Source organism: Paraburkholderia sp. RCC_158, from assembly GCF_041355255.1.
Classification (GTDB): domain Bacteria; phylum Pseudomonadota; class Gammaproteobacteria; order Burkholderiales; family Burkholderiaceae; genus Paraburkholderia; species Paraburkholderia graminis.
The window spans coordinates 1-57143 of record NZ_JBFUPM010000018.1 but is presented as its reverse complement, the minus strand read 5'-3'; the positions used below and the strand labels follow the sequence as shown (position 1 = coordinate 57143).

The following is a 57143-nucleotide window of genomic DNA, read 5'->3' as shown; positions in this document are numbered from 1 at the left end:
TTCGACGAGCGCCGCGCGCCGGTCGATCAGACTTTGCGCGAGCGCCTTCGTGTCGGCATCGAGCAACTGGTCGATGCGCGGCGCGAGCAGATCGAGCGCGCTTGCGAGCATCGACTGCGTGCCGTCGACCCACGCCTTGACCTGCTCGGCGCTCGTCGGTTCGGGGGCGAACGCGGGGTCGTCGGTCGGCGAAGCGAGCGCGACGTGCAACTCGCCAAGCCGTCTGCCGATGATGCCGGCCAACGCCGCGTAGCCTTCGAGCAGAATCGCCTCGTTGCCGCGATCGGGCGCCGACGAGGCTTCCGTATCGATCGTGATCGCGAGTTCGTCGACGGAGCGGCGCAGATAATCGAGCGACCAGTTCCACGCATCGCCCTGGTTGTCGACGAAGCCTTGCACGATCGCGAGCGTATGCGGCACGCCCTCGGGGTCGACGCGCACGACTTCGCCAAAGAGCGGCGCCGTGTTCGCGTAGCCGAGCTGCGTCAGATAGCGGCTGATTTCCGCTTCCGGATGAATGCCGCTCACGAGACGCCGCACGAGCTTGAGCACCGCGGCATCGGCAATGATCAGCGAGCTGTTGCTTTGCTCGGCCGCAAGCCAGCGGATTTCGGGGCGTTCGCCGAGATTGTCGAGTTCCGCGAAACGGTCGGTTGGAATGAACCTGATCTCGCTCTTTTGCACGGTCGGCACGACCGCGCGTTCGCGCAATTTGCGCAGCACGCCGTGCGCGAAGATCGGCAGCGCGAACGCGTCGGTGAGATGCCCGACGTTGCGGCCGCGCCGTACGCGCGCCAACGCAAGCTGCAGAAAGAGCGGCGTCGTCGTCTCGCCGCCCCACGTGATCGCGATCGGCACCACGTAGCGTTCCGTGTGCTTGCCGACGTCCGCTTCGATTTCGGTGAACGCGAAGCCGCCGTTCGGGATCGTGGTCAACGCGGCGAGCCGCACCGCATGCATCTTTTGATCCTTCGATGCAAACCAGCGGCGCCGGCTCAACCACGAAGGCAGCACTTCCGATTCGAGCAGCCGCACGTTTTCAGGCGTCGGGCCGGCCTGGCCTTCGCGGATCACGATGGTCACGAATTCCGGCAACGGCTCGGGATGCGCCTGCGCCCACGTCGGACGCTGACCGCCTTCACACAGCAGGAACCACAGGAAGCCATACGGCGGGAAGGTCAGCAGATAAGTCAATTGGCCGATCGCGGGGAACACGGAATCGGCGGTCATTTCAATCGGCACCGCGCCGTTGAATTCCGACAGATCGAGTTCCACCGCTTGCGGCGCACGCGACAGATTCGCGACGCAAAGAATCGGCGGCTCGCCGGGCAATTCGCGCAGATACGCGAGAATCTTGCGGTTCTCCGGCTTCAGGAAACGGATCGTGCCGCGCCCGAACGTCTGTTTCGCGCGACGCGTGGCGAGCATGCGCCGCGTCCAGTTGAGCAGCGAATGCGGATCGCGGCTTTGCGCTTCGACGTTCACCGCGTCAAAGCCGTAGAGCGAGCCCATCACCGGCGGCAGCACGAGTTGCTCGGGATCGGCGCGCGAGAAACCGCCGTTGCGATCCGACGACCATTGCATCGGCGTGCGCACGCCGTCGCGATCGCCGAGGTGAATGTTGTCGCCCATGCCGAGCTCGTCGCCGTAATAGATCACGGGCGTGCCGGGCATCGACAGCAGCAGCGAATTGATCAGCTCGATGCGGCGGCGGTCGCGCTCCATCAGCGGCGCGAGACGGCGGCGAATGCCGAGATTCAGGCGCGCGCGGCGATCGCTTGCGTAGGTGTTCCACAAGTAGTCGCGCTCGGAATCCGTGACCATTTCGAGCGTGAGCTCGTCGTGATTGCGCAGGAAAATCGCCCATTGATTCGACGGCGCGAGGTCCGGCGTTTGCCGCATGATGTCGGTGATCGGAAAGCGGTCCTCGCTCGCAATCGACATGTAGATGCGCGGCATCAGCGGGAAGTGGAAGGCCATGTGGCATTCGTCTTCGTCGCCGAAATATTCCTTCACGTCTTCCGGCCACTGGTTGGCTTCGGCAAGCAGCATGCGGTTCGGATACTCGGCGTCGATGGTCGCGCGAATCTTCTTCAGCACTTCGTGCGTTTCGGGCAGGTTCTCGTTGTTCGTGCCTTCGCGTTCGACGAGATACGGCACCGCGTCCAGACGCAGCCCGTCGATGCCCATATCGAGCCAGAAGCGCATGATCTGCAACACCTCGCGCAGCACCGCGGGATTGTCGAAGTTCAGATCGGGCTGATGCGAGTAAAAGCGATGCCAGTAGTACGCGCCCGCGACCGGATCGTGTGTCCAGTTCGAAGGCTCGGAGTCGATAAAGATAATGCGCGTTTCCTGATACTTCTGATCGGTATCGGACCACACATAGAAGTTGCGATGATTCGAGCCTGGCTTCGCGCGGCGCGCGCGCTGAAACCACGGGTGCTGGTCCGACGTGTGGTTAATTACCAGTTCGGTAATCACGCGGATGCCGCGCGCGTGCGCTTCCTGAATGAAGCGCTTGACGTCGGAGAGCTGGCCGTAATCCGGATGCACGTTGCGGTAATCGGCGATGTCGTAGCCGTCGTCGCGGCGCGGCGACGGATAGAACGGCAGCAGCCAGATCGCATTCACACCGAGTTCGGCGATGTAGTCGAGCTTCGCGATCAGGCCGGGAAAATCGCCGACGCCGTCGTTATTCGCATCGAAGAACGACTTGATGTGCACCTGATAAATGATCGCGTCCTTGTACCAGAGCGGATCGTCGCTGAGCGCTGCCGGCTTGCCGCGGCGACGCGTGCGCGCGTTGGTTGCGCTGGCGGTCGCCGTGCTCGCATGGGCTTGCGACGCGGCCTGAGAGGGATCGTCACGCTTCATATCGCACCTTCCGTCGGGGTAGGGTTGCCGGCGTCTGCGTGAAAGGCGCCAGGCGGGGCACTGCTCGAATCGCTGTCGGCTTCATCGGGACGTTCGGCGGGCAGGCCGCCGAGCGGCGCGATGCGCCAGATCGAAAAAGGCTGACCCGTGCCGAGCCGCACATGCTGCCAGCGGCCATGCCATTCGAAACGGGCACCCGTCATCTGGTCGGTCACTTCGAGCGGGCCGTGGTCATGCAGATTCCATTTCTGGAAGGTGTCCCACGACAGCTCGATGTCCGCGCCCTGTTCGTTGAACGGGTCGAGATTGATCGCGACCAGGATCACGTTATCGCGCGCTTCGGTCGCCTTTTCGAAGACCAGAATGTTGTCGTTGTGCGCGGGCAGGAACGTGAGACCGAGATGCGTTTGCAGCGCGGGATTCGCGCGGCGAATGCGGTTCAGCGTGGTGATCTCGGCCATGATGTTGCCGGGCCGGTTCCAGTCCCACGCGCGCAACTGGTACTTCTCGGAGTCGAGGTATTCCTCGCTGTTCGGCAACGCCGCCGCCTCGCACAGTTCGAAGCCGCTATACACGCCCCACAATCCGGCAAGTGTCGACGCGAGCGCCGCGCGAATCAGAAAGCCGGTGCGTCCCTGCGATTGCAGATGACGCGGGTTGATGTCCGGCGTATTCACAAAGAAGTTCGGCCGATAGAAATCGCGCGCGCCGGTTTGCGTGAGCTCCGTCAGGTACTCGATGAAATCGCGCTTCGACTCGCGCCACGTGAAGTACGTGTACGACTGCGAGAAGCCGATCTTGCCGAGCCGGTTCATCATGCGCGGCCGCGTGAATGCTTCGGCGAGGAAGATCGTGTCGGGATAGCGCGAACGCACGTCGTTGATCATCCACTCCCAGAACGGCAACGGCTTCGTGTGCGGATTGTCCACGCGGAAAATATGCACGCCCGCTTCGATCCAGAACAGGATCACGTCGCGCAGCGCGAGCCACAAGTCGGGCTTAGCGTCGTGTGCATAGAAGTCAGGATTGACGATGTCCTGATACTTCTTCGGCGGATTTTCCGCGTAACGCAGCGTGCCGTCGGGACGCCACGCGAACCATGTCGGATGCTCCTTCAGCCACGGATGATCCGGCGAGCACTGAATCGCGAAGTCGAGTGCGATTTCGAGGCCGTGCGCGTGCGCGGCCGCGAGCATCGTCTTGAAGTCGTCGAGCGTGCCGAGCTGCGGATGCACGGCGGTATGGCCGCCTTCCGCGGCGCCGATTGCATACGGACTGCCCACGTCGCCCGGCTGCGCGTTCAGCGTGTTGTTGCGGCCCTTGCGATTGGTCACGCCGATTGGATGAATCGGCGGAAAGTACAAAACGTCAAAGCCCATGTCGCGAATGCGCGGCAGCTTCCTCGTGACATCGGCGAAGGTGCCGTGGCGCGCTTCGTCGTCGCTCATCGAACGAGGGAAGATCTCGTACCAGCTTGCAAAGCGCGCGGCCGTGCGTTCGGCGTCGATCTTGTAGGTCACCGGATCGCGGCTCAGGAACGGGCGATGCCGCGCGGCGGTCATCGCCTTCGCGGTGGCCGGAGCGAGCAGCAGCTTGAGCTTCGTCTCGTCGTCGGCCTTCGTGAAGTCCTTGACGATGTGTTCGAGCGGTTGCCTGTCCGCGCCTTCGGCCGTTTCCACTTCGGCGAGCACGAGCGCGAACAGATGCGCGGCTTCGTCGAGTTCGGTTTCGACCGTTTGCCCCGCCTTCAATTTCTTCTCGACATGTTCGACGAGCGAAGCGAAGTCGTCGCGCCACGCAATCACCGTGAATTCATGACGGCCCATGCGTTCGAGTGGAATGCGCGCCTTCCAGATGTCGAGGCCCGCGGGTTGCGCGGGAGTCATCAGCACTTCGTGCCATGTGTTTTCGTCGGCGGCGCGCCACAGCACCGCGGCGGCAATCTTGTCGTGGCCTTCGGCGAAAATCGCGGCGCTGATCTCGGCCCGCTCGCCGACGCTGCGCTTCGCGGGGAAGCGGCCGTTGTCGACGGAAGGCATCACGCTTTCGATTGCCACGCGCGGCGCGTTGAGTGCTTCGAGCACGGTCTTGCGGCCGCTGCGCTTGCTGTTCGCCTTGTCGATGGGCGGCGCGAGGCAGATCGGTTTTTCCGTCACGGCCTGAAAGAGCCGCACGGCGCCGGGCGCGAGCGTGAACGGCGTCAATGTCGTGGGCGACGGGTGGCCCGGTGCATCGAGCGGAATGAAGCGCGTGAAATTGCCGGGCACGCCGGCGAGAAAGCGCGCCGGGTCCACGCGAACCGGCGCACCGAGTTCGGGATTGATCGCGATCAGGACCGCTTCCCCGGCATCGCGCACGTCGGGTCGATCCGCGCGCAGCAGCACGGCGGCGGGCGCGCCCGGTCCGCTCAACGGACGCAATTCGCCGGTCGCGTGCAGCGCGCCGGCAGTGCGTGCGAGTTCGTTCGCGCGCGAGATCTGTTGCGAGAGGTCGAATCGTTTCGACTGGCAAGCGAGCGCGAATTGCGACGCGTCGCCGCGCGTTTGCGACATCGGTTCGCTTACGCCGTATTCGAAGCCCATCGGCATCATCCAGCCAGCGCCAATTGACGCGGACGTGAAGAGCGCGCGCCGATAAGCCCGTTCGACGATGCCCGAATCGTGCGGATCGCTCAGTTCGGCGGCGAGCCGCGTACCGTAAGGCGCTTCCGGAAAAGCAATGGGTCCGCCGATGCGCGCGAGCGCCGCGTACTCGTCGGCCATCCAGCTCTCGCGATAGTCCCACCAGCGCAGCGACGAGAACACACTGTCGAAGCCGGCGCCTTCGAGCGCCGGAAGATCGCTGCGCGCGAGGCCGGGCGTCCCGGCGAGAAAGCGCACGTCCGGATGCGCGGCGCGCACCGCATCGCGCAACTGCCGCCACACGTCGGCGGGCACGCGATGCGGCGAGTCGAAGCGAAAGCCGCCGATACCCGCATCGGCGAGCGCGAGCAACTGCTGCGTCCACCATGAGACGAGCGCGGCGCGCGTGCCGGCATCGCTGAAGTTGGCGTACGCGACGTTGTCCTCGCGATGCACGTGGCGCGGATCGAGGCGCGCCTCTTCGGTCTCGAGTGGATGGAACCAGTCGTGATGCTCGGCGTAAAGCGCGCCGTCGGCGGCCACGCGGTCGATCACGAGATCCACCAGCAATGTCAGGCCATGCTGGTGCGCGGCGTCCGCGAGCGTGCGGATAGCGTCCGTGGCGGACTGCCCGGCTTCGAACACCGGATGCAGGCGCGCATGATTGCCGACCACCTGGCCATGACTCGCCCGGCCCGGCTCGAACAGACTGCCGATCAGCGCATGATCGAAGCCGAGCGCGGCCGCGTGGGCGAACTGCGCCGGCCACGCGTCAAGCGGCCCAACAAGAAGTGAATGAAAAAAATAGATCCGCGGCGCGTACCCTTTTGGAGGTTCCATCGGTCGTTTCCAGATTTGTCCTGCTGCGGTGTGGATGCAGTTGGCATGCGATCACAGCGCTCATTGGGCTTCCAGAGCCGGCGGCCGCGCGATTCGTGAACTGTCGGCGCGTACTTGGTCAATGTAGTGCAAAGATCGTCACGCCGCTGGCCAGTTACGGGTGCCTCGCCGCCAGGCGTCGCGACGCGAGCCGGCCAGAACGTCTGCGGAAGTCAGCAAGGCCTGTGCCAGTGAATCCAGCCGGCGCGCTATGAAGGGGTGCGGGTGCCCTTATGGGGAGGCTTGCTCCGGGGCTTGCGGCCCGACGCTGCCGCAGAGGGCGGGCGCGTGTAAAAGGCGCTGCAATCGTCCGCGTTTTACACGGGACTCGTCTGCGCGGAATTCAGCGGAGCGGAAAAGGAGAGGTTGCCGGGCGGCGATGCGCGCGCCCAGCGGAGCAGGTCACGAGCCGAGCAAGCCCGCTGCGATGTTCACGCACAAGCCGAGCACGGCAACGTTGAAATAGAACGACAGGATGGATTGCGCGAGCGCCGCGCGGCGAATGGTGCGTGAGCGCAGCACCACGTCCGACGTCTGCGAAGCGACCGCGATCGTGAACGAGAAGTACAGGAAGTCCCAATAGTCGGGCGTGAGCGAGCGGTCGGGAAACAGGAGCGGCGTCTCGGGCACGTCGGTGTCGTAATAGAGCCGCGCATAGTGCAGCGTGAAGATGGTGGGAATCATGAACCACGCGCCGATCATCGTGAGTCCGGTCAGCGTGTAGTGCCATACCGTCGACGCGCCCGCCGTGCCTTTCGCCGACGCAAGCTCGAGCACGATCGCGGCAATGCTGGCGACGGTGGCGGCGCAGATCACGAACAGCACGACGCCTGCGTTCTCATCGTCGCGGCGCGCGGAATCGCGCACGTTGCCTTCGTCGGCGCGGACCATGTGCGCCCAGATCAGCACGAGGTAACTCCACACGGTAATGTCCCAGCCGACGAGTACGCGCGCCATCGGGCGTATGTGCGCGGGGATCAGCACGGCAGCCGCGACGCCGAACGCGAGGGCGATCAGCATGCGTGGGCGGTTGCGAAGCGTTTGCGGATAATATTTTGTGAACATGGAATGGCGAGCGAGGCGCTGAAGTGGCGCTGAAGTGGCGCGGAGTCTGTTGATGCGCCCGTAGTGTTCCGTAACGGCCTTGCGGGCCGCTTTCAATCGAAAGCGCATTGCAGGCCGAGCCCTACGCGTGGCGCTTCCCGCAACTTTAGCCGCGCATGGGCGTCGAATCGGCGTTTATCGGCCAATGCGCATAGCCAGTTGGCAGTTTGCGAAGCCAGCAAGGACGCGCCTTCAAGTCGGCCATTTTCCGGCAAAATCTGCCCGGAACCTGTCGTTTTCGCGTGATTTTGTGTCAACTTTGCGCTTTCGATTGCCGCGCTACGAGAGGCAGCGCGCATACGCGTCGGACATTGCGCATTATCATGGGCTTATGGCTTCCGTACTCGACATCTCTGTTCAGCACCACCCGGCCAACCGGAGCGGCCGCGACTTCGTCGTCGGCGACTTGCACGGTTGTGTCGATGCATTGCGCTATCTGCTGCGCCTGGTTTCGTTCGACCCGGCGTGCGACCGGCTCTTTTCAGTCGGCGATCTCGTGGATCGCGGCGAGCATTCGGAGCAGGCGCTCGCGCTGCTCGACAAGCCGTGGTTCTTCGCCGTGCTCGGCAATCACGAAGACGCGCTGTGCGCCGTCGCCGATGGCCGCTTGCGGCGTCAGTGGTGGTACGGCATAGGCGGCGCGTGGGCCGCCAACCTGCCCGACGAAAGTTTGCGCCGCTATGCGGAGCGGCTGCGCACACTGCCGCTCGCGCGCGTGGTGGGCAGCGGGCCGGAGCGCTTCAATGTTCTGCACGCCGAATTTTTCGGCACCGACGCCGAACTCGACGCCGGCAATTTCTCCTCCGACACGCGCCAGCAAATGCTGTGGGGACGCGAACTCGCGATGGGCAACGGCGATCCGCAACGGCAACGCGGTTTGTCGCTCACTTACTGCGGCCATACGCCGATGCGCGACATCAAGCAGATCGGCTCGCAGGTGTTCGTCGATACCGGCGCGTTTGGGCCTGGCGGCAGGCTGACTTTGGTCGAGCCGAGGGCGCTGCGGCGCTGGTCCATTTCCGTCGAAGAAGCGCGCGCGGAAGGCGCGGCGGCGTTGGCGCTGCCCTGATCGCGCGTTGCTCGACGCGTGTCAGCCGACCTGGCTGAGTTCGAACACCATATCCACGCTGCTGCCGTTCCAGTTGTATTCCAGGTACGCCGCGTGATGGCAATCGCGCAGCAGCGTCGTTCTGAACGCGGCGAGGCATTCGCCTTCGGGGTCGCGCACCGACGGATACGCGATGCCCGGCGCTCCCGCTTCGCGCACTGCACGTCCGAGCGACTGGCCGGCGAGATAGTCGTCCGGCGACAGCACCGCGAGGTCCAGCTTCGGATCGCCGCGCAGATCGACCACTTCGCCTTGCGCCGCCACCGTGTAGAGACGCATCTGCTGACGCATGGGCGGCTCGGCGGTGGCTTCCAGGAATTTTCCCGTGTGATAACGCGTTTCGGCGATGGCGGTCGCGCGCGAGCGGGCGCAATAGAACACGCCGTACGTGCCGTCGGAAAAACGGCTGCCGAGCGGATTGAGATGCGTGAGCGCGGCCATGATCGGTCCATAACCCGGCCCGAAGCGGCGTTCTTCGCGCGGCACTAGATCGAGTTCGCCGATTTCGGTGCGCAGGCGGTCGTTGGTCATGGCTTCGAGCGCGTAGAGCGCGTCGAAATCTTCCGCCGATGCAACCCGGTCGAACAGATTGACGGCCGGAAAGCGCGTGGGAATCACGCGATACGCGGGCGACCAATCCAGTGGCGCGCTGCGCCAGCGGTCCTGCCAATGCGGTTCTGTCACGCCCAGCCGCCTCGCATTGCGTCGAGATACTGGCGCACGGCGACGAGGTCGCTAATGTTGCCGGCCAGCATGCGATCCAGCGCGCGGCGGCCGCCGAACGGCGGCGCGCTGTTGGGACGCTTGACCCAGTTGTCCGCGGCGCTGGGTTGCGGCAAGAGAATTTGCAGCGCCTTGTAGATGCCTAGCAGCAGCGACAGACGTTCCAGCGTGTCGCGGCCTAGCCGCGCCGTTTCCGGCGCCTGCTTCCATTTGAAGAAAGTCGAGCGGCCTGGCGAGCCGAGCAGCACGATCTGTTCGTCCGCGCTCAAGTCCCAGTCTCGTGCGATGTTGAAGAACGCGCGCAATCCCGCTGCGGACATTTCTGCAAACGAGGGTTCCGAAAGCGGCGGACGAATCGGCGCTTCAGCTTGGGCGGCGCGGGCGGCATGTGCCATGAGCGGGTAAGTCCTTATATGTACTTATTTCCTATGCTAGTCCATTTCGGGATTTTTGCAAGGGAATATAATCCCGGCTCGTCGTAAAGCAAAGAATTCAGGAGTTCAGGAGATGAGGTTTCGTGCAGTAGCAACGGCGGTTGCGGTGTGGTGCGCGTCCGGCGCGGCAATGGCGAGCGGTTATAGCGAAGTGTGGAATCCGCCTGAGGCCGCGGCGCACGGGAAGCATGGGGCGGCGAAGGGGCGGGCGAAGAGTGCTGCGAAGCATGTGGCGTCTGCGGGGGCCGCTAAGTCGAAGACAGACGTAAAGCATGTGGCAAGCGCGGGCGCTAATAAGGCTTCGGGCCTCGCGAGCGGCAAGGCAAAGCCGAAGAGCGCGGGCGTCGCGGATGCCGCCAAACGCCCGGCGCAAGTCGTTCAGACGAAGTCCGATCACGCGAAGGCCATTCACGCAAACATCGCGCAAGGTCAGAGCGCGCATGGCGGTGTAGTGAAGGTTGCCGGCACAGCGAAAGGCGCGGCTGCCCGCCCGGCGCCAGCGGACCACAAGACGCCGGCGCTCGCCGCTAACACTTCCGCGGATCAGCTAGACGCAGTCGCCAATCCTGCGACAGCCCGCAGCGGCTCCCTTCCGCCGATCTTGCACTGAACGCCCGAGCCGGCGCGCGCTCAACCGCCCGCCAGCCCGCTCGTCACCAGCCGCAGCGTTTCCCTCAAACGCGCGTCCTTCACGCGCGAGTGCAGCGTCACGCGCGATTCCGGCAACGACGGCAAGCCGAGCCGCGCGCCGACATCGACTAAACCGCGCGGCGCAACTCTTCTCGCCAGCGGCGACACCGCGAGCCCTGCTGCAACGGCCGCGCCGACAGCCGCGACGCCACCGCCGACAAACACCTCCTGCCATGCCACCGACGCCTCCGTCAGCGTCCGCAGCGCCACGTCGCGCACATTGCACGGCGCGCTCAACAGCGCCAGCGGCAACGGCTCGCCGACGCGCGGCAGCCACGCCGGCGTCGCGAGCCAGCAGACCGGTTCGCTGAACAGCACCTGTGCGTCGTCACGTGGCGGCTCGTCAGCGCCATAACGGACGATGACCGCGTCCAGCCGGCGCTCGTCGAACTGGGCCAGCAGCGCGGCGGACGTGCCGAGGTGCAGTTCGACCACCAGCGCCGGATCGTGCGCATTCAGCCGCGCGAGCAATTGCGGCAGATCGGGCCCCGCGACGTGTTCGCTCAACCCGAGCGCCAGCCGCCGACGCTCCACCGACAGCGACCCCAGCGCCCGCTCATGCGCGCCCAGCAGTTCGCGCGCGGCGCCGAGAAACGCCTTGCCGTCGACGGAAAGCCGTACGACGCGCGGCGTGCGCTCCAGCAACTGCTTGCCCAGATGCGCTTCCAGCCGCTTCAGCTTGAGGCTGACGGCGGATTGCGTGGTGCCGAGCGCGTCGGCGGCGCGCGTGAAGCTGCACAGGTCGGCGACGAGCACGAACGCGCGAACGGCGTCCAGATCGAGGACTTTCATTTCAATCCAACATAGATGAAATAGCTGAAGATGTCTGTTTATTATGGCTGAGCGCGCCTACGCTGTGTGCATGTATTCACCACCTCGAAGGAGAACGTCATGCCTTTCACCCGCATCGCTTTGCGCGCCGGCAAGCCCGTCGAATACCGGAAGGCGCTCACGGACAGCATCCAGCGCGCGCTCGTCGCCACGTTCAACGTGCCGAAAGACGACATCTTCATGCTCATTAGCGAGCACGACGCCGCGAACTTTGTCTATGACAATCAGTATCTGAACGTCCAGCGAACGGACGATCTCGTGATGATTCAGCTCACCGTGAGCAACACCCGCACGCTCGAGCAGAAGAAGGCGCTCTATCAACGCCTGGTCGACGAACTGCACGAGTCGCCGGGACTGCGGCGCGAAGACGTGCTGATCAGTCTCGTGGAAGTGCTCAAGGAGAACTGGTCGTTCGGCAACGGGATTGCGCACTACGCGCTGTGAGCGGTGCCAGGAAGGCCGGTCGCTATAATGATCCGCTGCCCTTCCTCAATTCCGACCCGCTCATTCCCGACCGCCCGCGCCATGGCATCCGACCGCAACGATTCGTCCCACGAGCCGCTGGAACTCGGCGGCTCCGTCTGGTTCCAGGCGGGCGCGAACACGCTCGGCGGCGCGTCGCGAATCGCGCTGCTCGCGGCGATCGGCGAAACGGGCTCCATCACCAGCGCCGCGAAAGCCGTTGGCATGAGCTACAAGGGCGCGTGGGACGCCGTCGACGCCATGAACAACCTCGCTGGCGAGCCGCTCGTCATGCGGCTCACCGGCGGCAAGGGCGGCGGCGGCACGACGCTGACGCCGCGCGCGGTCAAGCTCATCGAGACGTTTCGCGCAGTGGAGCGCGAGCATCGGCGCTTTCTGGAGCGCGCGGGCGCGGCCATCGAAGGCTTTGCGACGGACTGGGATCTGATCGGCCGCATCGGCGTCAAGACGAGCGCGCGCAATCAGCTATACGGCACGGTGTCGCAGATCACGCGCGGCTCAATCAACGACGAAATCTCGCTGACGCTGCCCGGCGGCCACACGATCGTCGCCGTTCTCACGCACGAAAGCACCGAGGCGCTTGGCCTCACGGTCGGCGCGGCGGCGTTCGCGCTGATCAAGGCGTCGTGGGTCGTGCTGCTCGTCGACGATGAAAGCGGCGCGCCGCTGAAGCTGTCCGCGCGCAATCAGTTGCGCGGCAGCGTGCAAAGCGTGAAGTGCGGCGCGGTCAATGCGGAAGTGTCGCTCGTGCTCGAAGGCGGCGCGGTCATTACCGCCGTCGTCACGAACCAGAGTGCCGAGGCGCTGCGTCTCGTGGAAGGCGCGAGCGCGGTCGCGGCCTTCAAGGCATCGAGCGTGATTCTCGGCGTAAAGGAATGAAGCGGACTGAGCGGACTGAAGCGGACTGAATCGGACTGAAGCGGTGAAACGCGCGACGAAAGTGCGCGCTCAGATCACGTTCACGTCTCGCTGCGCACGTAGCCGCTGAATGCCTGGTGTTCGCGGACGCGGCCGTCGCTGATCTGCACGACCTGATCGCCGAACGCGGCGACGTCGTCGGGATCGTGCGTGATCAACACCATCGGAATGTCGAGCCGCGTTTGCAACTCCGATAATTCCTGGCGCATGCGCTGGCGCAAATGGCTGTCCAGCGCGGAAAACGGCTCGTCCAGCAACAGCAGTTGCGGGTTGGCCACCAGCGCCCGCGCCAGTGCGACACGCTGCTTTTGTCCGCCGGAAAGCTGCGCCGGATAGTGGCCGCCGACGCTGCGCAACTCCAATGCATCGAGCCAGTAATCGACTTGCGCGGAACTGTTGCGCGCGCGCGGATTGAACCAGCCGCGCTGCAAGCCGAAGCCGATGTTCTGGCGCACGTTCAGATGCGGAAACAGCGCGTAGTCCTGGAAGAGATACGCGACCTGACGCGCCTGCGGCTTCAGATCGATTTCGCGCGCGTTGTCGAAGAGCGCTTTGCCATGCAGCGTGATCGTGCCTTCGTCGGGACGCAGCAGGCCGGCGATTGCCTGCAGCGTCAGGCTCTTGCCCGCGCCCGACGGGCCGAACAGCACCACCCGCTGCGTGGTCGCGGTAAAGGCGACGTCGAGCGTGAAGCGGCGCTCGGCGCTCTCGAAAGTCTTGCGGATGTCGACGGCTAGCGGCATATCAGCGGGAAACCAGAAGCGTGCGTTGCGGCACGAGGCGGCCGGCGAGCAGCAGGATGACGACGCACGTCACCGAAGTCACGCCCACGAGGAAATTCGCGGTGCTGTCGTCGCCGGCTTGCACGGCCGAATAGACCGCTACCGAAAGCGTCTGCGTGCGGCCCGGCAAATTGCCCGCGATCATCAACGTGGCGCCGAATTCGCCGAGCGCGCGCGCGAACGCCAGCAGGCCGCCCGCGAGAATGCCGCGCGCGGCAAGCGGCAGGCTCACGCGAAAGAACACCGCCGTTTCGCTGACGCCGAGCGTGCGCCCGGCGCGCTCGAGTTGCGGATCGACGGCTTCGAATGCGGCGCGCGCGGACTTGAGCACCAGCGGAAAGGCGACCACCGTCGACGCGATCACCGCGCCTTGCCAGGTGAAGACCAGTTGAATGTCGAAGCGGTCGAGCCACGCGCCGAACACGCCGCGCCGCCCGAGCAGAACCAGCAGGTAGTAGCCGAGCACGGTCGGCGGCATCACGAGCGGCAGTGTCAGCAACGAATCCACGATGTCGCGCGCGCCCGAGCGCCAGCGCGACAAGCCGAAGCCTGCCGCGACGCCGAACACGAGATTCAGCGCGGTCGCCCAGCCCGCCACTTTCAGTGACAGCATCAGCGGAATCCAGGCTTGTTGCATGACGTGCGGTTCCTCTGGGCGTGAGTGGATGGGCGGTGATGGCCGATCAGTGAGCGGGCTTGAAGCCGTACTTCGCCAGCACCGCCTGGCCCGCCGGCGACAACACGAAGTCGACGAAAGCCTGCGCATCCGCCGCGTGCCGGCTGCCTTCCACTTGCGCGATCGGATAGGTAATCGGCGTTTGCGTCGGCACGCTCAGCGCGACTTTTACCTTGCCCGGCACGATCGCGGCGTCGGTGCCGAACACGAAACCGGCGTCCACTTCGCCGCGCGACACGTAGTCGAGACTTTGACGCACGTTCGCCGCCAGCACGGCTTTGGCGCTGACCGCGTCCCACACGCCCGCAGCTTGCAGCGCGCCTTGCGTGTAGCGGCCCACCGGCACGGACGCCGGATCGCCATACGCGATCCGTTTCACGTTCGACGATGCCAGTTCGTTCAGGCTCGACGGCGCAAAACGGCTGTCCGCCGGCACGATCAGCACCAGCGAGTTGGCCGCGAAATCCTTGCGCGTGGCCGGCACGATGACTTTTTCGGCGGCGGCCTTGTCCATCGCCTTCTGATCGGCCGAGGCGAACACGTCGGCCGGCGCGCCTTTGGCGATTTGCTGCATCAACACGTCGGACGCGCCGAAGTTGAGCAGCACTTTGGTGCCGGCGTGCTGCTTTTCGAAGGCGTCGCTGACGGCCTTGAATGCGTTGGTCAGACTCGCGGCGGCCGAGACGATCAACTCATCGGCGCGTGCGTTGGCGCTCAAGGCAACGGAAAACGCGCTGGCGACAAACAGCGCTTGTTTCAGCAGGCGGCGGGAAGGCGTCATGAACGTGTGAGGCTCGGGCGTGTGCCGGAGCGGTGGTTAAAACGCTTATCGTAATATAGACGAGGTTATAGCGCTGGCATGACCGACATTCGGCCGGTCAAATACAGCAGCGAGCCGGACCGGAAACGCGTTTAAACGTGGGAAGAACTGATGAGCGCGAGCGTGCCGCGCGTCTGCGAGACAGGCGCGGCGCCCGGCTGGACATCGCGCACGGCCTTCCATTTTGCGCGGATGAAAGGCCGGTCATGCCCCGACACTTTCAGCGCGATGTGCGTCACCCAGCGCTGCGTCGGCACGTGCACGCCGTGCATCAGCACCGCCAGCACCATCAGGCTGACCGCGACCGGAACCGCCGAAAGGCGCTCGGGCTGGGCCTTCCATGCCATCCGCACGAAAAGCAGCGCGGCAACGGCGCCGACGAGACAGCCGGTGATCGCTTCCGAAGGCGAGTGCGCGCTCAGGACGACGCGCGACACGCCCACGGCCATGCCTGCGGCGAGTCCGAGCAGAACGCCGAGCACGCGAACCGGCGGACGCGTCCACAGCAGCATCAGGAACAGCGCGACGGGATAGACCGCCGTGGACAGCATCGCGTGGCCGCTGACGCCCGTGAAATCCAGCTCGCGCACGCCGACGCCCCAACCGAGGAACGCCAGCTTCGTGACGGTCACGACGCCGATCGCCGCGCCGAGCAGCACCAGCCAGCCCGCCGCCATGCGCCACGTATAGCCGACCGCGAGCCACAGCGCGATGGCGAACGCGAGCGGCAGCGTCATGCCGGCGCCGCCCAGGCTGGTGATGGAGTACCACAGATAGTCAGGCAATTCAGGCATCGGAAAAGGCGATCAGGGCCGCATAGAATCGTTCATATCAGACTGCAACGCGCGAGCCGGGCAAATCGACGACGCGCGCGACAACCGCCAGTATAGACGGCGGCCATCGACGGCTCGCGCCGTACAAAAAGCCTTTTTGTTTCGGGACGTTAGGTGGCCAACAGGGGCCGGCAGCGCTGCGCGCGCGTCGTCACCGCACGGGTTCATCGCAAAAAAACGGGGCGGCGAATTCGCGTGACGCGTTCTGCATCGCTGCTCGATTGATGTTATTGTGCATTGCACAAGAAGCCGGTTTCACCCGGCAGTCCTGCCCCTTTTTGCGAGGTTTTTGCGCCGATGGCAAAAAGTCTATCGAAGATCTGGCTCGGCGGTCTTAAGCGCCTGCTGGCGATTCAGAGCGAGCACGCCCACAAGACCACCAAGCGCACCACGACGCGCCCGGCCCGGCCGGCGTCCAGCAAGCCGTCGACGAAAGTTCGTCCGCTCAAGTCCGCCGCGCTCCGTACTCCCGCCAAACGCGAGACGCCGCACGCGGCCGCGCGCGAATCGCGGGTGCGTCCGCGCGCGGCCGCGTGGGCGAGCGGTGCGTGGACGCGTTCGTTTCATTCGGCGCCCGCGGCGCCGGGACGGCTCGTCAATCATCTCCAATATGGGCTGTATGTGCCGTCGGGCCACGCACTCGAGAGCATGCCGCTCGTCGTGATGCTGCACGGCTGCACCCAGTCCATCGACGAATTCGCGCAAGGCACACGGATGAACGTGCTGGCGGATCGCTACGGCTTTGCCGTCGTTTATCCCGAGCAATCGAAGCACGCGCACTCGCACCGTTGCTGGCACTGGTACGACGCGGGCGAGAACGCGGGCGGCGCGGAGGCGCGCGCGGTGGCGTCGCTCGTCGATTCGTTGATCGTGCAGCACGGTTTTGACAGCGAGCGGGTGTATGTCGCCGGTATTTCCGCCGGCGCCGGGCTGACGGCGCTGCTCGCGCTGCGTTATCCCGAGCGCTTCGCCGCGGTCGCGCTGCATTCGGGCCCTGCTTTCGGCGAAGCCCGCTCCGGCATCACGGCGATGGACGTGATGCGGCGCGGCGCACGGCGCGATCCCGTCGAACTCGCCGACGAAGTGGCCGACGTCACCAATTATCCGGGCATGCCGGCGATCATCCTTCACGGCGACGCCGACCATGTCGTTGCGGCGGTCAACGCCGACCAGCTCGCGACGCAGTTTCTGCGGCTGAACCGGATGGTCGATCCGAAGGGCGCGCGCAAAGCCGGCGAATTGCGCGAAGAGCGCAAAGGCGGCGTGACGATTCGCGACTATTTCCGCAGCGGTCGGCGCGTGGTGCGCATGTGCCGCGTGCAGGGACTCGCGCACGCGTGGGCCGGCGGCGACGACGCCGTGCCGTTCCATTCGTCCAAGGGTCCGGACGCGAGCGCAATGGTGTGGGAGTTCTTCAAGCATCAACGGCGAGTGGGCGCGGGCGTTGTTGAAAGCACCGCCGACGAGGCCTCTGCTCAAGCCCGGTGACATCTGAGCAACACTTCGAAAATGAATGCTGGCGCGCGCCTAGGGTTTTCCCTATAATACGGGTTATCCCCTAGGCGTTAACACCAAGCGAACGCCAACACTCATTGCCGAGGTTCACCATGTACCTGCTTAGCCGCCTGTTCCTGTTTCTGACGAAGTCGCCCGAACAACTCGCCAAAGAACGCGCTGACGCGTTCCTCGCCGAAGCCACTGACCTGTACGACCTGGAATTCCGCATGCGCAAGCTGGATCGCGAAGCGAACTTCCGTCAGCCGTCGTGGATGAGCCAGCACTAAGCTGCGCGTTAGTTGAAGCATCGGCGGTAGTGAAGGACGCCGGTGCGGGGCTTGAGCGACTTTGCTTTTTGCCCCCGAGTTTTCAAGCTTTTGAGCTTTCGAACTCAATTAAGCCGAAGCGAGCCATCCTCCGGCTGCATCGTTAGTTTCATTTGAGCGTGTGCTCACTTGCCGAACCGGGCCAGCGTCCGCGCCCTTGCTTGCGCGTGATCCACGATCGGCGCCGGGTAATCTTCGCCCAGCACCACGCCGAACGCCGCCAGTTTTTGCGCGCCAGCCAACCACGGCGCATGAACCCATTTGGCCGGCAACTTCGCGAGTTGTGGCAAATAGCGCTTGATGAACCGCCCGTCGGCATCGAATTTCTCCGACTGCGTAATCGGATTGAAGATGCGGAAATAGGGCTGAGCATCGCATCCCGTCGACGCCGCCCATTGCCAGCCGCCGTTATTCGCTGCCAAGTCGTAGTCGTTCAATTGGTCGGCGAAATAGCGTTCGCCGCGCCGCCAGTCGATACCCAGATCCTTGACCAGAAAACTCGCCGTCACCATGCGCAGGCGATTGTGCATATAGCCGGTGCGGTTCAGTTGCAGCATCGCCGCGTCGATCAGCGGATAGCCCGTGCGGCCTTCGCACCATGCGGCGAACGCGGCATCCGCTGCCGGGCCTTGCTCCCAGCGCAGTGCGTCATATTCCTGCTTGAACGATGCGCCGCCCGCAAGCCTCGGGTGATGCGACAGGATCATGAAGTAAAAATCCCGCCAGATGAGTTCCGACAACCACGTCGCCGCTCCCAGGCCATCCGGCTGCAGCGATATCTCGTGAGCGAGTCGCGCGAGCGTGCGGATCGACACCGTGCCGAAGCGCAGATGCACCGACAAGTAGCTCGGCCCCCTGGCCGCCGGAAAATCGCGCCGCTCGGCGTAGCCGGCGATTCGCGTCACGAAGTCGTCAAGCAGACGCTGTGCGCCGCTCATGCCCGTAGGCAAGTCCAGTTCCGCGAGGTTGCCCGGCGCGAAGCCGAGTTGCTCGAGCGTCGGTAACTGCCTGTTCAGTTGCGGCGGCAGCGCGGCGAGGTGATTCGCGTAAGTTTCGACCGGATACGGCTTCAGATAGAAGCTCGTCAACTGCTTGAGCCAGGCATTTTTGTATGGCGTGAACACCGTGAACGGCTTGTTCTGGCCGGTCAGCAATTCCGCGCGCTCGAAGATCACCTGGTCCTTGAACGTCAGGCACGCGCGGCCTGCTTCGGCGAGCCGCTCGCGCACGGTCTCGTCTCGCTCGATCGCGGCGGGTTCGTAATCGTGGTTCGCCAACACCGCGTCGACGCGAAGCTCGTCGGCCAGTTTCGGCACGAGATTCGCCGGATCGCCGTATAACACGATGAGGCCGCCGCCTTGCGCGCGCAGCGCGTCGTCCAGTTCGCGCAGCGACGCAAGAATGAACTCGACGCGCCGGTCTTGCGCCGGCGCACGCGGATGGCGCGCCTGCCATGTGTCGATGAGCGGTTGCAGGATCGTCGTATCGAACACGAACACGCACCAGACGCGCTCGCAATGTTTGAGCGCGTGGTACAGCGCGGCGTGGTCGGTGGTGCGCAGGTCGCGGCGGAACCAGACCAGCGCGGTATCGAAAGTGTCGTTCACGACGGACGCGCGGCGCCCTCAGGTCGCCGGTGTGCTCGGCAGATCGGGCGTCTGCGGCGCCTGTACGCCGTAGCAGCCGCGATAGGTCGCGTAGAACGAGCAATACAGCATGGTCGTGACGATCATCGTGGCCGGCATGAGCACGGCGAACGCGAAGTCGCCGGCGCCGAGTGCCTGCATCAGCACTGACAAGCCGAGCGATACGGTTGTCGCCACCGCGAACCACAGCGCGCCGAACACGACAAACGCGCCGCGGTTGCGCCAGCAACTGACGAGGCTGAAGAACATCGCCTTGATGGGCGGCACGTCATGCCAGGCAGCAAGAATCGGCGAGAACCAGAAAAGCATGGCCACCGGAATGTAGAACGCGAAGGCCGTGACCACGGCCAGCGGCATATTGCTGTTGGCCATCGCCTCGGGGTCCATTGCGCCGGCCGCGCCGAGCATCACCTTGAGCAGCATGCCGCCGTCGGCGAGCGCCGAGCCCGCCAGCACCAGCGCCATCGCGATCACATAGAACACGCCGAGCACGATCAGCCGGCGCGCGACCACCGAGCCATAGGAACGGAAGCCGTCCGCGAGAATCGTCGGGAACACCGGCTTGCCGGCGATCGTGTTGCGGCACGCGGCCATGAAGCCGACCGCGACGCCGGGAATGAACGCGAGCGGCAAAACGCTGCCGATCATCGGAATTTGCGCGACGAGCGTCATCACCAGCAGATAGGTGAAGAAGAGCGTCAGGAACGCGAGCGGATTCTTGCGGAACAGCCAGATGCCTTGCCGGAACCACACATAGCCGGTTTTCGCGGGGACTTCGATCAGTTGCATGAGGTATGGATGCCAGGAAGTGCGACGCCGGACAGGCGCTCGCGCAGAATGCGCTCGAAATGGCCGGGATCGTGCGGCTTGAGCAACTCGGCCGCGCGCGGCAAATAAAAATCATACAGGCGCGACACCCAGAAACGGTACGCGCCTGCCCGCAGCATGTCGCCCCAATGACGGTTTTCCTCGACGGTGAAAGGACGCACGGTCTGATACGCGCGCAGCATCGCCTCGGTACGCGCGTGATCGAGCTTGCCGGTGGCGAGGTCCACGCACCAGTCGTTCACCGTCACCGCGACGTCGAACAGCCACTTGTCGCAGCCGGCGAAGTAAAAATCGAAGAAGCCGCCGAGCCGCACTTCGTGGCCGGTGTCGGGCGCGGCGTGCGCGAACATCGCGTTGTCGCGGAACAGATCGGCGTGGCACGGGCCTTCGGGCAGCGCGGCGTAATCGGCGGATGCGAAGAACGCTTCCTGATACGCGAGTTCCGACGACAGCAGTTCACGCTGCTCGCCTTCGAGAAACGGCACGATGGTCGGCACGGTTTCCTTCCACCACGGCAGGCTGCGCAGATTCGGCTGATAGCCGCTGTAATCGCGCCCGGCGAGATGCATGCGCGCCAGCATCTGGCCGACTTCGATGCAGTGTTCGACGCCCGGCGCGAGCTCGGGCGCACCTTCCAGTTTCGTCACGATCGCCGCGGGCTTGCCGTGCAGCATGCCGAACAGCGAGCCGTCCTCGCGCGGCATCGGGTCCGGCACGGGTACGCGGTGCGCCGCCAGATGGCGCATCAGGTTCAGATAGAACGGCAACTGCCCGGCCGTGAGCTTTTCAAAAATGGTGAGGACGTATTCGCCGCGCGTCGTCGTCAGAAAAAAATTGCTGTTCTCGATGCCGGATGTGATGCCGCGAAATTCGACGACGTCGCCGAGATCGTAATGGCGCATCCATTCTGCAAGTTGGGATTCGGTGACAGCGGTGAAGACAGCCATGCGGGGAACGTCGGATCAGGTTGGTCGGGCTGGCGCGGTGCGGCCAGCAACATACGTGCGGTGGTCAAGGCAGTGGCGAACGCGCGAACAGCGGGTCCGCAAACGGCAGCGGGATTCACGGCAACAGCGGCATCGAAACGGTTACAGCGGCTAAAGCAGCGGAAGCCGCACAAGCGGTCAGGCGGCCAACTTCGCGGCGCCATATCCGCGCGCGCGTTGGCAAAAGCGGGGCGGAGCCACTGCCCCGCGATTCATCAGTACCTCAGATTCACCGACGGCAAGCGCGTGCTCGCGCGACCGTTGTCGCGCACGGATGGCGACGTGTCGAGCGGCGCGCTCATCTGATAGCGCGTGCCGAGGTTCGAATGCACATTGATTTCGACCGGCTTGCCCTTGTCGCGGTATTCGGTGATTTCGGTGCCGTTCGCGCTGCGCTCGTAAAAGCTCGGCGTGCGCGGGACGTTGATCTCGACCTTCGAACTGACCTCGGCGGCCGGCCGGTTAATCTTGTCAAGGTCGGGCAGACCGGCGCGTTCGTTGGCGGACTGCGGTGCGCCCGGAGGCGGCGTGGCGTCGACAGGCTGAGCAGCCATCGCGGCGTTGCCAAAGGCAAGGGCCAGTGCAACGGCGACGGGAAGGAGCGGCTTCATGGTGATTCTCCGGAAGGGTGCCCCGATTCTAGCAAATCCAGACCTCTGCCACGGGCGCGATCCCTTATTTTGCGCCGCTTTCGCGCGACGCGTCCGCGATTGCGCGAACGCCGCGACGGCGCATGTCGACGAGCGGCGCAGTCATTTGGCGATCACGGGTTCCGTGGTAATGTCGTCTCATCAATCGAGGCGAACGAAGATGAACAACGATACCAATCAACGCGCGGTGCAAACTCCCGCGAACAGCTTCCCGACCGAATCCTTCGACGACGCTGCCGAAGCTGTCACCCGCCTGTCGGCGATTTACGAAGCGAACACCTCCTTTTTGCGCGACGCCTTTGCGCGCTATCGCCGCAACGAACTGTTCGAGCGGCGGGTGCGCGCATGCTATCCGTTCGTGCGCGTCTGCACCGAAGTGAACACGCATATCGATTCGCGCCGCTCGTATGGGTTCGTCGCGGGGCCTGGCGTGTTCGAGACCACGGTGACGCGGCCCGATCTGTTCGGCAACTACTACCGCGAGCAATTGCGGCTGCTGGCGAAGAACCATCATGTGAAGATCGAAGTCGGCGTATCCGATCAGCCGATTCCGATTCACTTCGCGTTCGCCGAAGGCATTCACCTCGAGGGCGATCTCGATCGCGAGCGTCTGTTCCTGATGCGCGACGTGTTCGACACGCCGGACCTCGCGCTGCTCGACGACCGCATCGTCAACGGCACGTATGAGCCGTTGGCTGGCGATCCGCATCCGCTCGCGCTCTTCACGGCGGCGCGCGTCGATTTCTCGCTGCATCGGCTGAAGCATTACACGGCGACTTCGCCCACGCATTGCCAGAACTACGTGCTGTACACGAACTATCAGTTTTATATCGACGAGTTCGTCAAGCTGGGCCGCACGATGATGGCCCATACCGACGACGAGGAACTGCGCGCCTATCGCAGCGAATACACGTCGTTTGTCGAACCGGGCGATGTGGTCATGTACAACGAGAATCTCGGCGAGCAGGCGCAGGAAGGCACGGCGCCGCCGCGTCTGCCGCAGATGCCCGCGTATCACCTGAAGCGCGCGGACGGCAGCGGCATCACGATGATCAACATCGGCGTGGGGCCGTCGAACGCGAAGACCATCACCGATCACATCGCCGTGCTGCGCCCGCATGCGTGGATCATGCTTGGTCACTGCGCGGGTCTGCGCAATACGCAGCGTCTGGGCGACTATGTGCTCGCGCACGGTTATGTGCGCGAAGACCATGTACTCGACGCCGATTTGCCGCTGTGGGTGCCGATTCCGGCGCTCGCCGAAGTGCAGGTCGCGCTCGAGCGCGCGGTCGCGCAGGTCACGCAACTCGACGGTGTGGAACTCAAGCGCGTGATGCGCACGGGCACGGTCGCGAGTGTGGACAACCGTAATTGGGAGTTGCGCGATCATCGTGAGCCGGTGCAACGGCTGTCGCAAAGCCGCGCGATTGCATTGGATATGGAGAGCGCGACGATCGCCGCGAACGGGTTCCGTTTCCGTGTGCCTTACGGGACCTTGCTATGCGTGTCCGATAAACCGCTGCACGGTGAACTCAAACTGCCCGGCATGGCGGACCAGTTTTATCGCGCGCAGGTCGATCAGCATCTGCAAATCGGCGTGAAGGCGATGGAGCTTTTGCGCGAGAACGGGCTGCATCGTTTGCATAGCCGCAAGCTGCGCAGTTTCGCGGAAGTGGCGTTTCAGTAACGCGGCGTTTTCGGGAGCGCGCAGTGGTTTTCGCTGCGCGCTTCTGCGTTTGCAACCGCGACCGCAACCCGCCTTACTGCCCGAAGCCCGTAAGCCCGATCAAGCTCCCGGCGGCCAGCAGCCACAGCGGATGAATGCGCGTCTTCAACGCGACCGCCGCGGTCAACGCGGTAATCGCCCATGCGATCGCCGTCGAATCCGACGCTTGCGCAATCAGCGCCGCGCTCGCCGCGACGATGCCGGCCGTCACCGGCACGAGTCCGACTTGCGCGTAACGCCGCCACGGGCGGTCCTTGAAACGGTCCCACGCGTGCAGCGCGAATATCGTCACGATCGACGACGGCCCGAACTTCGCAATCGACGTGACCAGCATGCCCGGCCAACCGGCCACGTGCCATCCGATCAACGTGACGATCATCAGGTTCGGCCCCGGCGCGGCTTGCGCGAGCGCGAACAGCGCGCTGAATTCGCTGGCCGGCATCCAGTGATGCACCTCGACCACCTGACGCTGCATCTCCGGAAGAATGGTGTTCCCGCCGCCGAATGCGAGCAGCGAAAGCTGGCTGAAAATGATCGCGAGGGAAATCAGCGTGTCGTTCATTGCGCGTTCCTCGATGCGACGTAGATGCTGAGCGGCGTCAGCACCAGCATGGTGGGCAAGAGCGGCAGCCGCATGATCGCAATCGCGATGAAGCCGAGCGCGGCGATCAGCGCGGCCATCGGTTTATTGCGCAACGGCAGCACGATCTTTATCGCCATCGAAATCAGGAGGCCCGCCGCGGCAGCCGCAAGCCCCGCGAACAGATGGCGCACATGCGGGTCGTCTTGCGTGCGTTCGTACAGCACGCCCAGACCGATCACGACCAGCGACGGCCCAGCGATCAACCCAAGCAATCCGGCAAGCGCGCCCGCAATTCCGCGAAAGCGCATGCCGACGGCGACCGAAAGGTTGATCACATTGCCGCCTGGCAGGAACTGGCAGAGTCCGAGCAGATCGGTGAAGTCTTCGGTGCTCAACCAGCGGCGCTGCTCGACGAGTGCGCGGCGCGCGAGCGGCAACGCGCCGCCGAATGAGATCAGGCCGAGGCCGAGAAAGCCGCTAAAAATTTCCCGCACGGTGGGCTTCGGGCCCGTGGCGGAATCGAGTGAGGTGAGGTTGTGGTCCATGGCGCTTCGCTTCCAGTTCAAGCTCAGAAGGTTAGCGCCGAACCGCCGCGCCACAAAACGATTTTTGGGCCGCGCCTTGTGATCTACAATCACAAGCATGGCTCGCAATCTTCCTCCTTTCCCTGCGCTGCGCGCCTTTGAAGCTGCGGCGCGTCACGAAAGCTTCAGCGCCGCCGCGAACGAGCTGCATGTGACTCACGGTGCAATCAGCCGGCAGGTCGCCGCGTTCGAGTCCTGGCTCGGCGTGCAGGTGTTCCAGCGTCACGGCAAGCGTGTGCGGCTGACGGCCGACGGCCGCCGCTATCTGTCGACGGTGCAAGCCGCGTTCGACAGCATCGCGCACGCCACCGACCAGTTGCGTGACACCGGCGTCGTGCATGTGCTGCGCGTGAATGCGCTGCCGACATTCGCGATGAAGTGGCTGCTGCCGCGCCTGCATCAGTTCCAGCGCAAGGTGCCGAACGCCGAACTGCGGCTCGCAACGTCGAATGCGCCCGTCGAGACATTGGACAGTTTCGACGTCGCCGTGCGGCGCGGTCCCGCGCATTGGCCGAACTGCGTGAGCGGCCATTTTCTCGGCGAGAGCGAGCTGCCCGTGTGCAGTCCCGCGTTGCTGCAGCGCTCGCCGATCCGAATCGCGGACGATCTCGCGCGGCATGTGCTGCTGCATTCGGACACGCGGCCCGATGCGTGGAGCAACTGGTTATCGGCGGCGGGCGTGACGGCCAAGTGCCGCAAAAAGCAATCGTTCGATCACTTCTATCTGGCGTTGCAGGCCGCGGTGGATGGGCTCGGCGTGGCGCTCGGCCCATTGCCGCTGCTCGCCGACGAACTCGCGTCGGGCCGGCTCGTCGTGCCGCTCGGCGGACCGCGGATCGACGCGCGCGGCTATTGGTGGGTCGCACGCAGGGAAGTTGCAAATGCGCCGCTCGTCGCGCAATTCTGCGAATGGTTGCAGGCGCAAGGAGATCAGACCGACGAGATGCAAATGCAGGTGCAGGCGCAGACGTAGGCCGTTAAACATTAAACATGAAGCACAAACGCAAAACGGGCAGCACAAAGGCTGCCCGTTTTGTTTAAAGCTCGCGCGTGCGTACGTTACAGATAGAACATCCGGTCTTCTTCCGACTTTGTCGGCTGCGGCTCGGCGCCTTCGCGATCTTCGTAGAACTTCAGCACCGCTTCGAGCACCTGGTCCGGATCGTCGATTACCTGCATCAGGTCGATGTCGGTCGGATTGATGAGACCCATTGGCGTGAGCGAATTCTTGAACCACGCAAGCAGTCCTTCCCAGAACTCGGCGCCCACCAGAATGATCGGCACGTGGCGCGACTTCTTGGTTTGAATGAGCGTGAGCACTTCGGCGAGTTCGTCGAGCGTGCCGAAACCGCCGGGCATCACGATCACTGCGTCGGAGTTCTTGACGAACGTGACCTTGCGCGTGAAGAAGTGACGAAAGCGCAGCGAGATGTCTTGCCACTGATTGCCCGATTGCTCGTGCGGCAACTCGATGTTGAGGCCAACCGACGGCGCCTTGCCTGCATGCGCGCCTTTATTCGCGGCTTCCATGATGCCGGGGCCGCCGCCGGAGATCACGGCGAAGCCTGCATCCGACAGCTTGCGCGCGATTTGCGTGGCGAGTTTGTAATACGGCGAGTTCGGTTTCAGGCGCGCTGAACCATAGATGCTGACAGCCGGGCGAATCTCCGAGAGGTACTCGGTCGCCTCAATAAACTCTGCCATAATCGTGAACATCTGCCACGATGCGCGGGCCTTTTTTGCCGTTGCGCGCTCTTGATCTGCGAGTGATCGCAGACTCGGAATCACTTTTCTCTTAGTCATAATGCCTGAAGAACGAAGCCTTGAAGGTAAGACCCTGCTATTGGTCGACGGTTCGAGTTATCTGTACCGGGCCTACCATGCGATGCCTGATCTGCGCGGGCCCGACGGTGGTCCCACGGGTGCGCTCTACGGGATGATCAACATGCTGCGGCGCATGCGCAAGGAAGTCACAGCAGAGTATAGCGCGTGCGTGTTCGACGCCAAGGGCAAAACGTTTCGCGACGACTGGTATCCCGACTATAAGGCGAATCGTCCCTCCATGCCCGACGATCTGTCGCGGCAAATCGAGCCGATTCACGTGGCCGTGCGCGCGCTCGGCTGGCCGCTTCTGATGATCGACGGCGTGGAAGCCGACGACGTGATCGGCACGCTTTCCACCGAGGCGGAAAAGCGCGGCATGAACGTGATCGTGTCGACTGGTGACAAGGATCTGGCGCAGCTCGTGTCGGATCATGTCACCCTCATCAATACGATGACCAACGAAAAGCTCGACCGTGCCGGCGTGCTCGCCAAATTCGGCGTGCCGCCGGAGCGCATTGTCGACTACCTGTCGTTGATCGGCGATACCGTCGACAACGTGCCGGGCGTCGAGAAATGCGGGCCGAAAACCGCGCTCAAATGGCTGACGCAATATGAGTCGCTGGATGGCATCGTCGCACATGCGGACGAGATCAAAGGTGCGGTAGGAGACAATCTGCGACGCGCGCTCGACTTTCTGCCGATGGCGCGCAAGCTCGTCACCGTCGAACGCAATTGCGATCTGACCGAACATATCGCGTCGATCGAGGAAAATTTGCAGAGCCGCCCGGAATCGCGGGAGGAATTGCGCGACGTGTTCACGCGCCACGGCTTCAAGACCTGGCTGCGCGAGGTGGAAATTGCCGACGCGGTCGAAGGTCCGGAAACCGACGTGCCGCCGGCGCTCACCGTCGATCACGAACGGCACTACGAAACCGTGCAGACGTGGGAGCAATTCGACGCGTGGCTGCAAAAGATCAACACAGCGGAGATCACTTCGTTCGATACCGAAACCACGTCGCTCGATCCGATGGTCGCGCAAATCGTGGGCCTGTCGTTCTCGGTTGAGGCAGGTCATGCCGCTTATGTGCCGGTCGCGCATCGCGGCCCGGATGCGCCGGTGCAACTGCCGCGCGATGAAGTGCTCGCGAAGCTCAAGCCGTGGCTCGAAAGCGCGGAGCATAAGAAAGTCGGTCAGCATCTGAAGTACGACGAACAGGTGCTCGCCAATTACGGCATTGAAATGCGCGGCGTCGAACACGACACGCTGCTGCAATCGTACGTGCTGGAATCGCATCGTCCGCACGATATGGACAACCTCGCGCTGCGCCATCTCGGCATCAAGACGATCAAGTATGAAGACGTCGCGGGCAAGGGCGCGCAGCAAATCGGTTTCGACGAAGTCGCGCTCGACAAGGCCGCCGAATACGCAGCCGAAGACGCCGACATCACGTTGCGTTTGCATCAAACGCTGTATCCGCAGCTCGCGGCGGAAGAGACGCTCGAGCATGTGTATCGCGACATCGAAGTGCCCACGTCGCGAGTATTGCGCAAGATGGAGCGCAGCGGCGTTTTGATCGACGCGGAAAAGTTGCGTCAGCAAAGCAGCGAAATTGCAACGCGGCTTATCCAGTTGGAGAGCGAGGCATATGTGCTCGCCGGCGGCGAATTCAACCTCGGCTCGCCGAAGCAGATTGGCCAGATCTTCTTCGAACGACTCGAGTTACCGGTCGTGAAGAAAACGCCGAGCGGCGCGCCTTCGACGGACGAAGAAGTGCTGCAAAAGCTCGCCGAAGATTATCCGCTGCCCAAGATTCTGCTCGAACATCGCGGCTTGTCGAAGCTGAAGTCCACGTACACCGACAAGCTGCCGCGCATGGTCAACGCAAGCACGGGCCGCGTGCACACGAACTATGCGCAGGCCGTCGCGGTCACCGGGCGTCTGGCGTCGAACGATCCGAACCTGCAGAACATTCCCGTACGCACCGGCGAGGGCCGACGCATTCGCGAAGCCTTCATTGCGCCGCCGGGACACAAGCTCGTTTCCGCGGATTACTCGCAAATCGAACTGCGCATCATGGCGCACATTTCCGGCGACGAATCGTTGCTACGCGCCTTCTCGGAAGGTGAAGACATTCACCGCGCGACCGCAGCGGAAATTTTCAGCGTGACGCCGCTCGAAGTGTCGAACGATCAGCGGCGCGTGGCGAAGGTCATCAACTTCGGACTGATCTACGGCATGAGTTCGTTCGGCCTCGCGTCGAATCTCGGCATTACGCGCGATGCCGCCAAGCTTTATATCGACCGCTATTTCGCACGTTATCCGGGCGTCGCGCGTTATATGGACGAGACGCGCTTGAGCGCGAAAGCCAAGGGTTATGTCGAGACCGTTTTCGGCCGACGGCTGTGGCTGCCGGAAATCAACGGCGGCAACGGTCCGCGCCGTCAGGCCGCCGAGCGCGCGGCGATTAACGCGCCGATGCAAGGCACGGCCGCCGACCTCATCAAGCTCTCGATGATCGCGGTGCAGAAGTGGATCGAAGAATCGAACATCGGCACGCGCATGATCATGCAGGTGCACGACGAACTGATCCTCGAAGTACCCGACGAAGAACTGTCCGACGTGCGCAAGCGTCTGCCGGAGTTGATGTGCGGCGTCGCCGCGCTGAAAGTGCCGCTGGTCGCGGAAGTCGGCGCGGGGCTCAACTGGGAGGAAGCGCATTGACGCAGGTGTGACGGCGCGCAATAGCGTCGTTTGCATGTCACACATGCAAATTGGCAGCTTGTGACAACCCGTGCGGCTCACGGACAATCGGTAAGAACGCGTGCCCGCGGCGCGCGATTACGACGCACAACCCATCGGCAAATACGGAGAGTTCAATGCATCGTTTTATCGTCGTTGGCGGAGGCGCAGGAGGACTCGAGCTGGCAACTCGCCTGGGCGATCGCTATGGTCACAACAACAAGGCGGGCACGCGTGCGCAGGTCACGCTCGTCGACCGTAACCCGACGCATATCTGGAAGCCGCTGTTGCATGAAGTGGCGGCCGGCAGCATGGACCCGTTCACGCAGGAACTCGAATATGCGGCGCAAGCGCGCTGGCATGGCTTCGAGTTTCAGCAGGGCGAGCTGACGGGACTCGATCGCGCGAACAAGCGCCTCACGCTCGGCACCGTACTCGACGACGACGGCGCCGAGCTGCTGCCCGTGCGCCAGCTCGAGTACGACACGCTGATCATCGCGATCGGCAGCACGACCGCATTCTTCGGCGTGAAAGGCGCGCCGGAATTCTCCCTTGCACTCGACACCGTCAGCCAGGCCGAGCGCTTTCGCAAGCGCTTGATCGCGGCTTGCATGCGGGCCGAGCATCAGGCGCATGAACCGGTGGAGTCGGGACCGGGCACGTCGCCTTCAACCGAGCCGCGCATTCAGGTGGCGATTGTCGGCGGCGGCGCGACCGGCGTCGAACTGTCGGCGGAATTGCGCAATACGGCGCAGGTCTTGTCGGCGTACGGTCTGCATAAGCTCGATCCGCGGCATGACGTGGGCATTGTATTGATCGAAGCGGGGCCGCGCATTTTGCCGGCCTTGCAGGAACGCGTGTCGACGGCAACGGCCGAATTGCTCACCAAGCTCGGCGTCAGGCTGATGACGAGCGAAACGGTGGCCGAGGTCGCGCCCGGCATCATCCGCACGGCGAGCGGCAAAACCGTGCGCGCCGATCTGACCGTGTGGGCGGCGGGCATCAGGGCGCCGGCTATTCTGAGCCAGCTCGACGGCCTGCCCGTCAACCGTCTTGGTCAACTCAACGTGCGCCGCACGCTGCAAACCGAAATCGACGACAACGTGTTCGCGCTCGGCGATTGCGCGGCGTGTCCGTGGCCGGGCAACGAGAAGAACGTGCCGCCGCGCGCGCAGGCCGCGCATCAGCAGGCGAGCTTTCTGTTGAAGGCGCTGGCGGCGCGGCTCGAGAACCGGCCGCTGCCCGAGTTCACGTATCGCGACTTCGGCTCGCTCGTGTCGCTCGGGCACTTCAGCGCGGTCGGCAATCTGATGGGCGGGGTGATCGGCGGCAATATGCTGATTGAAGGGCTGTTCGCGCGCTTCATGTACATGTCGCTGTACCGGCTGCATATCGCCGCGCTGCACGGCTATGCGCGCATGGTGCTCGACACGTTCGCGCACTGGCTGCGGCGCACCACGTTGCCGCGGGTCAAGCTGCACTGACTGCGCGGCATGTCGCTGTCCGCACGTTCGCGCGTGGTTGCGTGTTCGCATGTTCGGATCTGCAACGGGACACGCGTGAGGCGTATCCTGTTGCCTCCACCGTTCAACGAGGAGCGCCCGCATGCTGAACCCCGATGTCGACAGCCTCGCCCCGCACGTTCCCTTCAATCGACGCACCTTCATCAAGGCCGCACTCGGCACCGGCTTCGCGGCTGCGGTGTTGCCGGTGTCGGCGCAAACCATCCATACCGATAGCGAAGGTCTCGAGGCCGGCGAAATTGCCGTGCGCTCGGGCGGCACGCTGGTGCCCGCCTATCGCGCGCAGCCGAAGGGCAAGACGCATCTGCCGGTGATCATCGTGATTCACGAGGCGTTCGGCGTGCATGAGCATATCGCCGACGTTTGCCGGCGCTTCGCCAAACTCGGCTATCTGGCCATTGCGCCGGATCTGTTTGTCCGCGAAGGCGATCCGATGGCGCTGCCGACCATTGCGCAGATCAGTCAGCAGATCCTCAGCAAAGTGCCGGACGACCAGGCGCTGGCCGATCTCGACGCGACCGTTGCGTGGGCCGGCGAGCACGGCGGCGATCTGAAGCGCCTCGGTGTGACGGGCTTTTGCTGGGGCGGCCGCATGGCCTGGCTGTATGCCGAGCACGAGCCGCGGCTGAAGGCGGCGGTCGCGTGGTATGGGCGCGTAGCCGGCGATCACACGGCCACCAACCCGGCGAATCCGCTCGACCGCGTGGCCGATCTTCACGCGCCGGTGCTCGGTCTTTACGGCTTGCAGGATCAGAGCATTCCGCAGGAATCGCTCGAGCAGATGAAGCAGGCGATCGCGCAAGGGCCGAACGTCGCGCGCGGTTCGCAGTTCGTTGTCTACGACGATGCGGGGCACGCGTTCTTCGCGGATTACCGGCCGAGCTACAAGAAGGCCGATGCCGAAGACGGCTGGCGCCGCGCGCTCACTTGGTTCAAGCAGCACGGCGTGGCTTGACGGGCGATTCGGAGTGTTTGGAGGCGGGTGCGTTTGCTGAATGAAAAAAGGCCGTTGCCGCTTATAAGCGGCAACGGCCTTTCGTCTTTCAGACTTAATCTTCGCGCGGCCTCAAGGCTTCGGCCCGGTCGCGACGGGCCGCTTCGCGTCCGAACTCCATTCGCTCCAGGAACCCGCGTAGAGCGCGGCGCCATGCAGGCCGGCCACTTCCATTGCAAGCGCATTGACGCACGCTGTCACGCCCGAGCCGCACTGCAGGACGACGTGTTCAGGCGGCGTGTCGCCGAGCAATACGTGGAACTCGTCGCGCAGCGTGTGAGCCGGCTTGAAGCGGCCGTCGGCGGTGAGGTTGTCCTTGAAGAAGCGATTGAGCGCGCCGGGAATATGGCCGCCTACGCGATCCAGCGTCTCGTTCTCGCCGCGATAGCGGTCGGCCGCGCGGGCGTCGACCACCACGCGTTCCTTCGAGCCGAGATTGCGCTCGATCATGTGCGCGTCGACGGTAACGGAAAGCGGCGCGCCGGCCTTGAAGTCGCCGGTGTTTTGCGGCGGCACGTCTTGCGTGAGCGGCTGGCCCGCGGCTTCCCACGCCTGCAATCCGCCGTCGAGCAGCGCGACGGCGTCGTGGCCGAGCCAGCGCAGCAGCCACCACGCGCGTGCGGCGTACATGCCGCCTTGCGCGTCATACGCGACAACTTGCTGGCCTTGCTTCAGGCCGCGCGATTCCAGCGTTTCGACGAGCCGCTCGCGATCCGGCAACGGATGGCGTCCATTGGTGCCGGTCTTCGGCCCCGACAGGTCGCGGTCGAGATGCAGATAATGCGCGCCCGGCAGATGTCCGGCGAGATACGCCTTTTCGCCGGCTTCGGGATCGGCCAGATCGAACCGGCAGTCGATGACGAACACGCTGCCCGGTGCCTCGGCGAGCCGTTCCGCGAGATTGGTCGCGGAGATCAAAGTGGTGTAGTGAGTGTGGGGCATGACGTCTCCTCGATGCGGGCGATGGCGGCTCCCTTGCCGGCGGCCTCATGACGCGACCGGATGGCTGGGCTACATCGTTAGTCTAAACAAAAAAAGACGGGCCGAAGCCCGTCTTTCCATGCGTTCGTGCAAACGCGAATGAGGCGATGCGTGAGCGCCGATTCTAGATCGTGCCCAGTTCGCGCCGCAGGAACTCGTGGAAGTGCTGCATGCCGTCTTCCATCGGGCTCTGGTATGGACCAACCTGCGACTCGCCGCGTTCCATGAGTGCCCGGCGGCCCGCGTCCATGCGTTCGGCGATCTCGTCGTCTTCACGCGCCGTTTCCATATACGCGGCGCGCTCGGCTTCGACGAACTCACGCTCGAACAACGCGATTTCCTCAGGGTAATAGAACTCGACCACGTTGGTGGTTTTCTGCGGACCGCGCGGAATCAGCCATGACACGACCAGTACGTGCGGATACCACTCGATCATGATGCCGGGGTAGTACACCATCCAGATCGCGCCGAACTCGGGCGGATTGCCGCCGCGAAAACGCAGGACTTCGTCGTGCCATTTGCGGTACGTCGGACTGCCCGGCTGCTCGAGGCCTTTGTGGACGCCCACCGTTTGCACGCTGTACCACTCGCCGAATTCCCACGCGAGGTCGTCGCAATTGACGAAGCTGCCAAGGCCCGGATGGAACGGCGCAACGTGATAGTCCTCCAGATAGACCTCGATGAAGGTCTTCCAGTTGTAGTTGCACTCGTGCACTTCGACGTGATCGAACATGAAGCCCGAGAAGTCGAAGTGTTGTCTGGTGCCGAGGTTGGACAGATCGCGCGCGACGTCGCGGCCTTGTGCTTCGAACAGCAGCCCTTGCCAGTTCTGCAGCGGCGTGGCGCCGAGATTCAGACAGGGGTTGTCCGCAAAATGCGGAGCGCCGAGAAGCTGGCCGTTGAGGTCGTATGTCCAGCGATGCAGGGGACAGACGATATTCTCCGCGTGGCCGCGGCCGTTGAGCATGATGGCCTGCCGGTGGCGGCACACGTTCGACAGAAGTTCGACTTGCGACTGCTGGTTACGAACGAGCACGCGCCCCTCGCTTTCGCTGGGCAAGGCAAAATAATTCCCCACTTCCGGCACCATGAGCTCGTGCCCGACGTAACGGGGACCTTTCCTGAAAAGGGTTTCGATTTCGCGCGTTAGAAGCGCTTCGTCAAAGTAAGCCGTGACTGGCAGTTGGCTGTGAACAGACCGCAACTGCAATGCATTGCTCAGATTGGACATTCCCACTCCCGATGAAGACGTGAAAGCAGTGAACAACCCAACCATCGAAGATTCGATTTAGGGAGCCCGAGATTATACCTGTTTCCCCCTCCTTGGGACAGTTAAGTCACTGATTTGGGTCAAAAATGTCGGGAAAGTTCGGCCTTTTCGGCACAGACCGATCGATTTTTTTCTGCGAGACTGACAGGGCGGCCACCGGCGAACACGCAGCCCGAAGGTGGGCTGAGAGATCGGATTTATCGCTTTTGCCGTAGAATGTCCGACTTGTTTTAATTTTTGCGACTATTCATGGCGAAGACCGCGTCGAACGATACCGCTGCCGCGCCAGCCGAGGGCGTCGACAACACGCCGCTGCCCGAGAATTACGAGGCGGCGCAGGCGGAGCTGGAGGGCCTGGTTGCACGCATGGAAAGCGGCAATCTGAGCCTCGAAGAGTCGCTGTCCGCGTATCGGCGCGGCGCGGCTCTGGTGGCGTTTTGCCAGCAGCAGCTCGAGAAGGTCGAGCAGCAGGTACGGGTGCTCGACGGCGAGACGCTCAAGCCACTGCCCGTGAATACAGCAGGAACAGCCGCTACTGAAAGCGGGGACGACCTATGACATTCGAACAATGGACTCGCTCGGTGGTCGAGCGCGTCGAAGCGGCACTCGAACACTACTTGCCGGCTGAAACAACGGAGCCTGCAAAGCTTCACGAAGCGATGCGCTACGCGGTGCTCGGCGGCGGCAAGCGGGTCCGCCCGTTGCTGTGCCATGCGGCGGGCGAACTCACCGGCGCGCGCGCCGAGTGTCTCGATGCGGCGGCAGCGGCGCTTGAAATGATCCACGTGTATTCGCTCGTGCACGATGACATGCCCTGCATGGACGACGACGCACTGCGTCGCGGCAAGCCCACGGTACACGTCAAATATGACGAAGCCACGGCACTGCTGGTTGGCGACGCGCTGCAGTCGCAGGCGTTCGTTTCGTTGACGTCCGATGTGCTGGCGCCGCAGCAACAGGCGGCGCTCGTGCGCGAACTGGCTCTCGCGAGCGGTTCGATCGGCATGTGCGGCGGTCAGGCCATCGACCTCGCGAGCGTCGGTCATACGCTGACGCGCGCGCAGCTCGAAACCATGCACCGCATGAAGACCGGCGCGTTGCTGCGCGCCGCGGTGCGCATGGGCGCGCTGGCCGGCGAGGCACCCGACGCAAACGCGATGCGTTCGCTCGACGCTTATTCGGCCGCGGTCGGTCTCGCGTTTCAGGTCGTCGACGATATTCTCGACGTCACGACCGATTCCGCGACGCTCGGCAAGACAGCAGGCAAGGACGCGAAGGACGGCAAGCCGACCTACGTGTCGATTATTGGGCTCGACGCATCGCGTTCGCTCGCCGCGCAGTTGCGCAGCGACGCGCACGCCGCGCTGGCGCCGTTCGGCGCACGCGCGCAGCGTCTTGCCGAATTGGCCGACCTGGTGGTGAACCGGGTTAGCTGAACGCGAAAGCCCGCCGCCGCGCGCCGTCCCACAAGGTGCGTGTATGAAGTGCGGGCGCGTAAGTTTTCCTACAATGGAACGACGATGTACGACTTGCTGAAAACCATCGACGACCCGGCCGCCCTGCGCCGCCTCGATCGCCGTCAATTGCAACCGCTTGCCGACGAGTTGCGCGCTTTTGTGCTCGACAGCGTGTCGCAGACGGGCGGCCATCTCTCGTCCAATCTCGGCACGGTCGAGTTGACCATTGCTCTGCACTATGTGTTCGACACACCGCACGACCGCATCGTGTGGGACGTCGGCCATCAGACGTATCCGCACAAGATCCTGACGGGCCGCCGCGAACGGATGCACACGCTGCGCCAGTTGGGCGGCATCTCCGGCTTCCCGAAGCGCGACGAATCCGAGTACGACACGTTCGGCACCGCGCATTCGAGCACGTCGATTTCCGCGGCGCTCGGCATGGCCATCGCGAGCAAGCTGCAGGGCGACAACCGCATGGGCATCGCCGTGATCGGCGACGGCGCCATGACGGCGGGCATGGCCTTCGAAGCCATGAACAACGCGGGCGTGGAAGACGACGTGCCGCTGCTCGTGATCCTGAACGACAACGACATGTCGATTTCGCCGCCGGTCGGCGCGCTCAATCGCCATCTCGCGCGGCTTATGTCCGGACGCTTCTACGCTGCGGCGCGCGCGGGCGTCGAGCGCGTATTGCGCGTCGCTCCGCCCATGCTCGATCTGGCGCGCAAGCTTGAAGAGCACGCGAAGGGCATGATCGTGCCGGCTACGCTGTTCGAGGAATTCGGCTTTAACTACATCGGCCCGATCGACGGCCATGATCTCGATTCGCTGATCCCCACGCTGCAAAACATCAAGGAACTGCGCGGTCCGCAATTCCTGCACGTGGTGACGAAGAAGGGCCAGGGCTACAAGCTGGCCGAGGCCGATCCGGTGCTGTACCACGGCCCCGGCAAGTTCAATCCGGCCGAGGGCATCAAGCCGGCCTCCGCGCCGTCGAAGAAAACCTACACGCAGGTGTTCGGCGAATGGCTGTGCGACGCCGCCGAACTCGACGCGCGCGTCGTCGGCATCACGCCGGCCATGCGCGAAGGCTCGGGCATGGTCGAGTTCGAGAAGCGCTTCCCGGATCGCTATTTCGACGTCGGCATCGCCGAGCAGCACGCGGTCACGTTCGCCGGTGGCCTCGCCGCCGACGGCATGAAGCCGGTCGTCGCGATCTATTCGACGTTCCTGCAGCGCGCTTACGACCAGTTGATCCACGACGTCGCGCTGCAGAATCTGCCGGTGGTGTTCGCCATCGACCGTGCGGGTCTGGTCGGCGCGGACGGTGCGACGCACGCGGGCGCCTACGACCTCGCGTTCATGCGCTGCATTCCGAACATGATGGTGATGGTTCCGTCGGACGAAAACGAAAGCCGCCAGATGCTGTACACGGCGCTGCAGCAGTCGTGCCCGACGGCGGTTCGCTATCCGCGCGGCGCCGGCACCGGCGTGGCGACGGTCAAGCAGATGGCCGCGCTCCCGGTCGGCAAGGGCGAAGTGCGTCGCGAAACCTCGCAACCGGCGGGCAAGCGCATTGCGATCCTCGCGTTCGGCACGATGGTCGCGCCGTCGCTCGCGGCTGCCGAGCAACTCGACGCCACGGTGGCGAACATGCGTTTCGTGAAGCCGCTCGACGCCGACCTCGTGCGTCAACTGGCGGAAACGCACGACGCCATCGTCACAGTCGAAGAAGGCTGCGTGATGGGCGGCGCGGGCTCGGCGTGCGTCGAAGCCCTGCTCGAGAGCGGGGTTATGCGTCCGGTACTACAATTGGGCCTTCCCGACCGCTTCATCGATCACGGCGATCCGGCCAAGCTGCTCGCCGCGTGCGGACTGGACGCCGCGGGCATCGCGAAGTCGATTCGCGAACGCTTCCTGTCGAGCGGCGCAGTCGGCGCGCAATCGTCGGTTAAGCGGGTTGCTTGAGCGGGGGCTTAGGCTGGTCGATCGCATCTGTTGACCAGTCAGGCTAGCCGCTCGCTCAACGCGCCGGCCGCCACGATGCGCCATCTCTAACTTGAGTCGATGGGCGTGTGCCCATCATCGAACGCCGGCAGGGGCCGGCGTTTGCCGTTGCGGTTTTTGCTTCGCGCGGCCGCTGACGACTCCCAGACCTGTCGCTTCGCGAACGCCTCAAAGGGGCGATTCTTCATCCACGAAGACTTGCTTCAAGGAGCGGAGATTTTCTGCGAAGTTGAACACAGGGTGGCGGGTCAGCGTCTTCCTGAAAGGACAAGAACATGAATCAGATGAATCCCGCCTTTGTGATGCCCGATGTGCAAAGCACGCCGGATACCCGCCAGATTCCGATTCAGCGGGTTGGCGTCAAGGCGGTGCGCCATCCGTTGACCGTGCGCACACAAAGCGGTGACGCGCAGCCGACGGTCGGCACCTGGAACCTCGACGTCCATTTGCCCGCCGATCAGAAGGGTACGCACATGTCGCGCTTCGTCGCGTTGCTCGAGGAGAACAAGGCGCCGCTCGAACCGGCGACGTTCCGCACGATGCTTGCTGCGATGCTCCAAAAGCTCGAGGCCGAGGCGGGCCGCATCGAGGTGTCGTTTCCTTACTTCGTGAACAAGACCGCGCCGGTGTCGGGCGTGCAAAGCCTGCTCGATTACGAAGTGACGCTGACCGGCGACACGCGCAACGGCGAAACCCGCCTGTTCCTGAAGGTGCTCGTGCCCGTCACAAGCCTCTGCCCGTGCTCGAAGAAGATCTCGCAGTACGGCGCGCACAACCAGCGCTCGCACGTCACGATCAACGCGGAACTGGCAGGCGAGGTCGCGGTGGAAGACCTGATCCGTATCGCCGAAGAAGAAGCGTCGTGCGAACTGTGGGGCTTGCTCAAGCGCCCGGACGAGAAGTTCGTCACTGAGCGCGCGTACGAGAACCCGAAGTTCGTCGAAGACCTGGTGCGCGACGTCGCGCAACGTCTGAACGCGGACGAGCGGATCGTCGCTTATGTGCTCGAGGCCGAGAACTTTGAGTCGATCCACAATCACAGCGCGTATGCGGTGATCGAACGCGATAAGCGAGTGGTTTAACGCCGACTGATAGCCGGCAATGACTGAATGAAAAGGCCGCTTGCTGAAGCGGCTTTTTTGTCGGCATTTACACGGGATGCGTCGGGCGCTACGTGAAAATCTGACTCACGTTCAGCGCGCGAGCGAGCTCAAATCCCAGCGCGGCTTCACGGTAAACGCGTAGTCCTTGCCCGACTGATCCGGCCAGCGCTGCAGCCGCAACGCACCGGCGAGCGCGATCATTGCACCGTTGTCCGTGCACAGCGACAAGTCCGGGTAATGCACATAGAAGTTGCGCTTTTGCGCCGCCGCCGAGAGCGCTTCGCGCAACTGCCGGTTCGCGCCCACGCCGCCCGCCACGACGAGGCGGTTTAACTTCGTGCGCTTGAGCGCGGCGATCGACTTGGTTGCCAGCACATCGACGGCTGCGTCGACGAAACCGCGCGCCAGGTCCGCTTTCGCCTGCTCGCAGATGTTCGCGCCGCCGAGCTTTTTCGCGTGCGTGAGCACAGCCGTTTTCAGACCGCTGAAACTGAAGTCAAGGTCGCCGGAATGCAGCATCGGACGAGGCAGCACGACCGCGCCCGGCGTGCCGAATTCGGCCATGCGCGAAACTTCCGGGCCGCCTGGGTAGCCGAGGCCGAGCAGCTTGGCGGTTTTGTCGAAGGCTTCGCCGGCGGCGTCGTCGAGCGTCTCGCCAAGGGTTTCGTACACGCCCACGTCCGTCACGCGCATCAGTTGCGTGTGGCCGCCCGACACCAGCAATGCGACAAACGGAAACGGCGGCGGCTCGTCGACGAGCAGCGGCGACAGCAAATGCCCTTCCAGATGATGAATACCGATGGTCGGCTTGTCCCACGCCATCGCCAGCGAATTGGCGACGCTCGCGCCCACCAGCAGCGCGCCCGCGAGCCCCGGCCCTTGCGTGTAGGCGATCGCGTCGATGTCGCCGCGTGCCGCGCCCGCACGTTCCATCACCTCTTCGAGCAAGGGCAGCGCACGCCGGATATGATCGCGCGACGCGAGTTCAGGCACCACGCCGCCATACTCGCGATGCATCGCGATCTGCGAATGCAGCGCATGCGCGAGCAGGCCGCGCTCGGTGTCGTAGAGCGCGAGGCCGGTTTCGTCGCAGGAGCTTTCGATGCCGAGAACGAGCATGTCTGGTGGGGCTGAAACGGGCGCTTGAGAGCGTCCGCAACGCAGAGAAGTAAGCCTGAAAGTATAGCAGCGCGGGCAAGCCGCCGCCGGCCCGCAGGTACAATGCGGCCCCATGGAATCCTTTGATATCGCAGTGATCGGCGCGGGCGCGGCCGGCATGATGTGCGCGGCCGTGGCCGGGCAACTGGGCCGCCGCGTGGTGCTGATCGATCACTCGCAGCGTCTCGCGGAAAAAATCCGCATCTCGGGTGGCGGCCGCTGCAACTTCACGAATCTGTACGCGGGCCCGGTCAATTATCTATCGGCGAATCCGCATTTTTGCCGCTCCGCGCTCGCACGCTACACGCCGCGCGATTTCATGGCGTTGCTCAAGCGCCATCACGTGACGTGGCATGAGAAGCACAAGGGCCAGTTGTTCTGCAACGAGTCGAGCGACGCGGTTATCAACGTGCTCAAAAGCGAGTGCGACGCGGGGCACGTCGCCTGGCGCACGCCGCTGTCCGTCGAACATGTGAGGCAGGACGCCGAAGGCCGCTTCACGCTGGACACGAACGCGGGTCCGATTGCGGCGCGCGCGCTCGTCGTCGCGACGGGCGGGCTGTCGATTCCGAAAATCGGCGCCACGGATTTCGCTTATCGTCTGGCGAAGCAATTCGGCCACAAGCTGATCGATACGCGCCCCGCGCTCGTTCCGCTGACTTTTGCCGCCGCCGACTGGGAGCCGTTTTCGGCGCTGTCGGGCGTGTCGCTGGAAGTGCGGATCGCGACGGGGAACAAGAAGACGGGCGCCGAATTCGAAGAGGATTTGCTGCTCACGCACCGCGGGCTTTCCGGCCCTGGCGTGCTGCAGATTTCGAGCTACTGGCAGCCGGGCGAGCCGATCCACATCGATCTGCTGCCGAACCAGGATGCGGCTGCCGCGTTGCTCGAAGCGAAGACCGGGACCCGCCGCCAGATCGCGAATCTGTTGTCGGAATGGGTGCCGCAGCGGCTCGCCCACGTGTGGCTCGACACCCATCAGATTCCCGCCGAGGCGCGTGTGGCCGATCTGCCGGACAAGGCGCTGCGGCGCATTGGCGAGGCGCTGTCGCGCTGGACGCTCACGCCCAACGGCACCGAAGGCTACCGGAAGGCCGAAGTGACGCGCGGCGGCGTCGACACCCGCGACCTTTCGTCGACGACGATGATGAGCGCCCGCGCGCCGGGCCTGTACTTCATCGGCGAGGCGGTGGACGTCACGGGCTGGCTCGGCGGCTACAATTTTCAGTGGGCCTGGGCGTCGGGCGTGGCGGCCGGCCAGGCTGCCGCCGAGTACGCCCGGGGGGCTTGACGGCGCAGTGGCTTTGTGTAAAAGCTCTGCTATACTCCTGAACCTTTACAAAGTTCCGTTATTGAAAAATGACGACCATCCGCGTAAAAGACAACGAGCCGTTTGAAGTCGCCATGCGCCGTTTTAAGCGCACCATGGAGAAAAGCGGGTTGCTGACGGAACTGCGGGCGCGCGAGTTTTACGAAAAGCCTACGGCTGAGCGCAAACGCAAGAAGGCCGCCGCGGTGAAGCGTCATTTCAAGCGTCTGCGCAGCCAGATGCTGCCAAAGAAGTTCTACTGATTCTGGTGTTGCCGCTGTTGCAGTCCAACGGAACAACGACAACGAACCGGTGACGGCGCAACCAGTGCCGTCACGGAAAACACGGTCTCTTCGGACCAGCCAGCAGGGTCGCATCCACTACGCACAATTGCGTCAACCCGCTTGAGGAAGCAGTCCCAAGCGGGCGTTTGTGTTCATGCGCTGCTTATGCGTGCTTGTGCGTATGTCCGACGCGGCCGGTTCTCAATTTTCAACGCATTCAGGTGAGTGATGAGCCTCAAAGACCGGATCAACGACGATATGAAAACCGCCATGCGGGCACGTGAGACCGAGCGTCTTGGCACGATCCGGCTGCTGCTCGCCGCGATCAAGCAACGCGAAGTCGACGAGCGTGTAACGCTGGACGACGCCGCGGTGACCGCTGTCATCGACAAGATGATCAAGCAGCGCAAGGACTCGATCAGCCAGTTCGAAGGCGCGGGCCGCACGGATCTCGCCGACAAGGAAAAGGCGGAGTTGGCCGTTCTTTCGGCATACATGCCCGAGCAGATGTCCGAGGCGGAAATCGTCGCCGAGGTGCAGGCTGCCGTCGCGCAAACCGGCGCCGCCGGTCCGCAGGACATGGGCAAGGTAATGGGCGTGCTGAAGCCGAAGCTCGCGGGCCGTGCCGACATGACGGCGGTGTCGGCGCAGGTCAAAGCCGCGCTCGCGAAGTAAGGCGAAAGCGCGGGCTGTGTGTGGTTCGCGTGCCCGCGGTTGAGCGTGGCGCGCGCCGCATCGGGTGTTTCAGGCAGTCATTCAGGCAGCGTCATCTACCTTGATTCCTCCGTCATTCCTGCAGGATCTGCTCAACCGCGTCGATATCGTCGACGTGGTGGGCCGGTACGTGCAGTTGAAGAAGGGCGGCGCGAACTTCATGGGGCTTTGCCCGTTTCACAACGAGAAAAGCCCGTCGTTCACCGTTAGTCCGACGAAGCAGTTCTATCACTGCTTCGGCTGCGGCGCCCACGGCACCGCGATCGGTTTCCTGATGGAACACGTCGGCGCCTCGTTTCCCGAAGCCGTCAACGAACTTGCGCAATCCGTCGGCCTGACAGTGCCGAACGAGCCTTCGCCCGGCTACGGAGGCGCAGGCGGCTCGGGCGGCGGCTATTCGCCGGCCGCTTCCAAAGCAGTCACCACCGCGCTTTCCGACGTCATGCAGACCGCCTGCGATTACTACCGCAAGCAACTGCGCGGCGCGCCGGTCGCCATCCAATACCTGAAGAAGCGCGGTTTGACCGGCGAGATCGCCGCGCGCTTTGGCCTCGGCTACGCGCCGGACGGCTGGCAGAACCTCGAAGCCGCGTTTCCGAACTATCGCGATGACTCGCTGGTCGAATCGGGTCTCGTGATCGTCAGCGAAAAATCGGACGCGCAGGGTCAGAACCGGCGCTACGACCGCTTTCGCGAGCGGATCATGTTCCCGATACGCAATGTGAAGGGACAGGTGATCGGCTTCGGCGGCCGCGTGCTGGACGGCGGTGAGCCGAAATATTTGAATTCTCCGGAAACGCCGCTATTTAACAAAGGCAGCGAGTTATACGGCCTCTTCGAGGCGCGTCTCGCGATTCGGGAACAGGGCTACGTGCTGGTCGTCGAAGGCTATATGGACGTGGTCGCGCTGGCTCAATTGGGGTTCCAGAACGCGGTCGCCACGCTCGGCACGGCTTGCACGCCGGTCCATGTGCAGAAGCTGATGCGCCAGACCGACACGGTCATTTTCAGTTTCGACGGCGACTCGGCTGGGCGGCGCGCCGCGCGTCGGGCTTTGGACGCCTGCTTGCCGCATGCGGCGGACAACCGGACCATCCGCTTCCTGTTTCTGCCCACGGAGCACGATCCGGACAGCTACGTGCGCGAATTCGGCACCGAGGCGTTCGCCGAGCAGGTCGAGCGTGCGATGCCGCTGTCACAGTTCATGCTGAACGAGGTACTCGCCGGCAAGGAACTGGATCAGCCCGAAGGCCGGGCGCGCGCGCTGTTCGACGCGAAGCCGCTGTTGCAGGCGCTGCCGGCCAATGCGTTGCGCGCGCAGATCATGCATATGTTCGCCGACCGGCTCGACGTGCCGTTCGACGAGGTGGCCGCGCTTTGTGAGGTCGATTCGCGCATCGCGGCGGCGGCGCGCCTCGCGCCGGCTCGCAAGGACCGGCGCAGCGTAACGGGCATCGAGGAAAAGACACTGCGCAATCTTGTGATGTATCCGCGCACGGTCGCGGTGCTCGACGAGGAGGCCGAACAGGCGCTGCTGACCGTCACGCGGCACGGCGAGCTATTCGAGGAAGTGACGACGCACGCGCGCGCACTCGGCGATTCGGCGGAGTTCCAGTTGCTCTCCGACCTATTGCGAAACGGTGCAAACGCCCCAACTTTCGAGGAAATCTTTCGCAAAATTCTGGACTATGATGAAAATGTCCGGGATTTGTTGCTGAAGGACCCGGAAGATGCGACCGTCATCGAGGAGCGGCGCGAGCAGGAACGGATCGTCGGAGAGGAATTGAAAGCGGCGATTCTGAAGATGCGTTACGACGCTTATTGCGATCGTCTCGAGCAGCTTTCGCGGCAATCCCGGCACACGCCGGAGGAGTTCGCGGAACTCGCGGAGCTTAATCGTAAGCGAGCTGACATGAAGCGCCAGCTCGGCTTGTAGGCGGAGCCGCAGAAGCCTGAGTGGTATAATAAAAGGTTTCCAGCGGTTTGTTTTTCAAGGGTTTTCCTAGCAAAGGCGAAAAGGCGATGCGATGGCAAAGACTGCAGGTGGAAAGAGCAAAACAGGCCCACGCTCCACGGAGCAGACCGCAAAGGTCGCCTCGGCCAAGTTGGTTTCTTCTACCCGGAAGGTGTCTGCTGCCAGCGTGACACCGGCTGCCAGGAGAAAATCATCGACCACTTCGCCCGCGCAAGCGGAGCCGGCAGGCAAGGCAAAAGGAGTGGCAACGGCGGTCACGAAGACGGCGCAAGCCGTACCGCCTCCGGCTGCGAGGCGGCCGGGTGTCAGAAGCGCAAGGGAAGCGGCTGTCGCGCAGGACGATGCGGCAGTGCGCGAGACTCCAGTATCCACGGTTCAACCGGCTGTTGTCCACCAGCCGCGAGTCGAGACTACAGCCGGTACGGCGAACTCCATGACGAAAAAGCTGAATGAAGTACCCGTCGATGACGACGCAACCCAAAGCGAAGAAACCCCTGTGGCCGCTCCCGGCAAAGTGGAAAAGGCCAAGGCTCGCGACCGCCGTGCGAAAGAAAAGGCGCTGCTGAAAGACGCGTTTTCGTCGTCGCAGCCCGGCACGGTCGAGGAACTGGAAGAGCGTCGTTCGAAACTGCGCGCGCTGATCAAGCTCGGCAAGGAGCGCGGCTTCCTCACGTACGCTGAAATCAACGATCACCTGCCGGACAACTTCACCGAGACCGAGGCGATCGAAGGCATCATCAGCACGTTTAACGACATGGGCGTGGCTGTCTACGAGCAGGCGCCCGATGCCGAAACGCTGCTGCTGAACGACAATGCTCCGGCCGCTTCGTCGGACGACGAAGTGGAAGAGGAAGCCGAAGTCGCGCTCTCCACCGTCGACTCCGAATTCGGCCGCACGACCGACCCCGTCCGCATGTACATGCGCGAAATGGGCACGGTCGAGCTGCTCACGCGTGAAGGCGAAATCGAGATTGCGAAGCGGATCGAAGACGGCCTGAAGCACATGGTGATGGCCATCTCCGCGTGCCCGACCACGATCGCCGACATTCTGGCCATGGCCGAGCGCGTCGCGAATGAGGAAATCCGCATCGACGAACTGGTCGACGGCCTGATCGACGCCGACGCGGAAGACGCGGACGGCTTCTCGGTGCAGGAAGCGGAAGCGATCGAAAGCGAAGACGAGGAAGAAGAGGAAGAGGACGAAGAGGACGAGGAAGAAGACGACGGCACCGCGCAGGCCACGGCCAACGCAGCGCAAATGGAAGCGCTCAAGCGTGCGTCGCTCGAAAAATTTGCCCTCATCAGCGAATGGTTCGACAAGATGCGTCGCGCGTTCGAGAAGGAAGGCTACAAGTCCAAGTCCTATCTGAAGGCGCAGGAAACCATCCAGAACGAGCTAATGACGATCCGCTTCACCGCGCGTACCGTCGAGCGTCTGTGCGATACGTTGCGCGCGCAAGTGGATGAAGTGCGTCAGGTCGAGCGTCAGATTCTGCACACGGTCGTCGACAAGTGCGGCATGCCGCGCGCCGAATTTATCGCGCGTTTCCCGGGTAGCGAAACGGATCTCGAATGGGCCGACAAGATCGTCAGCGAAGGGCATCCGTATAGCGCGATCCTCACGCGGAACATTCCGGCCATTCGCGAGCAGCAACAACGTCTGCTGGATTTGCAGGCGCGTGTTGTGTTGCCGCTGAAGGACCTGAAGGAAACCAACCGTCAGATGGCGGCGGGCGAACTGAAGGCGCGTCAGGCCAAGCGCGAAATGACCGAGGCGAATTTGCGTCTCGTGATTTCGATTGCGAAGAAGTACACGAACCGCGGTCTGCAGTTCCTCGACCTGATTCAGGAAGGCAACATCGGCTTGATGAAGGCGGTGGACAAGTTCGAATATCGTCGCGGCTACAAGTTCTCCACGTATGCAACGTGGTGGATTCGCCAGGCCATTACGCGTTCGATCGCGGACCAGGCGCGCACCATCCGCATTCCGGTTCACATGATCGAGACGATCAACAAGATGAACCGCATCTCGCGTCAGATCTTGCAGGAAACCGGTCTCGAGCCGGACCCGGCAACGCTGGCCGAGAAGATGGAAATGCCGGAAGACAAGATCCGCAAGATCATGAAGATCGCGAAAGAGCCGATCTCCATGGAAACGCCGATTGGTGACGACGACGATTCGCATCTTGGCGACTTCATCGAAGACACGAACACGGTCGCGCCCGCAGACGCCGCGTTGCATGCCAGCATGCGCGATGTCGTGAAAGACGTGCTCGACTCGTTGACGCCGCGTGAAGCCAAGGTGTTGCGCATGCGCTTCGGTATCGAGATGAGCACCGATCACACGCTCGAGGAAGTCGGCAAGCAATTCGACGTCACGCGTGAGCGGATTCGTCAGATCGAGGCGAAGGCGCTGCGCAAGCTGCGTCACCCGAGCCGGTCCGACAAGCTGAAGTCGTTCCTTGAAGGGAACTGATCGACGCGATTGTCTGAAGCGTTGTTAGCGGCACATGATGTTGAAGGGGCTTCCCGGTCGTTTCGCAAAAGCGAAGCGGTTGCGGAAGCCCATTTTTCATGTAGTCGGCCAGTCAGAAGGCGGGCCGCACGCGAAGCCCTTCGTTGTTTGCATCCGATACGGTAAAATCCCGAGTTCTCAGGGCCTCTAGCTCATGCTTGGTTAGAGCAGCGGACTTAGCAAAGGCTCACCTAAACCATGCAGCTTGGCATGGTGAGTCGTGAATGGGTTGCCTTGGGGTAAGTTAGCTCTGCCCCGTGGTAGAACTGCTCAAATTCGGGGAAACCTCTGCTGCTCGCAGCGTGGCAATCCCGAGCGAAGCTCTCTTTGAGAGAACGTGTAGAGACTGAACGGGCAGGTCGTAAAGACAAGAGACAGTCCAGACCACAAACCCGAAAGGGGCGGCGAAAGCCGTAGCTGGTTAGCATAATCCGTTGGTGCCGTGTTCGACTCACGGGAGGCCCACCAAACATTTCGAAAGCCACTCATCGCGAGTGGCTTTTTTCTTGGTGCGTGCCTGCGCGTTGCCGTCTACGCATTGAACAGTTCGCTGCGCGCGGCGTCGATGATCATCGCGACAGCCGGATGACTGATGCGGCGCTCGATCGAGATCGCGAAGAATTCCTCGACGATCGTGTTGATCTGGCCGACCGTGGTCAGTTTGTGTTCCGCCTGCAACTGCGCCTCGAGCACGGTCGGCGCGAACAGCAGACCGCGGCCTTCGCGGCCGAACGCGAGGGCCATCGCGCCATCATCGAATTCGCCGACGATCCGCGGTGAAATCGCGCGCGACGCGAGCCAGTGATCCAGCTTGCGGCGCACCGCCGACTCGGTGCCGGGCAGCAACAACGGCAACTGACCGAGCGACAACGGGAAGCGTTTGCGAACGCCCTGCAGCAGCGACTCGGCGCCAAAGCAGCTTAACGTCGAACGGCCGAGCCGGTGATTGAACGCCTTGATGTTGACGTCGGCGGGAATGGGCGCATCGGCGATGATCAGATCGAGCCGGTGCACGGCCAGTTGCGCGAGCAATGCATGCAGCTTGCCCTCGTGACAGATCACGCGCAGCGACACCGGCGCGCTCAGCGCGGGTTCCAGCAGCCGGTAGGCGATTGCCTTCGGCACTGAGTCCGCGATGCCGACGCGAAACCGCGATTGCGTGCCGACCTCTTTCTCGCGGCGCACCGCGCTTTCCAGTTCCGAACCCAGCGAAAAGATCTCGTCCGCATAGTCGAGCGCGAGCCGTCCCGCGTCGGTGAGTTCGAGCGTGCGTCCGCTCTTTCTGAACAGCTTCTTATCCAGCGCTTCTTCGAGGAGCTTGATCTGACCGCTCAGCGTTTGCGGCGTGACATGCAGTTGCTCGCCCGCGCGCACGATCCCGCCCGCGTGCGCCGCGACCCAGAAGTAATACAGATGCTTGAAGTTCACGCGTTCCTCCGTCGATTCAGCAACGTTACGGTTTTTGCGAACGATCAGCAATAAAAATACGAATTTTCCGTCGTCTGGACTTCGGCTAGATTGAAGGCTCGCAGGTCGTACATTGCAAATTGCCGGCAGACCAGCGGCAAACATGGCGACCGAAGAAAATTACCGTCCGTAAGCTAGTCGCGTGTGAAGACGACGCGCGAGGCGGGCGCCCCGGTTCATCAAGAGAGGTTTATATGCATACGCAAGCCATCAATCAGTTCCGCCGTGTCGCCAGTAAGGTGACGCGCGGCACCGCGACGCTCGGTCTCGCGGCCGTGCTGGCGCTCGGCGCGCTGGCGGCCAACGACGCCGAAGCGAAGCGCGTCGGCGGCAGTCAAAGCATCGGACGCCAGTCGCAGATGGCGTCGCCGTCCGCTCCGGCGCAACGAGGCCAGCAGGCTCAGCCGGCGCAGCAGGCCGCGCAGGCGCCGGCCGCGGCGCCCGCGCGCAACCGTTGGCTCGGTCCGCTGGCCGGTCTCGCCGCCGGCTTCGGCATCGCCGCGTTGCTGTCGTCGCTCGGGTTGGGCGCGGGGCTTGCGCAAATGCTGTCGAACATGCTGCTGATCGGCCTCGTCGTGATGGCCGGCGTGATGCTGTTCCGCTTCATCGCTAATCGTCGTCGTCCGGATCTGGCTTATGGACAGGGCGCCGCGAGCCGGTCGCAGGGCAACGGTTCGCCGTTCCAGCACCCGAACCAGAACGGCCAGGCGCGGCCCGATACGAATTTTTTCGGCACGCAGCGCGCCGCGACGAATCCGGTTGCTGCAACGGGCGCATTCAGCGCGCCGTCGCAGCCGCTCGGGCTCGATCAGGCTGAACTGGTGACGTCGGCGAAAACCATGTTCATGCGTCTTCAACGTGCATGGGACGCCAACGAGCAGGGCGACCTGTTCGAGCTGACCACGCCTGAGATGTTCGCGCAACTCAAGCGCGATCTGGAGGGCCGCGGCAGCCAGCCGAGCCGCACGGAGGTGCCGCAACTCGATGCGGAAGTGCTCGGCGTCGAAAGTACGGCGGACGAAACGTTTGTCAGCGTGCGCTTCTACGGCCAGATGCGTGAGGACGATGCACCGACGGCGCAGCCGTTCCAGGAGGTCTGGAATATCGTCCGGAGCGCGCATGCCGGAGATACGTGGCGACTCGCCGGCATTCAGCAACTGGATCGTTAAGCGAGCGAAGCAACTACGCCTGACCGGATGCAATCGGTCGGGCGTGTCTGCGAGGGCGTGCATCTTTTGGTGCACGCCCTCGTCAAAAAGAACAACGTCAATCTATGCGCTACATGCGCGCCTCTCCTAATACACCGTTGTCGGCGGACCGCATCTGCCGCGGCATCGTCGGCAGCGGTCCCCACGGCACAACCTCTTTCCCCCGGCCGTAAAAACATTTTCTGCGTGCGGTTTTCGCCGCCTCAACGACGAGACACGCACCCGGTTACCGGCTAAGTTAACGTCGGCACCGAAAGACGCGCCCCGCGTCGCGCCACGCAGAGGACGAGCGAATGCATACGGACACTTTGAGCTTCACAAAAACCAACGCCGGAGTGGACTGGGCACGCGTGCGCGAGTCATACCCGAAGCAGCATCCGCTGCTTAATCTGAACAACGCCGCCGTGAGTCCGCCGCCGCTGGTTGTCGAGCAGGCGGTCATCGACGCCTATCGCTTCGTCAGCAAAAATCCGGACGTCAACATGTGGACCGGTCTGGATGCGAAGCTGCCGGACATCAAGCGGCAGTTGGCTGCACTAGCCGATTGCGCCGCCGACGAAATCGCGCTCAACCGGAACGCAAGCGAAGGCCTGAGCGTGGCGATTTTCGGCATTCCGTTGTCGGCCGGCGAGCGGGTGCTCGTGTCTCCGTGGGACTACCCGAGCGCACTTGGCGGCTGGCAGCAGCGGCAGACGCGCGAGGGTATTGTCGTCGACACAGCCGCGTTCGATCCGCTTGCAAGCGACGACGAAATCGTCGCCGCGTACTCATCCGCGATGCGTCCCGGCACGCGCGTGCTTCACCTGACGCATATGCTTCACTGGACCGGCAGAGTGCTGCCTGTCGGCCGCTTGTGCGCGCTCGCGCGAGAGCGCGGCATCATCACCGTCGTCGATGCAGCGCAGTCGTTCGCGCAGATGCCGGTGAGCTTCCGCGAACTCGGCTGCGATTTCTTCGTCACGAGTTTGCATAAGTGGCTCGGCGCGCCCGTCGGCAATGGCATGCTGATCGTCAATCGACAGCGCATACGCGAGACCTGGCCGCTGCTCGCTCCGTTCGATGCCGCGCCGGATGCCATCGACAAATTCGATCACTGGAATCTCGGCACCTATAACTCGGCGCTGCAAGCGGGCATCGAACCGGCGATTCGCTTCCATCAGGCGATCGGCGCCGCCAACATTCATGCACGGCTCGGCGCGCTGACCCGCTACTGGACAGCACGCGCCGCGGACATCGCCGGCTTACGCTTTCACACGCCGCTCGACACGGAAACGCTCGGCGCCGTGAGCCTCTTTTCTATCGAAGGCGTCGACGCCCTGCGCGTCGAGCGTACATTGCGGGAATCGTTCGCGATTCACGTCAAGTACCGTTGCGTCGGCGAGCTGCAAGGCCTGCGCGTGTCGCCGCATATCTACATGAACGAAGCGGACCTCGACATGTTCGTCGATGCCCTCCGCGCGGCCGTCAGGGACGCGCGCGCATAAATCGCCGCCTCGGCTAGCAGCAAACGGACGGGCGCTTTCGCGCCCCGTCCGCCATCGCCACCTTCCCCCGCCATCGCTGAGAATCCACCGCGCTCGACGGTGTATACCCCATTGCCAGCATTTTTTTCGCATGGAACACTGCGGCTATCTGCTGTGCCGGACACAATTCCGGTATATCAGACGACCACTTCAGCCGTGCGATCACTTCTGTCCCGCCAATAGCGGACATGCCGCGAAGACCATGCTGATCGCCGTTTCTTCCACGCACGAAGCTTTATCACCAGACCGGGATCGAAAATGAGATTTGTCAGGGAAAGCGCACGACTTGCCTCTTTGTTTGCCGTGGCCGCGTTGCTCACGCTCGTGGGCTGTACCAAGGTCGCGCCGCCGGAACAAAGCGCCGGAGCCGATTCGACGCTCAAGCAGGTCTTGCAGCGCGGCACGCTGCGAGTCGGCGATTGCCTGACCTTCGCGCCGTTCGGCTTCTACAACAAGGACGGCCAACCCGACGGTTACGACGTCGACCTCGCGAAAGAACTGGCGAAGCAGATGGGCGTCAAGCTCGAGGTCGTCAACACCACGAGCGCGAACCGCATTCCGAACCTGCAAACGAGCAAGGTCGACGTGGTGTTCTGCAACTTCACGCGCAACCTGGAGCGGGCAAAGGAAATCGCCTTCACGAATCCGTATGTGGTGGCGAGCGAGGCGCTGCTGGTCAAGAAGAGCAGCGGCATCAAGTCGATCAACGATATGGCCAATCGCACGATTGCGACAGTGAAGGGTTCGACGAACGGCGACGAAGTGCGCTCGCTGAACATGCAGGTCAAGATCCAGGAGTTCGACAGCTCGCAGGCCGCGATTCTCGCGGTGAAGCAGGGGCAGGCGGACGCCATGATCGAGGACAACAACTTTCTGGCCTATCAGGCATCGCTCGATTCGAATCTGACGGTCACCAACGAAGCGCTTGTGCCGCTGGAGTACAACGCGTTCGGCGTGAAGGCGGGCGATCAGGTGTGGCTCAATTACCTGAACCTGTTCCTCTTCAACATCAATGCGTCGAAACAGAATGCGCAGCTCTACAAGAAGTGGTTCGGAACAGAGCCGCGTTTTCCGCTGAATCCGCAGTACTGAATGCGCGCATGCAAGTTGTTGTTCGACGGACGGAGGAACCATGAGCTATGAATGGATAACCCTCGCGGGTTATTTGAACGATTTCGTTCGCGCGTCGTGGCTGACGCTCCAGGTCACGCTGCTGGCCTTCGTTCTGTCGATGGTGCTCGGCTTGCTGACCGCGCTGGCGAGCGCGTCGCGCGTGCGGCTGCTGCGAGGTATTGCGAGCGTTTATATCGAGGCGATCCGCAATACGCCCGTGCTATTACAGATCTTCATCGTGTTTTTCGGGTTGCCTTCACTCGGCATCACGCTCAACGCTTATACGGCAGGCGTGATCGCGTTGGGCGTGAACGTCGGCGCCTATCTCGCCGAGGTGTTTCGCGCGGGCATCCAGTCGGTGCCGCGCGGACAACTCGAGGCCGCGTCGATTCTCGGGCTCGAACGCTCGCAGATTTTCATGGAGGTTGTGTTGCCGCAGGCGGCGCGCGCGGTTTATCCGGCGATCGTCAACAACCTGATTCAGTTGCTGCTGGGCACGTCGCTTCTGTCGGCAATTGCGCTGCCTGAATTGAGCGGCACGGCGACTGTCATCAACGCTCGCACGCTGCTCTATATCCAGACGTTCACGATCACGCTGATTGCGTATCTGTTCCTTAGCAATGTGCTGTCGTGGGTCGCGGGCCAAATCGGCGTGCGCGTTTTTCATCCGCCGCTCGAAGTGAAGAAACGCACGCGGCGACTCTTTCTTGTCGCACGACAGGCCGATCGCACCTGATCGCTGAAACCGGAGACCGAACATGTCGAGCGAATTGTTAATGACGAGCCTCGCCATCCTGTTTCAGGGATTGCTCGCGACACTGCTGTTGTCCGCGGCGGCGATTGTCGGCGGAACGTTGATCGGCCTGCTCGCAGCGGTGCTGCGGTCGTTCGGGCCGTGGGGCACGCCGACCGTCGCACGGCTCTATACCGAACTGTTTCGCGGCACGCCGGTGCTCATCACGCTGATGTTCATCTACTTCGGCGTGTCCTACTTCGGCTACGCGATCGATGTCTTTGCCGCGGGCGTCGTGGGCCTGAGCGTCTATCAGGGCGCCTACATTGCCGAGGTGTTCCGCTCGGGCATCGAAGCCGTGCCGAAAGGCCAATGGGAAGTCGCGCAGATTCTCGGGCTCAGCAAGACGCAGGCGTTCTTCTCGGTGATCTTGCCGCAGACGGGAAAGATCGTGATGCCGCCGCTTATCGGCCAGTACTTATCGCTGATCAAGGACACGTCGATTGTGAGCATGATCGGCATGTCGGAATTGATGCATGGCGGGCAGGCCATCGTCGACCGGATCGGCAAGCCGGTTGAAATTTATGGACTCGTCGCCGTGCTTTATTTCATCGTGTGCTTTCCACTATCGCAGTGGGTGCGCCACCATGACCGAAGAAGGAGCCTGCTGTCATGACCACAGTCACTACGTCGAAGCCCATTATCAAACTCACGGGCGTCGGCAAGTCGTTCGGCGCCACGCAGGTCCTGAAGGAAATCGATCTCGACGTGCGGCCGGGCGAAGTACTCGTGCTGATCGGCGCATCGGGTTCTGGCAAGAGCACGGTGCTGCGCATCATGAGCGGCCTTGAAACAGCCGATGCGGGCGAAGTCTGGGTGAACGACGTGCCGCTTCACGATGCGCGTCGCGCGAAGGAAATTCGCGGGCACGTCGGCATGGTGTTCCAGCAGTTCAATCTGTTTCCGCATAAGACCGCGCTCGGCAACGTGACGCTGGCGCTCATCAAGGCGCGCAAGATGAATGCGGCCGACGCGCGTAAGCGCGGCATGGAAGCGCTCGACAGAGTAGGTCTCGCGGACCGCGCCGAACACTATCCGAGCCAGCTCTCCGGCGGCCAGCAACAACGTGTGGCCATTGCAAGAGCGCTGGCCGTCGAACCGGGCATCATGTTCTTCGACGAAGCCACGTCCGCGCTCGACCCGGAACTCGTCGGCGAAGTAACGGAAGTCATGCGCGGACTCGCGCGCGACGGGATGACGATGGTTGTCGTCACGCATGAAATGGGTTTCGCGCGCAAGACGGCCGACCGTGTCGTGTTCATGGATAAAGGCGTGATCGCGGAGCAAGGTGCGCCTGAGCAGATCTTCGTGAATCCGCAGAACGAACGCACGCGGCAGTTCCTGCATCGCGTGCTCGACCATTGAGGGGCCGCACGGCGCATCGCCCGCCGCATGCCAGACTCGCGTCACGTAACAGATACAGTGCGAACCCTATCGCTGACGGAGTTGAATGAATGTCTGCACCGGAATCAACCAGGGCCAGGGGAGTCGATCGCGTGATCGGCATTCTGAAGCAGTTGCATATTGCGCGACGCCCGATGACGATGCGCGAGCTGATCGAAGCGACGGGCGCGCCGCGCTCGAGCATCTACGAACTGGTGACCATGCTCACGGAAGCGGGCTGGCTCGAGACAACGCCCGACGGCAGCGTGTTCTTCGGCCGCGAGATGCATTACTACGGCGCCGACTATGCGGTTCACAATGACCTGATCAGCCGCGCGCACCAGGCGATTCTCGGACTCGTGCGAACCCACGACGAGACCGCGCAGTTGTGCATGCTCGAAGGCAACAAGTACACGGTAGTGCTGTCGGAGAACAGCTCGCGGCCGTTCAATATCAGTTCCGACATTGGCGTGAAGGTGCCGATTCCGTGGACGGCGTCTGGACGCCTGCTGCTCGCTCATTTGCGTGCCGACGAAATTCGCAGCCTGATTCCAGACGATGACTTCGTGCTCGACAACGGCAGACGCATTGACTTCGACGATTTCGTTCATGACGTGCAGCGCGCCGCCGAACAGGGATATTGCTGCACGGAAGGCTTGTCTCACACTTTCCGGCTCTGCATGGCCGCGCCGATACGCGACCGCACGGGTCTTCCCGTCGCGGCGCTGTGTTTCATGACGAGCCGCGATACCGATCCCGAGAAGCGCGCGACGATGCTTGAAGATCTGATCAGGTCGGCGAAGGCCTTGTCGCAACCTTATGTGCGGTTGTAGATCTCAGCGTGGTTCGAAGTGCAACGACATATGCACTTCGTCGTACCGCTTTCCCTCGACAATCATCGAGCCGGGCTCGAGTCCGAACTGTTTAAATCCGAGCGATGAATAAAGCCGGATAGCGACATCGTTGCATGCGTTGGCCGTGATATTGACTTGCGTAATGCCAGGCACGGACTGCGCGAAACGGATCGCCTCGCTGACGAGGGCTCTGCTCACACCGCGGCCTCTTTGTTCCGGTGCGACGTAGACGCCCCACACGAACGCCTTGTGGCGCAACTTGGTGTGGTTCTCGCGTCCGAGTCCTGCAATGCCTATTAGCTGCGTGTCGTCGAACGCGCCAAAAACTCCGCGGTCGTCCTGCTTCGTTAACTGCCTTTCGATGTCATCGGATGAACGATGCACTTCTTCTTCATAGCTCGACGCGAAAGATGTGGGCGTCTCCTTCAGTCCTGAAAGACGCAGGGCTTGAAAGGACTGCGCGTCGGATGGAACAAGTTGGCGAATGAGCAATTTGGCGGTCTCCGTGACGGGCGAAGAAGGTGTAGCAAAGCGCGACTGTTGAGCGGAAGAAAAATCCTCGTTGAACTCGTCTTCGCCGTGAACTTCAGGGCTTACTTTAAAGGATCACGAGTAATCTGCCGATAGCCAATGCGAGGCTCGCCATGTGATCCCTTGCATGGTGTGCACAGGCACTCAGGCACAATACGAGGCACGCGGCGAATTGCGTTGTTCTTCATCTGGCTTACGGGTAGTGGCAATGCGGCCGCGTTTCGAATCTCCTTCAGGAGCTATTCAAATGGAAACGAGCATCACAGTCATCGCAGCCGCGCTTGCCTTCGTGGGCAGTCACTTCGCGCACACACGTTGCTCGGCGGCCTGGTTGTGTGGCTTGCCGCTACGTGGGCGCATATTCCGCTTTCGGGCTTCGCGGCAGGCATCTGGCGCTGGCTTTAAGTCGGACGCAAACATCGATTCTAATGGTTACGATACATAGATGATTCGTCATCCGAACAGTTTAACGCGCGAGATATGCTGATCTCCTATTTCTCCAGCGGCGATGCGATTCGCAGTCGGCGCGTGAGCGACGTAGTACTGTCGGGCGTCGTCGATATACCCATGCCCCCGCAGCGTGTGCTGATGGATTGGGAAAGAGAAACGTCGTCGCGCATGAACCTGGAACCCGGCGACGTCGAGGCGATGCCTTTCGCGCGAACGCGCGTGCGTTGGCCAGACTACCCGCGTTGCGTGCAGGCGATGTCGGACTGGACGCACTCACTCGGATTACCCGGCGTGCTGGCCTCGAGCGACGTCGCGTTGATGGCGTGCCGCGGCGCAAGGTATCACCACGACGCCGAGCAGTATGGCGGCGCGGCGTTCTGCAATCTCTTCCTCACCGAAGACCAGGGCTTCGACGTGCATTTCGCGGCCACAGGTCAGCGTATTCCGTTGACGCGCGGCACGGCGCTGATATTCGACACCGGCCAGCCCCATGGCGTGATCCGTCGCGACAGCAGAGGTTTTAATGCGAGCGACTTCACGCTGGATCAGCATTGCGTGCAGATCTTCCTGACGTGGGAGCTTCCTATCGAAGACGCGCATGTGGCGCGCGCGCTTCACATTGACTTCGACGTTGCTGCATTGCCCGCCTCGCATCCAGACACAGAGCAAGTGTTGCTGGACGGCGAACCGGTAGTCGTATGCGAGGAGTCTGGCCGCTGGCGCCGGGCCGACTGATCCGCAGCGCGATGCGCATGTCGTTGCACGGCCGCGCTCGCCTGTATCATGGCGGGCTTGCGTCCGACCGCACGCTTGCGTCGATGGTCGGCGCAAAATGCATACAGCAGCGCTGCCGCCACGCGGCGCACGCGCATTCTTTCACGACGACTCACAGGAACACCGCCATGACGGCCGCTACTCAATTCGATCAGGTTTCCGTTATCAAACGCGCCAACGTCTACTTCGACGGCAAGTGCGTGTCGCACACCGTTCTGTTCGCCGACGGCACGCGCAAGACGCTCGGCGTGATCCTGCCCGGCACGCTGAACTTCGGCACCGACGCGCCGGAACTGATGGAAGTGCAGGCGGGCCAATGCCGCATCCGCCTCGAAGGCAGCGACGAGTGGAAAACCTATACCGCGGGGGAGTCGTTTTCGGTGCCGGGCAAAAGCCGTTTCGACATCGACGTGATCGAGACGCTCGATTACGTTTGCAGCTATCTGTAAGCGCGATCGAGCGACGTCATAGGGAAGAATGAAGATGCTGGAGTCCCGGAACAGGACTCCAGCCAACGCAGCGATGCGTGCGTCGATGCGTGCGTGTCAGACAGTGCGGCGAACCATCAATTCCTTGATCTTGCCG

The 57143-nt window shown here is 63.1% G+C and carries 51 protein-coding genes and 1 pseudogene (1 of these 52 running past the window's edge); 30 read left to right on the top strand and 22 right to left on the bottom strand.

All coding sequences use genetic code 11. The annotated features are described in order from the left end of the window. The 3 genes from treS to AB6809_RS27195 all read right to left on the bottom strand — a co-directional run. On the bottom strand, positions 1-2877 hold the 5' portion of the coding sequence (gene treS, locus AB6809_RS27205; RefSeq protein ID WP_006047621.1) for a maltose alpha-D-glucosyltransferase. It extends 585 nt beyond the left edge of the window; the window shows 2877 of its 3462 coding nt (coding positions 1-2877); the start codon lies at positions 2875-2877; its stop codon lies beyond the left edge, outside the window. Further along, positions 2874-6338: a maltotransferase domain-containing protein gene (locus AB6809_RS27200; protein ID WP_081653094.1), complete on the bottom strand. Its 3465-nt coding sequence runs from the start codon at positions 6336-6338 to the stop codon at positions 2874-2876. The genes treS and AB6809_RS27200 overlap by 4 nt, the downstream gene beginning before the upstream one ends. A 441-nt stretch (positions 6339-6779) precedes the next feature. Beyond that, on the bottom strand, positions 6780-7442 hold the full coding sequence (locus tag AB6809_RS27195) for a DUF1345 domain-containing protein (RefSeq protein WP_006047623.1): 663 nt from the start codon (positions 7440-7442) through the stop codon (positions 6780-6782). A 370-nt stretch (positions 7443-7812) separates the two neighbouring features. Here AB6809_RS27195 and AB6809_RS27190 point away from each other — a divergent pair, with 370 nt between their 5' ends. Beyond that, a complete protein-coding gene (locus tag AB6809_RS27190) occupies positions 7813-8550 on the top strand; it encodes a metallophosphoesterase (protein WP_006047624.1) in 738 nt (245 codons plus the stop codon). A gap of 21 nt (positions 8551-8571) precedes the next feature. On the opposite strand, the gene AB6809_RS27185 is transcribed toward AB6809_RS27190, so the two are convergent. Then, positions 8572-9273 (bottom strand): RES family NAD+ phosphorylase, encoded by a 702-nt coding sequence (locus AB6809_RS27185; RefSeq protein WP_006047625.1) that lies wholly within the window; start codon positions 9271-9273, stop codon positions 8572-8574. Next, positions 9270-9707: an MbcA/ParS/Xre antitoxin family protein gene (locus AB6809_RS27180; protein ID WP_029971431.1), complete on the bottom strand. Its 438-nt coding sequence runs from the start codon at positions 9705-9707 to the stop codon at positions 9270-9272. Before AB6809_RS27180 ends, AB6809_RS27185 begins: the two co-directional genes overlap by 4 nt. A gap of 112 nt (positions 9708-9819) precedes the next feature. Here AB6809_RS27180 and AB6809_RS27175 point away from each other — a divergent pair, with 112 nt between their 5' ends. Further along, positions 9820-10356, top strand: a complete 537-nt coding sequence (locus AB6809_RS27175; protein WP_029971432.1) for a hypothetical protein — start codon at positions 9820-9822, stop codon at positions 10354-10356. Between the two features lie 20 nt (positions 10357-10376). On the opposite strand, the gene AB6809_RS27170 is transcribed toward AB6809_RS27175, so the two are convergent. Continuing rightward, complete coding sequence (locus AB6809_RS27170) at positions 10377-11228, bottom strand: LysR substrate-binding domain-containing protein (RefSeq protein ID WP_029971433.1); 852 nt, start codon at positions 11226-11228, stop codon at positions 10377-10379. 99 nt (positions 11229-11327) lie between these two features. On the opposite strand from AB6809_RS27170, the gene AB6809_RS27165 reads away from it, so the two are divergent. Together AB6809_RS27165 and AB6809_RS27160 are read left to right on the top strand one after the other, a co-directional pair. Further along, the gene (locus AB6809_RS27165) at positions 11328-11711 is read left to right on the top strand and encodes a tautomerase family protein (RefSeq protein ID WP_029971434.1); all 384 of its coding nucleotides are present in this window, start codon (positions 11328-11330) and stop codon (positions 11709-11711) included. Between the two features lie 81 nt (positions 11712-11792). Then, positions 11793-12629, top strand: coding sequence for a TOBE domain-containing protein (locus tag AB6809_RS27160; RefSeq protein WP_029971435.1), 837 nt, complete (start codon positions 11793-11795; stop codon positions 12627-12629). An 80-nt stretch (positions 12630-12709) separates the two neighbouring features. Here the strand turns inward: AB6809_RS27160 and AB6809_RS27155 are convergent, their stop codons facing one another. The 4 genes from AB6809_RS27155 to AB6809_RS27140 form a co-directional block, all read right to left on the bottom strand. Continuing rightward, on the bottom strand, positions 12710-13411 hold the full coding sequence (locus AB6809_RS27155; protein ID WP_371027538.1) for a sulfate/molybdate ABC transporter ATP-binding protein: 702 nt from the start codon (positions 13409-13411) through the stop codon (positions 12710-12712). 1 nt (position 13412) lies between these two features. After that, a complete protein-coding gene (modB, locus tag AB6809_RS27150) occupies positions 13413-14087 on the bottom strand; it encodes a molybdate ABC transporter permease subunit (protein WP_371027537.1) in 675 nt (224 codons plus the stop codon). 46 nt (positions 14088-14133) lie between these two features. Then, the gene (modA, locus tag AB6809_RS27145) at positions 14134-14907 is read right to left on the bottom strand and encodes a molybdate ABC transporter substrate-binding protein (protein WP_006047633.1); all 774 of its coding nucleotides are present in this window, start codon (positions 14905-14907) and stop codon (positions 14134-14136) included. Positions 14908-15038: 131 nt separating this feature from the next. Next, positions 15039-15740 carry a phosphatase PAP2 family protein gene (locus AB6809_RS27140; protein ID WP_029971437.1) on the bottom strand — a complete coding sequence of 234 codons (702 nt, stop codon included), beginning with the start codon at positions 15738-15740 and terminating at the stop codon, positions 15039-15041. Between the two features lie 336 nt (positions 15741-16076). On the opposite strand from AB6809_RS27140, the gene AB6809_RS27135 reads away from it, so the two are divergent. Beyond that, the gene (locus AB6809_RS27135; protein WP_029971438.1) at positions 16077-17267 is read left to right on the top strand and encodes a PHB depolymerase family esterase; all 1191 of its coding nucleotides are present in this window, start codon (positions 16077-16079) and stop codon (positions 17265-17267) included. 119 nt (positions 17268-17386) lie between these two features. Continuing rightward, entirely contained in the window at positions 17387-17563 is a 177-nt protein-coding gene (locus AB6809_RS27130; RefSeq protein ID WP_006047636.1) for a DUF3563 family protein, read from the top strand. Between the two features lie 164 nt (positions 17564-17727). On the opposite strand, the gene AB6809_RS27125 is transcribed toward AB6809_RS27130, so the two are convergent. From AB6809_RS27125 to AB6809_RS27110, 4 genes are all read right to left on the bottom strand, one after another. Beyond that, the gene (locus tag AB6809_RS27125; protein WP_029971439.1) at positions 17728-19209 is read right to left on the bottom strand and encodes a deoxyribodipyrimidine photo-lyase; all 1482 of its coding nucleotides are present in this window, start codon (positions 19207-19209) and stop codon (positions 17728-17730) included. A gap of 18 nt (positions 19210-19227) precedes the next feature. Next, entirely contained in the window at positions 19228-20037 is an 810-nt protein-coding gene (locus tag AB6809_RS27120) for a BPSS1780 family membrane protein (RefSeq protein ID WP_029971440.1), read from the bottom strand. Continuing rightward, the gene (locus tag AB6809_RS27115) at positions 20028-21023 is read right to left on the bottom strand and encodes a homoserine kinase (protein ID WP_029971441.1); all 996 of its coding nucleotides are present in this window, start codon (positions 21021-21023) and stop codon (positions 20028-20030) included. Before AB6809_RS27115 ends, AB6809_RS27120 begins: the two co-directional genes overlap by 10 nt. Positions 21024-21277: 254 nt before the next feature. Then, the gene (locus AB6809_RS27110) at positions 21278-21673 is read right to left on the bottom strand and encodes a hypothetical protein (protein ID WP_006047640.1); all 396 of its coding nucleotides are present in this window, start codon (positions 21671-21673) and stop codon (positions 21278-21280) included. Between the two features lie 199 nt (positions 21674-21872). Between AB6809_RS27110 and AB6809_RS27105 the strand changes: the two genes are divergently transcribed. Continuing rightward, on the top strand, positions 21873-23399 hold the full coding sequence (locus AB6809_RS27105) for an AMP nucleosidase (protein ID WP_006047641.1): 1527 nt from the start codon (positions 21873-21875) through the stop codon (positions 23397-23399). Between the two features lie 73 nt (positions 23400-23472). Here the strand turns inward: AB6809_RS27105 and AB6809_RS27100 are convergent, their stop codons facing one another. Beyond that, a complete protein-coding gene (locus AB6809_RS27100) occupies positions 23473-24000 on the bottom strand; it encodes a chromate transporter (protein WP_006047642.1) in 528 nt (175 codons plus the stop codon). Next, entirely contained in the window at positions 23997-24566 is a 570-nt protein-coding gene (locus AB6809_RS27095; RefSeq protein ID WP_029971442.1) for a chromate transporter, read from the bottom strand. Before AB6809_RS27095 ends, AB6809_RS27100 begins: the two co-directional genes overlap by 4 nt. A gap of 97 nt (positions 24567-24663) precedes the next feature. Here AB6809_RS27095 and AB6809_RS27090 point away from each other — a divergent pair, with 97 nt between their 5' ends. Beyond that, complete coding sequence (locus tag AB6809_RS27090; protein ID WP_029971443.1) at positions 24664-25578, top strand: transcriptional regulator GcvA; 915 nt, start codon at positions 24664-24666, stop codon at positions 25576-25578. An 86-nt stretch (positions 25579-25664) separates the two neighbouring features. On the opposite strand, the gene AB6809_RS27085 is transcribed toward AB6809_RS27090, so the two are convergent. Then, complete coding sequence (locus tag AB6809_RS27085) at positions 25665-26408, bottom strand: TIGR00730 family Rossman fold protein (protein ID WP_013342013.1); 744 nt, start codon at positions 26406-26408, stop codon at positions 25665-25667. Position 26409: 1 nt separating this feature from the next. Here AB6809_RS27085 and polA point away from each other — a divergent pair, with 1 nt between their 5' ends. From polA to AB6809_RS27070, 3 genes are all read left to right on the top strand, one after another. Further along, the gene (gene polA, locus AB6809_RS27080) at positions 26410-29151 is read left to right on the top strand and encodes a DNA polymerase I (protein ID WP_029971444.1); all 2742 of its coding nucleotides are present in this window, start codon (positions 26410-26412) and stop codon (positions 29149-29151) included. Positions 29152-29306: 155 nt separating this feature from the next. Further along, entirely contained in the window at positions 29307-30653 is a 1347-nt protein-coding gene (locus AB6809_RS27075) for an NAD(P)/FAD-dependent oxidoreductase (protein ID WP_006047647.1), read from the top strand. Between the two features lie 121 nt (positions 30654-30774). Next, a complete protein-coding gene (locus AB6809_RS27070; RefSeq protein WP_006047648.1) occupies positions 30775-31647 on the top strand; it encodes a dienelactone hydrolase family protein in 873 nt (290 codons plus the stop codon). A gap of 111 nt (positions 31648-31758) precedes the next feature. On the opposite strand, the gene AB6809_RS27065 is transcribed toward AB6809_RS27070, so the two are convergent. Then, entirely contained in the window at positions 31759-32628 is an 870-nt protein-coding gene (locus AB6809_RS27065) for a sulfurtransferase (protein ID WP_006047649.1), read from the bottom strand. 163 nt (positions 32629-32791) lie between these two features. Continuing rightward, positions 32792-33898 carry an aromatic ring-hydroxylating dioxygenase subunit alpha gene (locus tag AB6809_RS27060; protein WP_029971445.1) on the bottom strand — a complete coding sequence of 369 codons (1107 nt, stop codon included), beginning with the start codon at positions 33896-33898 and terminating at the stop codon, positions 32792-32794. A gap of 288 nt (positions 33899-34186) precedes the next feature. Between AB6809_RS27060 and AB6809_RS27055 the strand changes: the two genes are divergently transcribed. From AB6809_RS27055 to folE2, 4 genes are all read left to right on the top strand, one after another. After that, positions 34187-34495: an exodeoxyribonuclease VII small subunit gene (locus tag AB6809_RS27055; RefSeq protein ID WP_006047652.1), complete on the top strand. Its 309-nt coding sequence runs from the start codon at positions 34187-34189 to the stop codon at positions 34493-34495. Then, positions 34492-35373, top strand: a complete 882-nt coding sequence (locus AB6809_RS27050; RefSeq protein ID WP_029971446.1) for a polyprenyl synthetase family protein — start codon at positions 34492-34494, stop codon at positions 35371-35373. The genes AB6809_RS27055 and AB6809_RS27050 overlap by 4 nt, the downstream gene beginning before the upstream one ends. A gap of 84 nt (positions 35374-35457) precedes the next feature. After that, entirely contained in the window at positions 35458-37365 is a 1908-nt protein-coding gene (gene dxs / locus AB6809_RS27045) for a 1-deoxy-D-xylulose-5-phosphate synthase (RefSeq protein ID WP_006047654.1), read from the top strand. Between the two features lie 314 nt (positions 37366-37679). Continuing rightward, a complete protein-coding gene (folE2, locus tag AB6809_RS27040; protein ID WP_029971447.1) occupies positions 37680-38486 on the top strand; it encodes a GTP cyclohydrolase FolE2 in 807 nt (268 codons plus the stop codon). A gap of 111 nt (positions 38487-38597) precedes the next feature. On the opposite strand, the gene tsaD is transcribed toward folE2, so the two are convergent. Continuing rightward, positions 38598-39626, bottom strand: coding sequence for a tRNA (adenosine(37)-N6)-threonylcarbamoyltransferase complex transferase subunit TsaD (tsaD, locus tag AB6809_RS27035; RefSeq protein WP_029971448.1), 1029 nt, complete (start codon positions 39624-39626; stop codon positions 38598-38600). A 112-nt stretch (positions 39627-39738) separates the two neighbouring features. Here tsaD and AB6809_RS27030 point away from each other — a divergent pair, with 112 nt between their 5' ends. The 5 genes from AB6809_RS27030 to rpoD all read left to right on the top strand — a co-directional run bounded on the left by AB6809_RS27030 (position 39739) and on the right by rpoD (position 46423). Continuing rightward, positions 39739-40956 carry an NAD(P)/FAD-dependent oxidoreductase gene (locus AB6809_RS27030; protein WP_029971449.1) on the top strand — a complete coding sequence of 406 codons (1218 nt, stop codon included), beginning with the start codon at positions 39739-39741 and terminating at the stop codon, positions 40954-40956. Positions 40957-41024: 68 nt separating this feature from the next. Beyond that, positions 41025-41237: a 30S ribosomal protein S21 gene (gene rpsU / locus AB6809_RS27025; RefSeq protein ID WP_006047658.1), complete on the top strand. Its 213-nt coding sequence runs from the start codon at positions 41025-41027 to the stop codon at positions 41235-41237. Between the two features lie 249 nt (positions 41238-41486). Continuing rightward, positions 41487-41933, top strand: coding sequence for a GatB/YqeY domain-containing protein (locus tag AB6809_RS27020; protein ID WP_029971450.1), 447 nt, complete (start codon positions 41487-41489; stop codon positions 41931-41933). A gap of 100 nt (positions 41934-42033) precedes the next feature. Continuing rightward, positions 42034-43908 (top strand): DNA primase, encoded by a 1875-nt coding sequence (gene dnaG / locus AB6809_RS27015; protein ID WP_029971451.1) that lies wholly within the window; start codon positions 42034-42036, stop codon positions 43906-43908. A 91-nt stretch (positions 43909-43999) separates the two neighbouring features. Beyond that, positions 44000-46423, top strand: coding sequence for an RNA polymerase sigma factor RpoD (rpoD, locus tag AB6809_RS27010; RefSeq protein WP_371027536.1), 2424 nt, complete (start codon positions 44000-44002; stop codon positions 46421-46423). A gap of 570 nt (positions 46424-46993) precedes the next feature. Here the strand turns inward: rpoD and nhaR are convergent. Next, positions 46994-47890 (bottom strand): transcriptional activator NhaR, encoded by an 897-nt coding sequence (gene nhaR, locus AB6809_RS27005; protein WP_006047663.1) that lies wholly within the window; start codon positions 47888-47890, stop codon positions 46994-46996. A 233-nt stretch (positions 47891-48123) separates the two neighbouring features. Here nhaR and AB6809_RS27000 point away from each other — a divergent pair, with 233 nt between their 5' ends. The 7 genes from AB6809_RS27000 (at position 48124) to AB6809_RS26970 (ending at position 54782) form a co-directional block, all read left to right on the top strand. Further along, positions 48124-49098 carry a Tim44 domain-containing protein gene (locus AB6809_RS27000; RefSeq protein WP_029971453.1) on the top strand — a complete coding sequence of 325 codons (975 nt, stop codon included), beginning with the start codon at positions 48124-48126 and terminating at the stop codon, positions 49096-49098. 332 nt (positions 49099-49430) lie between these two features. Continuing rightward, positions 49431-50621, top strand: a complete 1191-nt coding sequence (locus AB6809_RS26995) for an aminotransferase class V-fold PLP-dependent enzyme (protein ID WP_029971454.1) — start codon at positions 49431-49433, stop codon at positions 50619-50621. Between the two features lie 297 nt (positions 50622-50918). Beyond that, the gene (locus AB6809_RS26990; protein WP_006047666.1) at positions 50919-51752 is read left to right on the top strand and encodes a transporter substrate-binding domain-containing protein; all 834 of its coding nucleotides are present in this window, start codon (positions 50919-50921) and stop codon (positions 51750-51752) included. Positions 51753-51792: 40 nt separating this feature from the next. Then, positions 51793-52509, top strand: coding sequence for an amino acid ABC transporter permease (locus tag AB6809_RS26985; RefSeq protein ID WP_006047667.1), 717 nt, complete (start codon positions 51793-51795; stop codon positions 52507-52509). Positions 52510-52531: 22 nt separating this feature from the next. Beyond that, positions 52532-53182 carry an amino acid ABC transporter permease gene (locus AB6809_RS26980; protein WP_006047668.1) on the top strand — a complete coding sequence of 217 codons (651 nt, stop codon included), beginning with the start codon at positions 52532-52534 and terminating at the stop codon, positions 53180-53182. Beyond that, complete coding sequence (locus AB6809_RS26975) at positions 53179-53931, top strand: amino acid ABC transporter ATP-binding protein (RefSeq protein WP_006047669.1); 753 nt, start codon at positions 53179-53181, stop codon at positions 53929-53931. The genes AB6809_RS26980 and AB6809_RS26975 overlap by 4 nt, the downstream gene beginning before the upstream one ends. Positions 53932-54020: 89 nt before the next feature. After that, positions 54021-54782, top strand: a complete 762-nt coding sequence (locus AB6809_RS26970) for an IclR family transcriptional regulator (protein ID WP_029971455.1) — start codon at positions 54021-54023, stop codon at positions 54780-54782. A 3-nt stretch (positions 54783-54785) separates the two neighbouring features. On the opposite strand, the gene AB6809_RS26965 is transcribed toward AB6809_RS26970, so the two are convergent. Further along, a complete protein-coding gene (locus tag AB6809_RS26965) occupies positions 54786-55295 on the bottom strand; it encodes a GNAT family N-acetyltransferase (protein WP_029971456.1) in 510 nt (169 codons plus the stop codon). Positions 55296-55643: 348 nt separating this feature from the next. Between AB6809_RS26965 and AB6809_RS26960 the strand changes: the two are divergent. The 3 genes and pseudogenes from AB6809_RS26960 to AB6809_RS26950 all read left to right on the top strand — a co-directional run. Continuing rightward, a pseudogene (locus tag AB6809_RS26960) lies at positions 55644-55739 on the top strand (MFS transporter); the annotation flags it as partial. A 75-nt stretch (positions 55740-55814) separates the two neighbouring features. Next, on the top strand, positions 55815-56519 hold the full coding sequence (locus AB6809_RS26955; RefSeq protein ID WP_029971457.1) for a hypothetical protein: 705 nt from the start codon (positions 55815-55817) through the stop codon (positions 56517-56519). A 167-nt stretch (positions 56520-56686) separates the two neighbouring features. Next, on the top strand, positions 56687-57007 hold the full coding sequence (locus AB6809_RS26950) for a pyrimidine/purine nucleoside phosphorylase (RefSeq protein WP_371027535.1): 321 nt from the start codon (positions 56687-56689) through the stop codon (positions 57005-57007). The last annotated feature ends 136 nt before the right edge of the window (positions 57008-57143 follow it).

Coding starts and splice junctions, on each gene's coding strand:
- AB6809_RS27120 (WP_029971440.1), bottom strand. CDS start 20,037: ATGCAACTGATCGAAGTCCCCGCGAAAACCGGCTATGTGTGGTTCCGG.
- AB6809_RS27095 (WP_029971442.1), bottom strand. CDS start 24,566: ATGGACCACAACCTCACCTCACTCGATTCCGCCACGGGCCCGAAGCCC.
- AB6809_RS27100 (WP_006047642.1), bottom strand. CDS start 24,000: ATGAACGACACGCTGATTTCCCTCGCGATCATTTTCAGCCAGCTTTCG.
- AB6809_RS27070 (WP_006047648.1), top strand. CDS start 30,775: ATGCTGAACCCCGATGTCGACAGCCTCGCCCCGCACGTTCCCTTCAAT.
- AB6809_RS27115 (WP_029971441.1), bottom strand. CDS start 21,023: ATGGCTGTCTTCACCGCTGTCACCGAATCCCAACTTGCAGAATGGATG.
- AB6809_RS26980 (WP_006047668.1), top strand. CDS start 52,532: ATGTCGAGCGAATTGTTAATGACGAGCCTCGCCATCCTGTTTCAGGGA.
- AB6809_RS26995 (WP_029971454.1), top strand. CDS start 49,431: ATGCATACGGACACTTTGAGCTTCACAAAAACCAACGCCGGAGTGGAC.
- rpoD (WP_371027536.1), top strand. CDS start 44,000: ATGGCAAAGACTGCAGGTGGAAAGAGCAAAACAGGCCCACGCTCCACG.
- AB6809_RS26970 (WP_029971455.1), top strand. CDS start 54,021: ATGTCTGCACCGGAATCAACCAGGGCCAGGGGAGTCGATCGCGTGATC.
- rpsU (WP_006047658.1), top strand. CDS start 41,025: ATGACGACCATCCGCGTAAAAGACAACGAGCCGTTTGAAGTCGCCATG.
- AB6809_RS27155 (WP_371027538.1), bottom strand. CDS start 13,411: ATGCCGCTAGCCGTCGACATCCGCAAGACTTTCGAGAGCGCCGAGCGC.
- AB6809_RS26975 (WP_006047669.1), top strand. CDS start 53,179: ATGACCACAGTCACTACGTCGAAGCCCATTATCAAACTCACGGGCGTC.
- AB6809_RS27065 (WP_006047649.1), bottom strand. CDS start 32,628: ATGCCCCACACTCACTACACCACTTTGATCTCCGCGACCAATCTCGCG.
- AB6809_RS27195 (WP_006047623.1), bottom strand. CDS start 7,442: ATGTTCACAAAATATTATCCGCAAACGCTTCGCAACCGCCCACGCATG.
- modB (WP_371027537.1), bottom strand. CDS start 14,087: ATGCAACAAGCCTGGATTCCGCTGATGCTGTCACTGAAAGTGGCGGGC.
- AB6809_RS27000 (WP_029971453.1), top strand. CDS start 48,124: ATGCATACGCAAGCCATCAATCAGTTCCGCCGTGTCGCCAGTAAGGTG.
- AB6809_RS27030 (WP_029971449.1), top strand. CDS start 39,739: ATGGAATCCTTTGATATCGCAGTGATCGGCGCGGGCGCGGCCGGCATG.
- AB6809_RS27180 (WP_029971431.1), bottom strand. CDS start 9,707: ATGGCACATGCCGCCCGCGCCGCCCAAGCTGAAGCGCCGATTCGTCCG.
- modA (WP_006047633.1), bottom strand. CDS start 14,907: ATGACGCCTTCCCGCCGCCTGCTGAAACAAGCGCTGTTTGTCGCCAGC.
- AB6809_RS27090 (WP_029971443.1), top strand. CDS start 24,664: ATGGCTCGCAATCTTCCTCCTTTCCCTGCGCTGCGCGCCTTTGAAGCT.
- AB6809_RS26950 (WP_371027535.1), top strand. CDS start 56,687: ATGACGGCCGCTACTCAATTCGATCAGGTTTCCGTTATCAAACGCGCC.
- AB6809_RS27130 (WP_006047636.1), top strand. CDS start 17,387: ATGTACCTGCTTAGCCGCCTGTTCCTGTTTCTGACGAAGTCGCCCGAA.
- AB6809_RS27170 (WP_029971433.1), bottom strand. CDS start 11,228: ATGAAAGTCCTCGATCTGGACGCCGTTCGCGCGTTCGTGCTCGTCGCC.
- AB6809_RS27060 (WP_029971445.1), bottom strand. CDS start 33,898: ATGTCCAATCTGAGCAATGCATTGCAGTTGCGGTCTGTTCACAGCCAA.
- AB6809_RS27200 (WP_081653094.1), bottom strand. CDS start 6,338: ATGGAACCTCCAAAAGGGTACGCGCCGCGGATCTATTTTTTTCATTCA.
- AB6809_RS27020 (WP_029971450.1), top strand. CDS start 41,487: ATGAGCCTCAAAGACCGGATCAACGACGATATGAAAACCGCCATGCGG.
- AB6809_RS27175 (WP_029971432.1), top strand. CDS start 9,820: ATGAGGTTTCGTGCAGTAGCAACGGCGGTTGCGGTGTGGTGCGCGTCC.
- AB6809_RS27140 (WP_029971437.1), bottom strand. CDS start 15,740: ATGCCTGAATTGCCTGACTATCTGTGGTACTCCATCACCAGCCTGGGC.
- AB6809_RS27110 (WP_006047640.1), bottom strand. CDS start 21,673: ATGAAGCCGCTCCTTCCCGTCGCCGTTGCACTGGCCCTTGCCTTTGGC.
- AB6809_RS27050 (WP_029971446.1), top strand. CDS start 34,492: ATGACATTCGAACAATGGACTCGCTCGGTGGTCGAGCGCGTCGAAGCG.
- AB6809_RS26990 (WP_006047666.1), top strand. CDS start 50,919: ATGAGATTTGTCAGGGAAAGCGCACGACTTGCCTCTTTGTTTGCCGTG.
- polA (WP_029971444.1), top strand. CDS start 26,410: ATGCCTGAAGAACGAAGCCTTGAAGGTAAGACCCTGCTATTGGTCGAC.
- AB6809_RS26985 (WP_006047667.1), top strand. CDS start 51,793: ATGAGCTATGAATGGATAACCCTCGCGGGTTATTTGAACGATTTCGTT.
- AB6809_RS27160 (WP_029971435.1), top strand. CDS start 11,793: ATGGCATCCGACCGCAACGATTCGTCCCACGAGCCGCTGGAACTCGGC.
- AB6809_RS27055 (WP_006047652.1), top strand. CDS start 34,187: ATGGCGAAGACCGCGTCGAACGATACCGCTGCCGCGCCAGCCGAGGGC.
- folE2 (WP_029971447.1), top strand. CDS start 37,680: ATGAATCAGATGAATCCCGCCTTTGTGATGCCCGATGTGCAAAGCACG.
- AB6809_RS27165 (WP_029971434.1), top strand. CDS start 11,328: ATGCCTTTCACCCGCATCGCTTTGCGCGCCGGCAAGCCCGTCGAATAC.
- dxs (WP_006047654.1), top strand. CDS start 35,458: ATGTACGACTTGCTGAAAACCATCGACGACCCGGCCGCCCTGCGCCGC.
- AB6809_RS27135 (WP_029971438.1), top strand. CDS start 16,077: ATGGCAAAAAGTCTATCGAAGATCTGGCTCGGCGGTCTTAAGCGCCTG.
- tsaD (WP_029971448.1), bottom strand. CDS start 39,626: ATGCTCGTTCTCGGCATCGAAAGCTCCTGCGACGAAACCGGCCTCGCG.
- AB6809_RS27085 (WP_013342013.1), bottom strand. CDS start 26,408: ATGACTAAGAGAAAAGTGATTCCGAGTCTGCGATCACTCGCAGATCAA.
- AB6809_RS26955 (WP_029971457.1), top strand. CDS start 55,815: ATGCTGATCTCCTATTTCTCCAGCGGCGATGCGATTCGCAGTCGGCGC.
- AB6809_RS27105 (WP_006047641.1), top strand. CDS start 21,873: ATGAACAACGATACCAATCAACGCGCGGTGCAAACTCCCGCGAACAGC.
- AB6809_RS27075 (WP_006047647.1), top strand. CDS start 29,307: ATGCATCGTTTTATCGTCGTTGGCGGAGGCGCAGGAGGACTCGAGCTG.
- AB6809_RS27190 (WP_006047624.1), top strand. CDS start 7,813: ATGGCTTCCGTACTCGACATCTCTGTTCAGCACCACCCGGCCAACCGG.